The following is a 55377-nucleotide window of genomic DNA, read 5'->3' on the forward strand; positions in this document are numbered from 1 at the left end:
GCCGGAGGAACTGCCGCAGGTCACCGCCGAGGGCGGGGCACTGCGGGCGTGGCAGCAGCTACGCCGGAACTGTGCCCAGATCTTCGGGCTCTCCCGGCACATCCTGGAGGAGCGGTCAGCGGTGAAGAAATCGCTGGACCTGCTGGAGTTCGTGGGGATCGAGGGTCGGGCGAACGAGCTGGCCCGGAACCTGCCCTACGGCGACCAGCGCCGCCTGGAGATCGCCCGGGCGCTCGCCACCGAGCCCAAGCTGATCTGTCTGGACGAGCCGGCCGCCGGGTTCAACCCGGCGGAGAAGGAGCAGTTGCTCGCGCTGATCCGGAAGATCCGCGACCGTGGCCACACCGTGCTGCTGATCGAGCACGACATGCGGCTGGTGATGGGCGTGACCGACCGGGTCGTGGTGCTCGAGTTCGGCACCAAGATCGCCGAGGGTACGCCGAGTGAGGTCAGCCGGGACCCGCGGGTGGTCGCCGCCTACCTGGGGGAGCCCGTCGATGCTGCTTGAACTCGAGAACGTCACCGTGGCGTACGGCCGGATCGAGGCCCTGCACGGGATCAGCCTGCACGTCGACGAGGGCGAGGTCGTCGCACTCATCGGCGCCAACGGCGCGGGCAAGACGACCACCATGAGGGCCATCTCCGGGATCCGGGGGCTCTCCGGCGGCGCGATCCGGTTCGCCGGCGAGGACATCAGCCGGCTCCGGGCGGACCTGCGGGTGGGCCGGGGGCTCTGCCAGTCCCCGGAGGGCCGGCAGATCTTCCCCGGCATGAGCGTGCTGGAGAACCTGGACATGGGGGCGTACACCCGGCGGGACGCCGCCGGGATCGCCGCCGACCTGGAGCGGGTCTTCGGGCTGTTCCCCCGGCTGGCCGAGCGGCGCAAGCAGGCCGGCGGCACGCTTTCCGGCGGTGAGCAGCAGATGCTGGCGGTGGGGCGGGCCCTGATGAGCCGGCCGAAGCTGCTGCTGCTGGACGAGCCGTCGATGGGGCTGGCCCCGCTGGTGATCAAGCAGATCTTCGACATCGTGACGGAGATCAATCAGCAGGGCACCACGATTCTGCTGGTGGAGCAGAACGCCCAGCAGGCGCTCTCCCGGGCGCACCGGGGCTACGTGCTGGAGACCGGTCGGATCGTCAAGGAGGGCAGTGGCCAGGAACTCCTGCACGACCCGGCGGTGAAGGAGGCGTACCTCGGGGTCGCCTGAACCCGTGTCGCCAGGCCCCGGTCCGGTTCTCCGGACCGGGGTCCGGCGCGTCCGCAGCGGCCGTCGCACGTCGCGTTGGCGCGGCCGGCCCGGCGGTCGTCGCGCTGTCGGAGGTGCGGACTAGAGTCGCCTATCGTGACAGCCTCCACGCCGCGCCTGCTGCTGCTCGACGGTCATTCGCTCGCATACCGGGCGTTCTTCGCCCTGCCGGTGGAAAACTTCTCCACCACGACCGGGCAGCCGACCAACGCGGTCTACGGCTTCACCTCAATGCTGATCAACGTGCTCCGCGACGAGCACCCCACGCACATCGTGGTGGCCTTCGACGTCTCCCGGCGCTCGTTCCGCACCGAGCGCTACGCCGACTACAAGGCCGGCCGCTCCGAGACACCGGGCGAGTTCGCCGGCCAGGTCAGCCTGGTCAAGGAGGTGCTCGCCGCACTCCGGGTGCCGATGGTGGAGAAGCCGGGTTACGAGGCGGACGACGTGCTCGCCACGCTGGCCTGCCAGGGCCGCGACGCCGGGATGGAGGTGCTGATCTGCACCGGTGACCGGGACGCGTTCCAACTCGTCGACGACCGGATCACCGTGCTCTACCCTCGCAAGGGCGTCTCCGACCTGGCCCGGATGGATCCGGCGGCGGTCACCGCCCGCTACGGGGTCGGCCCGGCGCAATACCGCGACCTGGCGGCGCTGGTCGGCGAGACCAGCGACAACCTCCCCGGTGTGCCGGGAGTGGGCCCGAAGACCGCCGCGAAGTGGATTCTTCAATACGGCGGCGTCGAGGGTGTGATCGCCCGGGCCGACGAGATCAAGGGCAAGGCCGGTGACAGCCTGCGTGAGCGGCTCGCCGACGTGATCCGCAACTACGAGATCAACTACCTGGTCGCCGATCTCGAGCTGCCGCTGCGGGCCGAGGAGACCCGCTGGCCGGGGTGGGACCGCGAGGCGGTGCACCAGGTCTTCGACGCCCTGGAGTTCCGAATCCTCCGCGACCGCCTCTACCAATACCTCGACGCGGTGGAGCCGGAGGCCGAGGCCGGGTTCGACCTGGCCGGCAAGCCCCTGGGGCCCGGCGAGGTGACCGGCTGGCTGGCCGAACACACCCCGCCCGGCGCGCCGGTCGGGGTCGCGGTCGCCGGCTCGTTCGGCCGGGGTACCGGCTCGTTGACCGGTGTCGCGTTGGCCACCGCGGCCGGGGCCGCCGGTTGGTTCGACCCGGCCGGGCTGGAACCGGCCGACGAGGCCGCGGTGGCCGGCTGGCTCGCCGATCCGGAGCGGCCCAAGGTGCTGCACGACAGCAAGCCGGCGCTGCTGGCGTTCGCCGCGCACGGCTGGGCGCTGCGCGGGGTGGCCCGGGACACCGCGCTCGCCGCCTACCTCGTCCGGCCCGACCAGCGCTCCTACGACCTGACCGACCTCGCCCTGCGCTACCTGCACCGGGAGCTGAAGGTCGACGCACCGGAGACCGGCCAGCTCACCCTCGCCGGGTTGGGCAACGACGGCGAGGTCGAACAGAACCTCATGCTCCGGGCCCGGGCCACCCTCGACCTCGCCGAGGCGCTCGACACCGAGCTGGCCCGGGGCGGCGAGCAGTCCGCCGGGCTGCTCCGCGAGGTCGAGCAGCCGCTGGTCGAGGTGCTGGCCGCGATGGAGCAGACCGGCGTCGCCGCCGACACCGACTACCTGTCGGAGTTGGAGGCACACTTCGCCGGCGAGGTGAAGGCGGTGGCCCAGGCGGCGTACGGGGTGGTCGGCCGGGAGTTCAACCTCGGCTCGCCCAAGCAGTTGCAGGAGATCCTCTTCACCGAGCTGGGCCTCCCCAAGACCAAGAAGATCAAGACCGGATACACCACCGACGCCGACGCCCTGCAGTGGCTCTACGCGCAGCAGCCGCACCCGTTGCTGGAGCACCTGCTCCGGCACCGGGACGTCGCCCGGCTCAAGTCCACCGTCGACGGCCTGCTCAAGTCGGTCTCCGACGACGCGCGGATCCACACCACCTTCCACCAGACGGTGGCGGCCACCGGCCGGCTCTCCTCGACCGATCCCAACCTGCAGAACATCCCGATCCGCACCGAGGAGGGGCGCCGGATCCGCCGCGCCTTCGTGGTCGGTCCGGGCTACGACTGCCTGCTCACCGCCGACTACAGCCAGATCGAGATGCGGATCATGGCGCATCTCTCCGGCGATGCCGCGCTGATCGAGGCGTTCAACTCCGGGGCCGACTTCCACGCCGCCACCGCCTCCTCGGTCTTCGCCGTTCCGGTGGCCGAGGTCACCCCGGACCAGCGGCGCAAGATCAAGGCGATGAACTACGGACTTGCGTACGGGCTCAGCGCGTTCGGTCTCGGCCAGCAGCTCGGCATCGCCGCCGACGAGGCCCGGGCCCTGATGGAGGAATACTTCAGCCGCTTCGGCGGTGTCCGCGACTACCTCCAGTCGGTGGTGCGCAGGGCGGTCAAGGACGGCTACACCGAGACGATCCTCGGCCGCCGCCGCTACCTGCCCGACCTGGTCAGCGACAACCGGCAGCGGCGGGAGATGGCTGAGCGGATGGCGCTGAACGCCCCGATCCAGGGCTCGGCTGCCGACATCATCAAGGTGGCGATGCTGCACGTCGACACCGCGCTGCGCGGTGCCGACCTGCGCTCCCGGATGCTGCTCCAGGTGCACGACGAACTCGTCTTCGAGGTGGCGCCCGGCGAGCGGACGGACGTCGAAGCACTGGTCCGGCGCGAGATGGGCGGCGCCCACCCGCTGGCCGTGCCGCTGGAGGTCTCCGTCGGTGTCGGCTCCGACTGGAACAGCGCCGACCACTGACACCGCACGGGGCTGCTGGTCCGGATCGGCTGCTGGCCACACCGGCTGCCACGGGACGCGGGACCTACACCGGCGACGTCGAGCCCGAGGTCGCCGTGGCGGGAGTCGTTAACGGCGGTTGCGGCCCGACGAGCGCTCGGCGGCCCGGTGCCGCTGCTGCGCCTTGCGGGACGGTCCGCCCACCGCGGGCAGGGGTGCCTTCATCGGGTCGTGGCCCCAGTTCATGAGCGAAAAGCGCCACCTGGTGTTCCGTACGTCGCCGGCCGGTCGCTGGGCCATGTGCCGGCGGACGTACCCGATCACCTTGCGCATGTGCGCCAGGTCGCGCTCGGTGAACTGGTTGGTCCGCTTGCGCAGCAGGTCGACGATTCGCCGGCCGGACTCGTGCCCGACGGACTCGCCGCGCCCCTTGCGCCAGCCGGCCGCCTTCGAGTCATCGCTGGCCAGCCACTTGTCCAGCTCGCCCGGGTTCATGTTGACGGCGTCGCGGAACTCCCGGACGGTGTCCCGGCCGTCCTCCCGGCTACTCATCGAAGAGTGCCTCCGGCTTGTGCACCGCGTCCCGACCCTCGTCGGTACGGACCCGGTACTGCGGGTCCTCCTTCGACGCGGCGACCGTGCGCTTCGCGGCGTGTGTCCGTTCGGTGATCTCCTCCTGGACGGTGCCGTGCGCGCGGGAGCCGTGACTGCGCCAGCTCACCCGGTCGCCCTTTCGTAGCTTTCTCCGCTCCGGCATACCGCGGTCTACCCGGCGACCAGGGTCGGTAACCACCAGCGCGGGCCTGCCCTGGACCGGGCGGATCCGGACTTACGGGGTGATGTCGGCGATCGGCAGCGTGACCGAAAAGGGCTGGGTCAGCTCCAGCACGTCGGCGGCCTCGGCGAGCAGTTCGTACTCCCGGTTGCCGCTCCGGCCGGGCCGGTCGGCGAGGCGGTACGCGTACACCCGGACGGGGTCCTGCTCCACCCGCCAGTAGCCGGGGATGCCGGCGGCGGCGTACTCGGCGGGCTTGCTGAACCGGTCGGTGCGGCGGGTGCCGGGCGAGACGACCTCGACGGCGAGCACCACCTCGTGCGGAAGCAGGAAGTGCCGGTCGGCCGGCACCTCCGCCCGGTAGACCAGCACGTCCGGCTCCCGGGTGAAGTCGGTGCCCAGGGCCACCCCGACGGCCTGGGCGACCCGCAGGTGCTCCGGTGCGTGTCGGGTGAGCCAGCGCCAGAGCAGGCTTGCGATGTGCTGATGGCCCAGGGTGGGGGAGGGGACCACGTGGATGACCCCGTCGACGAGTTCGACCCGGGGGGCGTCCGGCGGCAGGTGCAGCAGGTCTTCCAGCGTGTAGCCGGCCTGGCGCTGCCGGACCGGGTCCGGCTGCCACGGCCCGGGCGTCTCGGATACCGGCTCGGCGCTCACCAGGTCAGCATACTGAGCCGGACCGATGCCGGGCGGACCCGTCGTCCGGTTTGTCGCTGACCGGGTCCGGCTTGTCGCAGACGAAGATGGCGGTGCCGGGGAAGAGTCGGCCGCGCAGCGGGCTCCACTGCCCCCAGACCTGCTCGTGCCCGTCCGGCCACTCCGGCTCCACCACGTCGCGCAGCACGAAACCGGCACCGACGATCTCGCGAACCCGGTCGCCGAGGGTGCGGTGCTGCTCGACGTAGCTGGGGGTACCGGCCTCGTCCTGCTCCACGTAGGGGCGGCGGTCGAAGTAGGAGTGCACGGCGGTCAGTCCGCCCTCGCCCGGGTCGTCCAGAAAGATCCACCGCATGGGATGGGTGACCGAGAACACCCAACGGCCACCGGGGCGGAGCACCCGGAAGACCTCGCGGAGCGCCGCCGCCGAGTCGGCCACGAACGGGATCGCGCCGAACGCGGTGGCGACGATGTCGAAGCTGCCGGCCCGGAACGGCAGGGCGAGGGCGTCGGCCTGGACCAGCGGCAGGCGTACCCCGGAGCTGACGGCGCCGCGCGCGGCGTGCCGCAACATCCCGGCGGAGAGGTCCAGCCCGACCGGTCGGGCCCCCTCGGTCGCCAGCCAGCGGGCCGCCGAGGCGGCGCCGCAGCCGAGTTCGAGGACCCGCCGGCCGGGCAGCTCGCCGAGCAGCCGGGCGTCGACCTCGCGCAGCCCCTCCGGACACCAGACGAAGTCGACGTCACCGAGGAAGGCGCCGTGTTCGGCCTGGTAGTCGTCGGCGTCCGCGTCCCACCATCGACGGCTGGCCCACCGGCTCTCCGCGTCGCCGACCCGGCGCCGGAGCACACCGGGCGGCTCGTCGACGAGGGCGGGCGGGGCGGCGTCGGGCAGGCTGTTCTCGGGCACTCCGCCACGCTAGTGTGCCGGCCGGGCGGCCATGCCAATGCCCGGCCGGATGTCACGCGAGTGGCGGGGTCGGGCGGAGGTGGGTCGCCGCGCGGAGTTCTTCCCGAGCAGTGGACTGCGGATCTCATCCCGTGCGGGGAGGGCTTGCATGCTGTGGTAATGCGCACGGTAAGCTGTTCGATGCGCTCGCGGATCGTGTGCCTCGGCAGGGAGAAGGTCCGCGGTCGTCGGGAGACACTCTAGCGATCGGAGCAGCGATCGCCCGGTGTGTCCGGCGACGGATCCGCAGGCGTAAAGGGTCACCGCGACACGAACCTGCTGTGACATCCATCCGACCGGAGCAACCGCCCACATGACGAGCAGCATCGAGGCCCCCTCGAGCGCCACCAAGGTCACCGTCGACGACCTCGGTTCCGAGGAAGCTTTCCTCGCCGCGATCGACGAGACCATCAAGTACTTCAACGACGGCGACATTGTCGAAGGCACCGTCGTCAAGGTCGATCGGGACGAGGTCCTGCTCGACATCGGCTACAAGACCGAGGGCGTCATCCCCTCGCGCGAGTTGTCGATCAAGCACGACGTCGACCCCGCCGAGGTGGTGTCGGTCGGGGATCACATCGAGGCCCTGGTCCTCCAGAAGGAGGACAAGGAGGGGCGCCTGATCCTCTCGAAGAAGCGGGCCCAGTACGAGCGCGCCTGGGGCACGATCGAGAAGATCAAGGACGAGGACGGCGTCGTCCGCGGCTCCGTCATCGAGGTGGTCAAGGGCGGCCTCATCCTCGACATCGGGCTGCGCGGCTTCCTGCCCGCCTCCCTGGTCGAGATGCGTCGGGTGCGGGATCTCCAGCCGTACGTCGGTCGCGAGCTCGAAGCCAAGATCATCGAGCTGGACAAGAACCGCAACAACGTGGTGCTGTCCCGCCGGGCCTGGCTGGAGCAGACCCAGTCCGAGGTGCGCACCGAGTTCCTCAACAAGCTGCAGAAGGGCCAGGTCCGCAAGGGCGTCGTCTCCTCGATCGTCAACTTCGGCGCCTTCGTCGACCTCGGCGGCGTGGACGGTCTGGTGCACGTCTCCGAGCTCTCCTGGAAGCACATCGACCACCCGTCCGAGGTCGTCGAGGTCGGCCAGGAGGTCGAGGTCGAGGTGCTCGACGTCGACCTCGACCGCGAGCGGGTCTCCCTGTCGCTGAAGGCGACCCAGGAGGACCCGTGGCGCCAGTTCGCCCGGACCCACGCGATCCAGCAGATCGTGCCGGGTAAGGTCACCAAGCTGGTGCCGTTCGGTGCGTTCGTCCGGGTCGACGACGGCATCGAGGGTCTGGTGCACATCTCCGAGCTGGCCGAGCGCCACGTGGAGATTCCGGAGCAGGTCGTCCAGGTCGGCTCGGACGTCATGGTCAAGGTCATCGACATCGACCTCGAGCGTCGGCGGATCTCGCTTTCGCTCAAGCAGGCCAACGAGGGCTTCGTCGAGGGCGAGGAGCACTTCGACCCGACCCTCTACGGCATGACCGCGACCTACGACAACGAGGGCAACTACATCTACCCCGAGGGCTTCGACCCGGAGACCGGGGAGTGGCTCGAGGGCTTCGACAAGCAGCGGGAAGCCTGGGAGCAGCAGTACGCCGAGGCGCGCACCCGATGGGAGGCGCACACCAAGCAGGTGCAGAGCTCCCGCGCTGCCGACGCCGAGGCGGCTGCCAACCCGGCCGCTGCGACCGGTGGCCCCAGCGCTGGTGGCGGCACCACCACCTCTGCCAGCACCGCTCCGGCGCGCCAGGCAGAGGAGCCGTCCGGCACGCTCGCCACCGACGAGGCGCTCGCCGCGCTGCGGGAGAAGCTCGCCGGCGGCGGCAAATAGCCCAGCCGGGTCAGTGACCCGGTAGGCCGGTCGCCCGGCCTACGCATCTGCGGGCCCGCTTCCCAGATCCGGTGCGAACCGGGTCCGGGGAGCGGGCCTTCCGCTTGTCCGGGCGGCCCCTCTCCGTGCCGCATACCGTCCCTTCGGCCGAGCGAACCCCTCCCTGTCCGGTCCGGGCGCCGATCGGGTTGACTGGTCCGGTGTTGAAGGTCGGACTCACCGGTGGGATCGGCTCGGGCAAGAGCGTCGTCGCCGCCCGGCTGGCCAGCCTCGGTGCCGTGGTCGTCGACTCCGACCGGATCGCCCGCGAGGTGGTGGAGCCGGGCACGGACGGGCTGCGGGAGGTGGTGGCCGCCTTCGGACAGCGGGTCTGCGGGCCGGACGGCAGACTGGACCGGGCCGCGCTCGGCGAGATCGTCTTCGCCGACCCGGCCGCGCGGACCCGGCTGGAGGCGATCGTCCACCCTCGGGTACGCCGGCGCAGCGCCGAACTGATGACCGGGGCGGCACCGGACGCGGTCGTGGTCAATGACGTACCGCTGCTGGTGGAGGTGGGGCTCGCGCCGACGTACCACCTGGTGCTGGTGGTGCGGGCGGCCGAGGCGACCCGGGTCGAGCGGCTGGTCCGGACCCGGGGGATGACCGCCGAGCAGGCGGCCCAGCGGATTCGGGCCCAGGCCGGCGACGAGCGGCGCTCGGCCGCCGCCGACGTGTTGCTGGACAACGACGGCGACCTCGCCGAGCTGCACGCGGCGCTGGACGCGCTGTGGCGGGAGAGGCTGACGCCGTACGAACGGAACCTCCGCGAGCGGCGGGCGGTACGGGCGGCCGGCGAGGTACGCCTTGCCGAACCCGATCCGGACTGGCCGCTCCAGTACCGGCGGCTCGCCGCCCGGATCCGGCACGCCGTCGGGTCCGGCGAACTCCGCCTCGACCACGTCGGGTCGACCGCCGTGCCCGGACTGCCCGCCAAGGATGTCATCGACATGCAGTTGGGAGTCCCGTCGCTGGCCGAGGCGGATGCGCTGGCCGACCGGCTGGCCGACGCCGGGTTTCCCCGCTGCCCGGGGCAGTGGTGGGACAACGCCCGCCATCCCGGTGGCGCCGCCCGCTGGGAGAAGCGGCTGCACGGCAGTGCGGATCCGGGCCGGCTGGTCAACCTGCACGTCCGGGAGATCGGCTCGCCCGGCTGGCGGTACGCCCTGCTGATGCGGGACCACCTGCGCGCCGACCCGGAGCGCCGGGCCGCCTACCGTGCTCTCAAGCGACGGCTGGCGGCGGCGGGCCCGGAGATCGACGCCTACGCCGACGCGAAGGAGCCGTGGTTCGACCTGGAGCACCGCCACGCCGAGGAATGGGCGACGGCCGCCGGCTGGCGGCCGGCACCCCCCGAGGAAGCGACGCCGTGGGGCGGGGACGCGGATCCGACGGCGTAGCAGGACCGGCCAGGAAGCGCTGGGGCAGGACCGGCCAGGAACGCGGTGTAGCAGGCCCCGGGGGAAGGGCATGGGCGGACGGACCAGGGAGGGCGCGGGCACGGACGACCGGGGGAGGGCGGTGACGGGCCAGCAAGGGGCGCTCGCGGCGGCCGGTCTGCGCTCTGCGCGACCGCATCGGTGCGCTCGCCGGCCTGAGCCGGGGCTGCAACCCCTGCGCCGGATGCGACCCCCGCCGGTGTGGCGGCTGGTGTCGCAGACCCGGTCGGCCGCCGCGAGCGGCCTACCCTAGAACGGTAGCGCGGTGATCTTTGCCACACAATGACCATATTGAAGCCGATCGTGTACCCACCGTGGCGCGGCCGTGTGTCACACCGTCGGCGTACGGTTGAGGTCATGGCGCTCGACATTCCGCGGCTCGACGGCCGCTTCCAGGTGGTCTCCGATTTTCAGCCCTCGGGCGACCAGCCGACCGCCATCGACGACCTGGAGCGTCGGGTGCGCCGGGGTGAGCGGCACAGCGTGCTGCTCGGCGCCACCGGCACGGGCAAGAGCGCGACGGCGGCCTGGCTGATCGAGCGGCTGCAGCGCCCGACCCTGGTCCTGGCGCCCAACAAGACCCTCTGCGCCCAGCTCGCCAAGGAGTTCAGCGAGCTGCTGCCGCACAACGCCGTCGAATACTTCGTCTCCTACTACGACTACTACCAGCCCGAGGCGTACATCCCGCAGACCGACACCTACATCGAGAAGGACTCCTCGATCAACGAGGAGGTCGAGCGGCTGCGGCACGCCACCACGATGTCCCTGCTGACCCGCCGGGACGTGGTGGTCGTCGCCACGGTCTCGGCGATCTACGGCCTGGGCACCCCACAGGAATACCTGGACCGGTCGGTGCGGATCCAGGTCGGCCAGGAGGTCGAGCGGGACAAGCTGCTCCGGCGGCTCGTCGACGTGCAGTACACCCGCAACGACATGGCCTTCAACCGCGGCACCTTCCGGGTCCGTGGCGACACGCTGGAGATCATCCCGGCGTACGAGGAGCTGGCCCTGCGGATCGAGTTCTTCGGCGACGAGGTGGAGAAGCTCTACTACCTGCACCCCCTGACCGGCGAGGTGGTGCGGGAGGTCGACCACCTGCTGATCTTCCCGGCCACCCACTACACCGCCGGCCCCGAGCGGATGGAGCGGGCGCTCGCCGGCATCGAGGCCGAGCTGGCCGAGCGGCTGGCCGAGCTGGAGCGGCAGGGCAAGCTGCTGGAGGCGCAGCGGCTGCGGATGCGCACCAGCTACGACGTGGAGATGATGCGCCAGGTCGGCTTCTGCTCCGGCATCGAGAACTACTCGATGCACATCGACGGCCGGTCGCCCGGCAGCGCGCCGCACTGCCTCCTCGACTACTTCCCCGACGACTACCTGACCGTCATCGACGAGTCGCACGTCACGATCCCGCAGATCGGCGGGATGTACGAGGGCGACGCCTCCCGCAAGCGGATGCTTATCGACCACGGCTTCCGGCTGCCCAGCGCCGCCGACAACCGGCCGTTGCGCTTCGACGAGTTCCTGGAGCGGGTCGGTCAGATGGTCTTCCTCTCCGCCACCCCCGGCCCGTGGGAGCTGGAGCAGGCCCAGGGCGAGGTGGTCGAGCAGGTGATCCGGCCGACCGGCCTGGTCGACCCCGAGGTGGTGGTCAAGCCCACCAAGGGGCAGATCGACGACCTGATGCACGAGATCAAGCTGCGCACCGAGCGGGACGAGCGGGTGCTGGTCACCACGCTGACCAAGAAGATGGCCGAGGACCTCTCCGACTACCTGCTGGAGCACGGCATCCGGGTCCGCTACCTGCACTCCGAGGTCGACACGCTGCGCCGGGTGGAACTGCTGCGCGAGCTGCGCAAGGGCGACTACGACGTTCTCGTCGGGATCAACCTGCTCCGCGAGGGGCTGGACCTGCCCGAGGTGTCGCTGGTGGCGATCCTCGACGCCGACAAGGAGGGCTTCCTGCGCAGCGGCCGGTCGCTGATCCAGACCATCGGGCGGGCCGCCCGGAACGTCTCCGGCCAGGTGCACATGTACGCCGACAAGATGACCCCGTCGATGGCCGAGGCGATCGAGGAGACCAACCGGCGCCGGGCCAAGCAGGTGGCGCACAACGAGGCACACGGGATCAGCCCGGAGCCGCTGCGTAAGAAGATCCACGACATCCTCGACGACATCTACCGGGAGGCCGAGGACACCGAGGGGACCACCACCCGGGTCGGCGGCGCGGTCCGGCAGATGTCCCGGGGCAAGGCGCCGGTCAAGGAGACCCGCAGCCGGGGCCGGGTCGGTGCCGCACCGGCCCGGGAGGGGATGGCCCGGGCCGAGCTGGCCCAGCTCATCCAGGAGCTCAACGAGCAGATGCTCGCCGCCGCCCGGGAGCTGCAGTTCGAGCTCGCCGCCCGGATCCGGGACGAGGTCTCCGAGCTGAAGAAGGAACTGCGCGGCATGGACGCGGCCGGGGTCAACTGATCCCGGCCGGGGGCCGGAGTTCAGGCGTACCGGTCGGAGCCGCCCGCGGAATCGTGACCCTGGCCGGTGGTCCGGCGCCCGTCCGGCGAGCAGAGAAACCCGACCAGCCGGGCGGCCGCGCCGGGTCTACCCCATTCGCCGCCGGGAAAGAGCTGCCCGAGCGCGACCCGTCGCTCCATTCCGCAGAGTCGACCGCATCCACCCGGTCCAGGTCAGCAGGATTCCTTTCCCGCCCGCGTCCCGGCGCGCCGGCCGTCCGTCGCATCTCGACCGATCGCGGTGCCTCTGCCGATGCCGGGTGGTACGTGACCGTCGACGCGTGACTGGCATGATCGACGGATGGCCGGCCGTGCCCCGCAGGCGGTCGCCGGCACGCGGACAACGGTTCCGGCTGCGGACGACCCGGCAGAGGGGCCCGGGTGAGCGGATGTCGGTGCCAGCGGGCAGCATGGAGGCCGCAGACGTGACCGAGAGGTGGGAGGGTGGCATGAAGGAGCTGATCGGCAGCCACGACCTGTTGTTCGTCACCCTGGACACACTCCGCTACGACGTGGCCGCCGAGTTGGCCGACTCCGGGCGTACGCCGAATCTGGTCCGCGCCCTGCCCGGCGGCGTCTGGGAGCGGCGGCACAGCCCGGCGAGCTTCACCTACGCGGCACACCAGGCGTTCTTCGCCGGCTTCCTGCCCACACCCACCGCGCCCGGTCCACACCCCCGGCTCTTCGCCGCCGCCTCGCCGGGCAGCGAAACCACCGGCGAGCAGACCTGGACCTTCGACGCCCCGGACGTGGTACGCGGGCTCGGCGCGGCCGGCTACCACACCGTCTGCGTCGGCGGCGTCGGCTTCTTCAACGGGCGGTCGCCGCTCGGCGGCGTGCTGCCGGCGCTCTTCGCCGAGGCGCATTGGGAGCCCGAGTTCGGGGTCTCCGCTCCGCGGTGCTTCGAGGCGCAGCTCGACCGGATCGCCACGGTGCTGCCCACGGTGCCGGAGGACCGGCCGCTCTTCCTCTTCGTCAACGTCGCCGCCATCCACCAGCCGAACCGGCACTACCTGCCGGGTGCCGACCGGGACAGCCGGGAGAGTCACGCCGCCGCGCTGGAGTACGTCGACCGGCACATCGGCCGGCTCTTCGCGCTGGCCACCTCGCGGGACCGGCCCTGCCTGGTGCTGCTCTGCTCCGACCACGGCACCGCGTACGGCGAGGAGGGGCAGAGCGGTCACCGGCTCGGCCACGAGGTGGTGTGGACCGTCCCGTACGGACAGTTCGTCCTCGAACCCGGTGACTGGGGCAAGCCCGGCGACTGGCCCGGCACCGACGGCTGACCCCTGCCCGGCACCGTCGGTGAGGCCGGGCCGTGGTCGGTCAGGCTGGCGGCGGTATGTCGGTGAAGTGCTCGACGACCGGCGGCGCGGCGAAGTACGGGCCGATCAGTGAACGCCACGTGGTGAACCGCTCGGTGGCCCGGAAGTTCTCCAGATGCGCCTCGATGGAGTCCCACTCCACCAGCAGCACGAACCGGGACGGTGACTCGACTCCCCGGGTCATCCGGATCGACCGGCAGCCCGGTGTGCCGGCCAGCGTGGCGTGTCCCTTGGCGTACGCCTCGGCGAACGCCTCCTCCTGACCGGCCACCACGTCGATCAGCGCAACCTCCAGCACCATGCGGGGAGCATGGCACGGACCGGTCCGGGCTGGTCGATCGGGGTATACCCGTCCCGCCCGCCGATACCTACGGTAGGAACTCCGGAGGATCTTGCGGAAGGTGCCGCCCATGCTCGACTGGCTGACCGGTACGGCGTTCACCGTGGCGGGTACGCCGACCAGCCGTGCCGAACTGCTCGGCTTCGCGACCGGCGTGCTCAACGTCTGGCTGCTGGCCCGGCAGAAGATGTGGAACTGGCCGATCGGCATCGCCAACGTGCTGTTGCTGATGGTGCTCTTCTGGACCGCGGGTCTCTACGCGGACGCCGGACTCCAGATCGTCTACGTCGGGCTCGGTCTCTACGGCTGGTGGGCGTGGCTCTTCGGCGGTGAGCAGCGCAGCCGGCTGGTGGTGGCCCGCACCGGCCGTCGGGAGTGGATGGTGCTGGTCACCGCCGGCGCGGCACTGACCCTGCTGCTCTGGCTGCTGCTGGACCGGGCGACCGACTCCACCGTGCCCTTCCCGGACGCGGTGACCACCGCCCTGTCGCTGATGGCGACCTACGGCCAGTGCCGCAAGCGGGTGGAGAGCTGGTGGATCTGGATCACCGCGGACCTCGTCTACATCCCGCTCTACGCCTACAAGGGGCTCTATCTCACCGGCGCGCTGTACATCGTCTTCCTCGGGCTCTGCGTCTTCGGGTTGCGGAACTGGCGGGCCGACCTGCGCCGGCTCTCGGCCGCCGCCCGTCCGGTCGCGCCGGGCCCGGCGCCCGCCACTCCGTGACGGGGCAGCGCTCCGGGCACGTTCCGGCCGCCGTGCCGAGGCAGGGCTCCGGAGGCGTTCCGGGGGCAGCCCCGGACCGGCGGCCGGAGTTCGGGCACGGGCTGGTGGTGGGCAAGTTCTATCCGCCGCACGCCGGGCACCACGCGCTGATCACCGAGGCGGCCCGCCGGTGCGCCGCCGTCACCGTGGTGGTGGCGCCGTCCCGCCGGGAGTCGATCCCGCTGCCGCTGCGGCTGGAGTGGTTGCGTGAGCTGCACGCGACGGAGCCGCACGTCCGGTTCGTCGGTCGCTACGACGACCATCCGATCGACTACACCGATCCGGCGGTCTGGGAGGCGCACTGTGCGGTGTTCCGGGCGGCGATCGGAGACGACCGGGTGGACGCCGTCTTCTCCTCGGAGGCGTACGGCGCCGAGCTGGCCCGCCGGTTCGGCGCGGTGGACGTCTGCGTCGATCCCTCCCGGGTGGCGGTGCCGGTCTCCGGTACGGCGGTGCGGGCCGATCCGGTGCAGCACTGGGCGATGCTCGGCCCGCCGGTCCGGGCCTGGTTCGTCCGCCGGGTCGTCGTGGTGGGCGCCGAGTCCACCGGGACGACCACGGTGGCGCGGGCGCTGGCCGGGCACTACCGGACCCGCTGGGTTCCGGAGTACGGCCGGGAGCTGACCGCCGCGAAGCTGGCCCGGCTGCGGCGTACCGAGCCGGAGGCGACGATCTTCGACGTGCGGTGGGATCGGGCGGACTTCGAGGCGGTGGTCCGGGAGCAGCAGGCGGCCGAGGACGCGGCCGCCCGGCGCAGCGGTCCGCTGCTGTTCTGCGACACCGATGCGCGGGCCACCGCGGTCTGGGAGGAGCGTTACCTCGGCTCGTCCTCGCCGCGGGTCCGGGCGGCCGCCCGCCGGCCCGACCTCTATCTGCTGACCGACCACCGGGGGGTGCCGTTCAGCGACGACGGGCTACGGGACGGCGCACACCTGCGGGGGTGGATGACCGAGCGGTTCCGGGAGGTGCTGGCCGACTCCGGGGTGCCAGTGATCGAACTCACCGGCCCGTTGCCGGACCGGCTCGGCACGGCGGTGCGGGCGTGTGACGAGGTGCTTGCGGCGGGTTGGTCCCTCGCCGACCCGATATCGCCTCGGCACAGTACCTAGGTTCCTAGGATGAAGTACGCCGAGTTGCCGGCATCGCCTCCGGTGGGGGGAGATGCGCAACCGGCGGGGAATAGTGAACAATGGCGTCGTAGGAGGGGAGTATTCCTTCGCGACGGTGTCGTCAACACGGTCGTCGGCCGGCCCAACCGGCCAGCGGACCCGGCACCGTAGGTTGTCGTCGCAGCGGCTCGCACGGCGGTGGCGGAAGAGACCTCCGACAGTCACCATCGTCTACACCGCCTGAGGCGCGTCCTGCGTGCCGACGGCGGTGCCGCGTGCCTGCCGGAGGAGAGCATTGAACGTGTCCGCCTGGGTTTGGGTCATCTCACTGGTCGTGTTGATGGCGATCCTGGTCCTCGATCTCGTGATCATCGGCCGACGGCCGCACGAGCCGAGTCTGCGGGAGTCGGGTCTCTGGGTCACCTTCTACGTCGGCCTGGCCCTGATCTTCGGGGTCGGCCTGGCCCTGACCACCAACTTCACCGTCGCCGGGGAGTTCTACACCGGTTGGCTCACCGAGTACAGCCTCTCGGTGGACAACCTCTTCGTCTTCGTGATCATCATGTCCCGGTTCGGGGTGCCCCGGCAGTACCAGCAGAAGGTGCTGCTGATCGGCATCGTGCTGGCGCTGGTGATGCGCGGCGGCTTCATCGCGGCCGGCGCAGCCCTGATCAACCAGTTCTCGTGGGTCTTCTACATCTTCGGCGCCTTCCTGATCTACACGGCGATCAACTTCTTCCGGCAGGGTGAGCCGACCGAGGACGACTTCAAGGAGAACGTGCTGATCCGGTGGAGCCGGCGCGCCCTGCCGGTCTCCCGGGACTTCTCCGGCAGCCGACTCACCGTGCACGAGAACGGTCGCCGGCTCTTCACGCCGATGTTGATCGTGCTGATCGCGATCGGCACCACCGACCTGGTCTTCGCGCTCGACTCGATTCCGGCGATCTTCGGGATCACCCAGGAGCCGTACCTGGTCTTCACCGCCAACGTCTTCGCGCTGATGGGGCTGCGCCAGCTCTACTTCCTGCTCGGCGGGCTGCTCGACCGGCTCGTCTATCTCAACATCGGGCTCGCGGTGGTGCTCGGCTTCATCGGCGTCAAGCTGGTGCTGGAGGCGCTGGCCGGCAACAACCTGCCGTTCCTCAACGGTGGCGAGCCGATCGGTTGGGCTCCGCACATCCCGATCTGGCTCTCCCTCACCGTCATTCTCGGCACGCTGGCGATCGCCACGGTCGCCAGCCTGATCAAGTCCAGTCGCGACAACCGGTCGGGCGACAAGCTGCCGGTCGCCTGACCGACCGGGACGACAGACCGCAGCGGCGGGTCAGGGAGTGACCCGGTGGGCGCCGACCAGGGTCGCGGCCCGGTCGGCGGGCATCGGTTCCTCAAGGACCCGCCGCTGCGTGTAGCAGGCGTGCAGCATCCGCCGGTCGCTCCCCGGCCCGGGACGGGCGGTGACGATGCCGATGTGGTGGACGCGCCGGCCGGGCCGGGCGAAAAAGTAGAGGTCCCCCGGGCGTTCCGCACCGAGCGGCAGCGGCACGGTGGCGGCCGCCTGGTCGTCGGCGTCCCGGGGCAGCCGTACGCCGAACCGTCGCCAGGCCAGGTGCACCAGCCCCGAGCAGTCGATCCCGTACGCCGAGACACCGCCCCAGACATAGGCGACGTTGCGCAGCCGGCTGGCCACCGTGAGCACCTCGCTCGCGGTGGGCGGGCGGCTCGGCATCGGCGCGAGGTGGGTGTCGGGGACCCAGAGCGGCTGGCTGTGGTCGGGGGCCCAGACCGGCTGCCAGCCGTCGCGTACCGGCCCGGCGGCGGTCAGTCGGGTGCCCAGGATGACCCCGGGCAGCACCACCGGGCCGGCCGGTGTGCCGTGCAGCCGGGTCACCGTGGCCGCCACGACCAGGTCCGGCCGCCGGGGGGTCCGCTCGGTGGACTCGGTGAGCTGGTTGCGCGGCAGCCAGCCGGGATAGCCGCGGGGGTCGAGCTTGGCGGCCGGCTGCTCGACCGCGACCAGCCGGACCCAGCCGTCCGGGCGGACCTCCTCGACCAGCACCCGCTCGCCGAGGAGCAGCTGACTGAGCACGCACTCGCCGACCCGCTGGTCGGCGGTCATCCCGGAGATCCAACCGGCGATGTCGGTCCGGCGGGACAGCGCTGGCCCGTCCACCGGGCGGACGGACTCGGGCCGGGCCCAGAGGGTGGCGACGGCGACCCGGACAACGGCCTCGTGCCCCGAGCGCAGCACCATCTCAGCACCCATCCGTCCTCGCCCGCTTCCCGCCCGAACCATATGAAAATTAGCGCCGTCCTGCAATGGTGAGCTGAATGTTGCCTACACCGCCGGCGGTGGACCCACACCTCCGCCGACGGCGGCCAGGGTCAGGGCTGGGCCGGCGGAGTGCGGTGCAGACCGGCGATGCCCAGGCCGGGCGTGTCGGGCAGTACGACGATGGCGTTCTCGTACCGGATGCCACCCTGCACCGGCGACCAGGCCAGCCACCAGGCGGCGTCGAGATCGGAGACGGCGCTGGTGCCCACCGCGGCGACCAGGCTGGCGGCCGCGCCGAGCCCGACCTGGCTCTCCATCATGGAACCGACCACGGTGCCCAGGCCGTGCTCGGTGGCGAGCTCCAGCAGGGTGCGGGCCGGCCCGAGCCCACCGCACTTGGCCAGCTTGACGTTCACCATGTCGGCGGCCCGGCGCTGGATCACCTCGACCAGGTCGCGCACCCCGTAGACCGCCTCGTCGGCCAGGATCGGCACGTCCACCCGGTCGGCCACCCAGGCCATCCCGGCGACGTCCCGGGCGTGCACCGGCTGCTCGACCAGTTCCACGCCGAGCCCGGCGTCCTCGACGCTGCGGATGACCCGGACCGCCTCCCGGGGGGTCCAGCCCTGGTTGGCGTCGAGCCGGATCCGGGCCTGCGGCCCGGCGGCGGCCCGCACCGCGCGGACCCGCGCCAGGTCACCCGCCGCGTCGGTGCCGACCTTGACCTTGAGCACGTCGAAACCGTCGGCGATCCGCTGTTTCGCCGCCCCGGCCAACTCGACCGCGTCGCCGGCCGAGAGGGTGACGTCGGTGGCGACCCGGCGGGACGTGCCGCCGAGCAGCCGGACCAGGGGCACGCCGAGCCGGCGGGCGGCCAGGTCGTGCAGGGCCACGTCCACCGCCGCCTTCGCCGCCTCGTTGCCGACCACCGCCCGGCGCACCTCCGCACAGCGCGCCACCAGGTCGTCCGGATCGCGCCGGCTGAGCAGGGGTGCGAACACCTCCTCGACGCAGGCCCGGGCCCCGCCGATCGACGCCCCGGTCACCTGCCACACCTCGGGCGCCTCGCCAAACCCGGAACGGCCGTCGGTGTCGACCACCTCCACCACGAGGGTCTCTACTGTGGAGGTGCGACGCAGCGCCGTCACGAACGGGGTGTGCAGCGGAGCGGAGATCCGGTGGGTGCGTACCGAGGCGATCGACATGCAGGCACCATATCGACCGTGGGCTCAGCCGACGGTCCCCAGACGATGCCGGGCCGCCCAGACCTCGGCCGAGATCCGGGTGACCAGCCGGCGGGCCCGCTCGTCCCGCTCCTCGTCGTCGGCCGGGTCACTCCGTCCGCCCGGCGGTGCGCTGGTGCAGACCACCACGGCGTACGGGGGTGCGTCGTCCGGGAAGACCACGCCGGCGCCGTGCCGGACGCCGCGTACCCAGCCGTCCTTGTGCGCGATCCGGGTCCCCGGCGGCAGCCCCGCAACCAGATCCTCCGAGCGTTCCTGGTCCAGCAGCACGTCGAGCATGCCGGCGCAGGCGCCGGGGGAGGCGAGCCGGGATCGGGCGATGCCGCCGAGCAGCCGGGCCAGGTCGGCGGCGGTGACCTGGTTGTCGAGCCCGGCGTCCCGGGCGGCGAAGTCCTCGATGCCCCGGTCGGTACGGCTGTGCCGGGCACCGCTGGCCGCCCAGACCGCGGCGACGGCGGGGAGGCCGACGTGCCCGAGTACCAGGTTGGTGGCGAGGTTGCTGGAGCGCACGATCATCCGTTCGGCGAGCCAGCCCAGCGGCGCGGTGCCGCCGAGCCGGTCCCACACCGCCCCGTCGTTGTCGTAGTCCGGGGCGCAGGAGAACCGGCCCGCGCCCGGCAGGGCGGACTCGAACTCGTTGACCACCGGCACCGCCGCGCCGAGCTTCACCTCGCCGGTCTCGGCGGCCCGGTGCAGCGCGGCCAGCACCGCCACCTTCATGGTGCTGGCGGCGTAGTGCGGCGCGTCCGGCAGCCGGGTGTAGCCGGGCCGGCGGCCGAGCCGGCCGGCGTACACCGAGACCGTGCCGGGCACGGCGGCCAGCTCGGCGTCAAGAGCGTCCCAGGACATCTGTGCAGCGTACGGTCGGGCTCAGTTGGCGTGCTTGCGCCTGGCGGCGGCCCTGGCCCGGGACGGTGCGTCGAGCACCACCTTGCGGAGCCGGATCGCCGTCGGCGTGACCTCGACGCACTCGTCCTCGCGGCAGAACTCCAGGGCCTGCTCCAGGGAGAGCTTGCGCGGCGGGATCAGCTTCTCGGTCTCCTCGCTGGTCGAGGAGCGCATGTTGGTGAGCTTCTTCTCCTTGGTGATGTTGACGTCCATGTCGTCGGAGCGGGAGTTCTCGCCGACCAGCATCCCCTCGTAGACCTCGGTGGCCGGCTCGACGAAGAGGGTGCCCCGCTCCTGGAGGTTGAGCATGGCGAACGCGGTCGCCACCCCGGAGCGGTCGGCCACCAGCGAGCCGGTGTTCCGGGTGCGCAGCTCGCCGAACCAGGGCTCGTAGGACTCGAAGACGTGGTGCAGGATGCCGGTGCCCCGGGTGTCGGTGAGGAACTCGGTGCGGAAGCCGATCAGCCCGCGGGCCGGGACCAGCCACTCCATCCGGATCCAGCCGGTGCCGTGGTTGACCAGCTGCTCCATCCGGCCCTTGCGGGTGGCCAGCAACTGGGTGATGGCGCCGAGGTATTCCTCCGGGGCGTCGATGGTGAGCCGCTCCACCGGCTCGCAGATCCTCCCGTCGATCTCCCTGGTCACCACCTGCGGCTTGCCGACGGTCAGCTCGTACGACTCGCGGCGCATCTGCTCGACCAGGATGGCCAGTGCCAGCTCGCCCCGGCCCTGCACCTCCCAGGCGTCCGGTCGGTCGGTGGGGAGGACCCGGAGCGAGACGTTGCCGATCAGCTCCCGGTCCAGCCGGTCCTTGACCATCCGCGCGGTGACCTTGGCACCCTTGACCCGGCCCACCAGCGGCGAGGTGTTGGTGCCGATGGTCATCGAGATCGCCGGCTCGTCGACGGTGATCAGCGGCAGCGGCCGGGGGTCCTCCAGGTCGGTCAGGGTCTCACCGATCATGATCTCCGGGATGCCGGCGACCGCGATGATGTCGCCCGGCCCGGCCGAGGTCGCCGGCTTGCGCTCCAGCCCCTCGGTCATCAGCAGCTCGGAGACCCGGACCCGCTGCACGCTGCCGTCGGTGCGGCACCAGGCCACGGTCTCGCCCTTGGTGATGCTGCCCTGCCGGACCCGGCACAGCGCCAGCCGGCCGAGGAACGGCGAGGCGTCCAGGTTGGTCACGTGTGCCTGCAGCGGGGCGTTCTCGTCGTAGGCCGGCGGCGGGATCGTGTCGAGCAGGCTGCGGAAGAGCGGCTCCAGGGAGCTGCTGTCGCCCGGCACGCTGCCGTCGGCGGGCTGGGTCAGCGAGGCGATGCCGTCCCGGGCGCAGGCGTAGACGATCGGAAAGTCGATCTGCTCGGCGTCTGCGTCGAGGTCCAGGAAGAGTTCGTACGTGTCGTCGACCACCTCCTTGATCCGCGCGTCCGGCCGGTCCACCTTGTTGATCACGAGGATGATCGGCAGCCGGGCCCGGAGCGCCTTGCGGAGCACGAACCGGGTCTGCGGCAGCGGGCCCTCGCTGGCGTCCACCAGCAGCAGTACCCCGTCGACCATGGTCAGCCCGCGCTCCACCTCGCCGCCGAAGTCGGCGTGCCCGGGAGTGTCGATGATGTTGATCGTCACCGGGTCGGCACCGTCGGGCGGCAGGTATCGCACGGCGGTGTTCTTGGCCAGGATGGTGATGCCCTTCTCCCGCTCCAGGTCCATGGAGTCCATCACCCGGTCGGCCGGCTCGGCTCGGGCGGAGAACGCCCCGGACTGCCGCAGCATGGCGTCGACCAGGGTGGTCTTGCCGTGGTCGACGTGGGCGATGATTGCGACGTTACGAAGGTCCCCGCGGGTCTGCATGCCCTCCATCCTCCCGCCTGCGCGATCCGGGTCGGCGTCCGGGTTCCCCCTGACCTGACCCGGTACCCGGCGGGAATCACTGTGCCGGCGTGGCGCCCGGCTGGCATGCTGGCCCGGGTGTTCGGGGGGTCGCCGTGCAGGATGTGTTGACGGTGGTGCGGGAGTTGCCGCCGGTGCTGGTCTACCTGACCGCGGCGCTGCTGGTCTGCGCCGAGACGGCGCTGATCGTCGGCCTGGTGATGCCGGCCGAGGCGACGCTGCTGCTGGTCGGCTTCCTCGCCTACACCGGGATGCTGCGGCTCGGTCCGGCGCTGGTGATCATGATTGTCGCGGCGGTGCTCGGTGACGCGCTGGCGTTCCGCAGTGGCCGCCGGCACGGCCCCCGACTGCGGGTGGGCCGGTGGGGGAGCCGGGTCGGGGCGCACCGCTGGGCGAAGGCCGACGCGATGCTGGGCCGGCTCGGCGGGCGGGGGGTCCTGGCGGCCCGCTGGGTGGCCTTCGCCCGGACCCTGGTGCCCCGACTGGCCGGCAGCGCCGGGATGCCGTACCGGCGGTTCGCACCGTGGAACCTGGCCGGGGTGCTGAGCTGGGTCGGCGGCTCGGTGCTGGCCGGCTATCTGGCCGGCGAGTCGTACGAGACGGTCTCCCACTATCTCGGCAAGGCGACCGGTGCGGTGCTGCTGTTGATCGTCTTCATCGTGGCGATCGTGCTGGCCGGTCGCTGGCTGGGTCGCAACCCGGATCCGGTGCGGTCGCTGCTGACCCGGGCCGTCACCCGCCCCCCGCTGCGCTGGCTGGCCCGGCGGTACGGGGTGCTCTTCTTCGTCCTCTCTCTGCACATCGGGCCGGGTTGGACGCTGTTGGCAAACCTGGTCGCCGGGTTGGCGCTGCTCTTCGTGACAGGGCTCACCCTGGCCTGGCTGCTCGACCTGGTGGTCCGGCACAGCGGGCTTTCGGTGGTCGACAGCACGATCGCGGAGTGGTTCGCCGCCCGGCGTACCGACGGGGCGGCCGAGTTGGCGCACGGCGCCATCGGTGCGCTGCGCGGACCGGTGCTGATCCTGGTGGTGGCGCTGGTCGCCGGCGTGGTCGGCTGGCGGACCCGGCCGTGGCGGGTCGACCTGCTCAGCGTGCTCGGCACGGCCGGTGCCTTCGTGCCGCTGCTGGTGCTGCTCCTGGTCACCGATGTCACCGGCCCGACCAGCGGCGCGCCGGTGCGGCTCCTGCCGGCCCAGAACGCGGTGGTCGCCGCCAGCCTCTGCACGCTTGCCTGGCTGCTGGCCCGGCAGAGCCGCTGGCCGATGGCGGTGGGGGCCTGGACGATGGCGGCGGTCGGGGTGGTGACCGTCGGGGCGGCCCGGCTCTACGTCGGCTGGAGTTCGGCGAGCGAGACAGTGACCTCGATGCTGCTCGGCGTGCTCTGGACCGCCGTCTTCATGGTGGCCTGGGCCACCCGCGACCGTGCGGTACGCGCCGCCGGCACGGCGCCTGTGCCCCTGCCGACGGCCGGGAGGGCGGAGCCGGCGTCGGATGCGCCGGAGCTGCTTCCGGGTGGGCCGGCGCCGGCGCCGTCGACCGGGTCGGCACCGGCCCCCACCGTGGCCGCGGAGCCGACGCCCCGGTCGGTCGACGCCCCCTGATGCGCCGGTCTGCCTGTTATGGTGCGCCGTGACATTCTGGGGGGACGCGATGACGCAGCGGGTGCGCCGGGCCGGACTCGTGCTGGGGGCGGCGGCGCTGCTGCTCGCCACGGCGGCCGCCTGCGCCAACGGTGAGCCGGGTGGCGACGGCTCACCGACCACGGTGGCGGCCGGTGCCGACCAGGTCGACGGCGCCGGGCTGGGACAGGAGAGCGGGTCGACGGCCGAGCCGGAGCCACCGTCGGTGGCCGGGCTCGGCGCCCGCCCGACGCCGTCGGCGACCCCGAGCCGCACCTCGGCCAGGAAGAAGCCAGGGCCGCGCAGGACACCGAAGCCGCCGACCGAGACCAGGCTGCCGCCGCCACCGCCGAAGCCCCCGGCCGGTTGCACCAAGCCGCGCTACGAGGGCACCCAGGCCAGCCGGGCGCAGGTCAAGGAGGCGCTGACCGACGCGGCCGGCCGGATCTACTGGCCCAACTCGGCGCCGGGTATCCGGGTGCCGGTCGACCTGGTCAAGGCGACCGCGTGGCAGGAGAGCGGCTGGCAGTCGAACATCATCGCCTGTGACGGCGGGGTGGGGCTGATGCAGGTCATGCCGGACACCGCGGACTTCGTCAACCAGCGCTTCGACCAGTCGTACGACCTCGACGCCTACCGGGACAACGCCACGCTCGGCGCCAACTACCTGGCCTGGCTGATCAAATACATCGGTGACGCCTTCTTCGACAGCGACTACGGGGTCTCCGCCGACGCCTGCACGAGCGAGCTCAACTCCTGCCTGCTGAACGCGGTGATCTCGGCGTACAACTTCGGGCCGGGCGCGGTGGTGACCGACGACGGGTTGAAGATCCCCAACCCGTCGTACGTCCGCAACGTCCGTGCGCTTATGACGGAGTGTGAGTGTCTGGCGTTCTGAGTCGTCCGGCCGGTTGATCGGTCCAACCCGTCCACGGGCGGGTTGACCTTTGCTTTTGTTGAGATTGGCAGATCAGACGACTGGACTCCGGTCGATGTCGCAGATACGGTCAGTAGTGAAGACCTACCTCCGAGTAGGGAGGGCTGATCCATGCGACTGCTCTGGCTCGCCGATGTGCTCCGCTCCGCCGGGCTCACCGTGCACGAGGTCGGCGGCTGGCGGAGCCGCGGCTCGACATCGTTCGATCCACACGGGATCATCATCCACGAGACCCGCGGCTCGCTGCACTCCACCGACGCCGGCGAGATCTACGTCCTGCTGCACGGGTCGGCCACGGCACCGCCGCCGATCGCCCAGCTCTACCTGTCCCGCACCGGGCACTGGCACGTCATCGCGTCCGGGCGGTGCAACCACGTGCGGGTCGGTTGGGCCGGGCCGTTCAAGGGCGTCGGCAACTCCGGCCTGATCGGCATCGAGGCGCAACACGCCCTCGGCGAGCCATGGACCGACCGGCAGTACGACTCGTACGTGCGCGGCGTCGCGGCGCTGCGCAAGCGCACCGGCTGGGGAATCGGCGGGCACAAGGAGCACCAGCCGGGCGGCTACGGGCATTCCAGCGTCAAGACGGATCCGAGCTTCAACATGGACCAGTTTCGGCGGGACGTCGCCGCCTCGCCGGGAGAGGAGAACATCATGCCGGCACTCTCCGATCAGGAGCAGGAGCAGTTGCTCAAGTACGCCAAGGACGTCAACTACATCCTCTGGCAGGGTGCGCAGAAGCCGGACGGCAGCGGTCGTACCGACATCCGCCAGCACTTCTACAACATCGAGGGATTGCTCACCGAGGTGAAGGCCAACCAGATGAGCATGATGGGCAAGGACTGGGTCAACGAGGAGCAGATCATCGACGGTGTGCTCAGCGGGCTCGGCTCCAAGGACCTCGACGACGCGGCGACCGCGCTGCGGGCGGCGTTCGGCGACCGGATCGACGAGCTGGTCGCGAAACTCAGCGCCCCGGCCTGAGCCGCGGGCCGGTGGACCGGGTCAGGGGGTACGGCGGCGCAGCCAGGCGTCCTCGGCGAGGTAGTCGAAGTAGTCGGTGCGGTAGTTCCGGGCCAGGTCGGGAAAGACGGTTCGCCAGTCCCGCCCCCGGGCGGCGTCCACCAGCCAGCGCACGGTCTCCGGTAGCGAGTCGAGATAGCCGGTCACCGGCCGGTAGCCGAGCTGGCGTTGCGCCAGTCCCATGTCGAGCACCACCGGATGCGGGGTCGACCACGGCGTCTCGCCGACCGGCGGCACCGGGGAGGGGCCGTCGATCAGCACGTCCTCCGCGTCGTGGTCGAGCACGGCGTGCACGGCGGCCCCGATCTCCCGTACGGTCGGCGGCTCGGGATCACCGGCGTTGAGCACCCGGGCTCCCGGCTCCCGGGCGGCGAGCCGGATCAGCTCGGCGAGGTTGGCGGTGGAGACCGGATGGAACCGGCTCTCCCCCCGGTACGACAGCACCCGTACCGGCCGGCGGTCCAGCGCGCGTTTGACGAAGTGCCACTCGCGCGGGTGCACGGTGTGCGCCCCGTGGATCGCGCCGGCCCGCAGCAGGGTGGTCGGCAGCACCGCCCCGGCGGCCAGCAGCTCGCGTTCCAGGGCGGCCTTGCCGGCGGCGTAGCCGTCCTGGTCCCGGCGGTCGTCGTCCCGGCGGTCGTCGTCCCGGCCCCTCTCGTCCGGGCCGTCGTCGCCGGGTGTGCGGGCGTCCGGGCCGGGTGTGCGGGCGTCCGGGCCGAGTGGCGCGACGGTCGGCTGGGTCTCGGCGATCGGCACCGGGAACCGGACGCCCTCGACCCCGAACCCCCGCCCCACGTCGTCCAGGTAGACGGCGGCGCTGGAGACCACCACCGCCGAACCGATCCGGTCGGCGAACCGGAGCAGTTGGCGGGCATGCCGGGCGTCGTGGGCGACCGTGTCGACGAGGACGTCGCAGCCGTCGCCGACCGCGGCGGCCAGCCCGGTGTCGTCCTCGCGGTCCAGCGACACTAGCTCGACGTTCCACCCCGGCGGCCAGGGAGCCCCGGCCCGCAGGCCACGGGCGGCGGCCCGGACGTGCCAGCCGTCGGCGACCAGGGCGCGGACGGCCGCCCGGCCGACCTGGCCGGTGGCGCCGACGACCAGGGCGAGCTTCTCCATGCCATCACGCTAGATCTGCCGCGCTGACCAGGGCGAGCGCTTCCGCTATCAGCCGAACCATGCGCGGCGGGACGTCGGTGGTCGGGTCAGCGCCGTAGCTGGCTCGTAATGGTGGGGTCGGTGATCTCGGTGTCCTTTGCCAGCATGAGCGCCTTGCTGAGGATGACGGCGAGCACCCGGTCCCCCTCGAACGGGAGGAAGACGTCACCGGTCGAGGAGCCGGCCGACTGCCTCGGCACGATGCAGAGGTATTGGTCGTTCGGGCTCATCAGGATGTTGCCCGACCCGAGATGGATTTTGTAGGTGCGCAGATCGCCCCGGACCACGAGGAACCGGCCCTCGACCGTGGCCCGGTCGGCGACGGCCAGCCGGGGGACGAGGCGTTCGAGGATGTCCCGGCGGGTCTGCGCGGTGCCGCTGAGCTCGCCGAAGCTGTAGGAGGCCCAGTATTCCCGGAACCGCCCCCCGGGACCGCCGTCCTGCCAGGTCGGGTCGTTGCCGACGCTGGCGACGCCGACGAAGAGATCCACGTCCCGGAGCACCTCGCTGAGGACCAACGGCGGGATCTCGGCCAGCGGCACCGGCTCGGTCGGCCTCGCGTCCTGGTGCACCCACTGCTCGTAACCGCCGCCACCGGCGTGCGCGTAGTTCTCCGGCGCGTTCATCGGGTAGAACCGGACCTGGTCGGTGGCGATCCGCAGGTACGCCCCCGACTCGGTGACGTCGGCGTCCGAGTCGTCGCCGACGCCCTCGACCCAGAACTCGGCACGCAGCCCCCACCGCGGCAGCTCGCGGGTGGCCGGCTCGTAGGAGTCGTCGACCATCATCCGCAGCCTGTTGCGCCAGCCCCGGGCCGAGGTCAGCGCGTGGAACTGGTGCTGGCGCAGGACGTGTGCCGCGTACCGGTTGGAGTAGACCCGGGTGTTCTCCTCGGCGGCGGTCAGCAGGTAGACCTCGCGGTGCGCCTGCTTGAACGGCTGGGTCACCTGCCTGGTCTCCAGCCAGCCGCGCCACGCGAGCACCTCGTCGAGCTCACGGCCGATCGGGTGCCAGAGCCGCACCGTCCCGCCGGCCGTGATCTGCGTGCCGTCGTGCGTCCGCAGCGCGTCGTCGTGGTAGCCGCAGGGCACGTCGTCGACGAGCCAGATCAGCCGGCGGGCCAGCGTGCCGACCAGGGGATGGTCGAGGTAGCGGGCCCGCCATGCCTCGAACGGCCAGACCCGGGCGGCGAGGAACTGGCGGTCGAGACGCTCCGCCTGGGCCGAGAGCATCTTCTCGACGTCCTTGACGGCGGCCTTGAACTCGGCGAGCTGCTCGGGGTGCCCGGAGCGCACCGACGCGGGGACCGACCTGACGATCCTGCCGTTGGCGTTGCGCCAGGTGACCGTGACCGTGCCGGAGGTGGCGTCGAGGGTTGCCGAGGCGTCGCCGAAGTGTTCGACCCGCCTGCCCACCTCGGTCAGCCCGTACGCCGGGACGGCCAGCTCCTCGACCTCGTCGCGGGTCAGGCCCAGCGCCGCCGCCCGGGCGTCGAGCGCCGCGTTCAGCTCCTTGAGCGTGCCCTTGTAGGTGATCCGGGCGGCGAGCCGGGCGATCTGGGCGAGAGCCTCCTCGGTCGGGATGCGCGACAGCGCGTGGACGCCGGCGTTGGCGACCTTGGGGTTGCGCGGGCCGAGGCCCGCGACCTTGCGCAGCGACGTCTCGACGAGCGCGCCGAGCAGGCGGGGCGTCTCGGGATGGTCGGGCAGGAAGGCGGCCAGCCAGACGAGTCCGCGCAGCGGCGTGCTGTTGAACTGGTCGAACGCCTCGTTGACGTCGTACTCCCACTGGGTGCGGTTGAGGCGGATGGTGCGCGGGCGACCGACCAGCGCGAGCCAGCTCCGCAGCCGGTCACCGGGGTCGGTCAGCTCGGCGAGGAGCCTGCGGCCGGTCGCCTCCCACTTCGGTGCCGGTCTGGCGCTCGTCGCGGTCGCCGCGTGCCGGAGCAGCGCCAGCCATCGACCGGCCTCCTCGGAGGCGAGCGACGCGACGTCGGCCAGGGCCCGGTCGGCCCACGCCTCGCCCGAATTGAGCGGCGGAGCGTCGAGCCGGTCCAGCAGGGGTTTGAGCTGGCCGGAGGAGTCCCAGTAGCCGTGCGCGGCGGTGCGGCGCATCATGGCGACGACCTCGGGCGGCAGCGGCCGGGCGGCGTCGAGCAGGAGTTGGGCCATGTGGCGCTGCTCGGCACCGCCGAAGTAGCTGGTGTGCCGGGCGGCGAAGGCGAGCGCGACCGCGGCCGAGTCGGCCGTCGTGGCCCTGCCGTAGGGCTTGACCAGGATCTTCAGCAGGTCGTTGGTGACCCGGCGCTGCTCGGTGTCGGTGACCCGGCAGCAGCGTTCGAGGATCGCCATCAGCAGCTCGGGCCGGCACTCGGGCGCGACGAGATCGAGCGCGTCGGTCACCTCCCGGCTCTCGCGGCCCCAGTCGCCGGTGTAGCCGGCCGTGTATGCCAGCACCTCGTCGGCGAGGGCCTCGACGTCACCGTTGTGGGCGAGCCCCGTCAGCCGCTCGGCGCGGCCGGGCTGGAGTGTCGACGTCGGCATCAGCCACCGACCAGCGGCACGAGCTTGAGGAAGGTGATCTCGGTGCCGAGGGTCAGCTCGACGGACGCATCCAGATCCTCGACCTGACGGTCGTCGACGAGGACGACGAAACCGTTTCGGGAGAAGGCCTCCAGGGCGCGGGCCGCCTGCTCCTCCGGGTCGACCCGGCGCGGCTGCCGGAGCTTGAAGCCGTTGAGCGTCCGCTCGGTGTCGGTCGGCTGCACCAGCCCGCGGAAGACGTCGCCACCCTTGGCGGTGTGCTCGGCGACCTCCTGGAAGACGCGGCGCCGGATCACCTCCCGCAGCGGCAGGCGCTCCTCGAAGATCTCCAGGTGCCACGCCGAACTGCGCTGCCCCGCCGTCGTCTCGTCGACGAAACTCACCATCGCCATGACGCCGGAGTCTAGAGAGGACCCCCGACAACCGGCTGCCACCGGGATGCGGCGTCACCGGGATGCGTCACCGAAGCGCGACGTTGTCCGCAAGACAAGTTGCGCAACAGTTATTGCACAACTGCTGTTGCAGATGGCACGCTGGCCGCATGACGAGAGAGGTCCGCCAGGTCACCGACTCCCGCGTGCTGGCCGCGATGTCCCATCCGCTGCGCCGCCGGCTGATGGACGTGCTCAAGGTCTACGGCCCGGCCACGGTCAGCAGCCTGGCCGGGCGGAGCGGGCAGTCCGTGCCGAACGTCAGCCACCACCTCAGGGTCCTCGCCGCCGCCGACCTGGTGCGGGAGGCCCCGGAGCTGGCCCGCGACCGCCGGGAGCGGTGGTGGCGGCTGGTCTCGGCCGGGCTGCGCTGGTCCAGCGCCGACTTCGCCGACGACCCGGCGGCGCAGGCCGTGCAGCAGGCCGCCGCCTCGCTCAATCTCGACCGCCAGGTCGGCCTGGTCCGCGACTGGCATGCCGCGGGTGAGGACGAGCGCGCGGCCTGGGGCGAGGCGCCGTTTTCGACCGACCGCTGGCTGCAGCTCACCCCCGGGGAACTGGCGGAGTTCGAGACCGAGCTGCTCGCCCTGCTGTCCCGCTGGGGCGACCGCGAGCCGCCGGAGGACGGGCGGCGTCGCGACCCCGTCTTCTTCTTCGCCCACGGCATCCCGGCACGGCCGTGACCGGGCAACGGAGCCGATCCGACCAGCCCGGCGCGGGGCGATCCCGGGGCCGGCGAGCCGTGCGGGAGTGCGGATGAGACTGCACCGGCACCGGGACTTCCGACTGCTCTGGCTCGGCCAGGCCGGCAGCAGCTTCGGCGCCAGCGTCACCAGCGTCGCGCTGCCTCTGACGGCGGTCGCCGTCCTGGGCGCCGGCACCTTTCAGGTGGCGCTGCTGACCGCCCGCGATCCCTACCTGCGGGTACTCACCGTCTTCGGCGCCGTCAGCAACCTCGGTCTGATCGGATACCAGTCGATCCTGGTCGTCTTCCTGGTCCGCGAGGTCGGGATCGGTCCGGGCGCCGTCGGCGGCCTGATCGCCCTGATGAGCCTCGGCGGAGTGCTCGGCGCCACGGCCGCCACCCCGCTGTCCCGGCGCCTCGGCAGTGCCCGGGCGCTGCTGTTCTGCGAGATCGGGGCCGCACCGTTCGGGCTGCTGGTCCCGCTGACCGCACCGGGCGCCCGGCTCGCCCTGCCGGTCGTGGCCGGCGTGGCGATCGGCGCCGGGGTGGTCGTCGGCAACGTGCTCAAGGGCGGCTTCCGCCAGGCGTACGTGCCGCACCCGCTGCTCGGCAGGGTCGTCGTGACCATGCAGGTGGTCAACTACGGCACCATCCCGCTCGGCGCCGTGCTCGGCGGCGCCCTCGGTACGGCGCTCGGCCTCCGCCCGGCGATGTGGGTGATCACCAGCGGTCTGGCACTGACCGGGCTGATCCTGCTGATCGGTCCGTTGCGCGGACGCCGCGACCTGCCCGAGTCGTACGATGCGGCGCCGCCCCCTCCGGCACGCTCCCGCCTCGTCAGTGCGGCTGGACGTTAGCCGCCTGCGGCCCCTTTTCGCTCTGGGTGACGTCGAAGTCGACCTTCTGCCCCTCGTTGAGTTCCCGGTAGCCCGACGTCGCGATGGCGGAGTAGTGGACGAAGACGTCCGGCCCCCCGCCGTCCTGCTCGATGAAGCCGAAGCCCTTTTCCGAGTTGAACCACTTGACGGTTCCGCTTGCCATGGGTGTCTCCTTAGCGGCACGCCCGGTGCGCGGCGCACCTCGTACGTCACCGACAGTAGCCTCCCGGGAAACCCGGTGCGGGCGGAAGCCGCGAGTAGTGCGAACCTCCGGCCCATCCGGGGTAAGGCGGCGGGCTACGCCAAGCGGATCCTCGGCAGCGGCGGGGGCCGGATGGTGATGGTGGCACCCTTCCTGCCGGTGCTGAACGCTCCGCTGCCGCTCGCCGCCGGGTGACGCCGGCCGGCTGGGGCGACCGGTCGGCGTCACCCCGGGCCTGGACCGGGCCGGTCCGCCGGCTGGCATACTGGCGTGCCATGGTGTTGTCGCGGCGCTGGTCGATGTTCCTGGTCCTGGTCGGCGTCTGGACCTGGGCGATCTGGCCCCGGTTCGCCGTCGCGATCTGGAACGATGCGCGAGCCTGGTCGACCGGGGAGATCGGCCGGGGCAGTCCGACGAGCTTCCTGTGGGTGCACGCGCTGCTGATCGTGGGCTCCCTGGCGATCGGCACCGCGGTCGGCCTGCTCGGCGTACGCGGCTGGCGCGCCGCCCGGCGCGACCGACCCTGAGCCCGTGGGGGTTGGTGCCGGCCGGCGCCCCCCGTGGTCAGCGTGTGATCATCGCCGGCCGGCGAGTCGTGGACCCCGGTGTCGAACCGGGCACACCGCCATCATGAGTGGCGGCCGAGCAGCCAACGCCCGCGCCCACGGCGTCCACGGTGGATAGCCTCGGGGGAGGCGCCCCCGGCTGGAAACGAACCAGCGGCCTCGGCGCTCGGAACGCCGCGCTCTCTCCGTTGCGCTACGAGGGCAGGTGCGCATCCCGGGAGTCCTGGAAGCCCACCCGTTTCGCGGGGTCGTTGTTCTTACGGACGCCAGCGGAGCTGACTGCGTGGCATGGAGTTGTCGCGTAGATCGGCTTGGTAGCGCCCGGGGGTTTGGCCGACGACGTTGGTAAACGCTTCGATGAAGGTTGAGGGGTTGGACCATCCGCACGCCCCTGCGGTGGCAGTGACCGAGTCGCCATTGGTGAGATGTTGTAGGGCGTGGTGGATGCGCAGGATGGTGCGCCAGCGGTGGAAGCTCATCCCGAGTTCGGTGTGGAACAGGCGGCTGAGGGTGCGTTCGCTTGCTCCAGCGGCTCGTCCGAGTTCGGCCAGGGTCGCGGCCCGGCCGGGCTCGGCGTGCAGGAGGTCGGTGACGGCGCGCAGTCGGTCGTCGCGGGGCTCGGGTAGGTGCAGCGACTGCTCGGGGCTTTCGGTGAGTTCGTCGATCACGACCTCGTGCAGTCGTTCGTGGGCGCCGGGGCGGGTTTCCGGCCGGCCTGTCAGCGCGAGGATGGCCTCCCGGAGCAGGTGGCTTACCGCGAAGACGCCGGGATGGGCGGCGAGTTCGCCGCACTTCCGGGCCGGGATGGCGACGACGCGGACGTCGGCCCGGCCGTAGAAGCGGTGGGAGTGGTCGAATCCGGGCGGCGTCCAGGTCACCCGGTTGGCAGGTGCGATCCAGGTCCCGTGCTGCGTCGTGGTGGCCAGGGCTCCGGCGGCCGCGTAGACCAACTGGCCTTGGGTGTGGCGGTGGGTGTCGAGGTGGTAGCCGTCGGGTAGCCACGCTCCGCGCCGGGGTGTCAGCACACGGAGGGTGGTGGGCAGCGGGGAAGGTTGGCGGCTTTCCGGCATAGGTCGTCAGTTTACCGGTGGTCGGCGCTCGGCGACGAGATGACGATGGTGGCATGACTATCCGCCGTCGGACGTCGGGAGGGACTGTTGACCAGCCTTGAAGAGGCGATCGGGATGGCAGGCAAGTACCGGCGCCCGGCCCGTCGGCGGATGTTGACCTTGACCGTCCAGCGGCGCGAGCGGGTCAGCCCGCACTTCGTGCGCATCACGGTGGGTGGGGACGACTTCCGGCATCTGGAGCGGTCCGGATATGACCAGGCTGGCCGCCTATTCTTCGGCCACCCTGGCCATGACCAGGTTGTGCTCCCGACCAGCGAACGGTGGATGCTCCAGTTCGCCTTCCAGTCGGCCGCGAAGCGCCCACGAGTCCGGATGTACTCGATCCGGCGGTTCCGGCCGGAGATCTCCGCGTTCGACATCGAGGTCGTCATTCATGAGGGGGCCTCGAACCGGCCGGCCGCTCCCGGCACGTCCTGGGCCCTGGAGGCCGAGCCGGGAGACGAGGTCGGCTTCCTCGACGAGGGATACAGCTACGGACCGACCCCGGGCGCGACCTGGCAGCTTCTCGTCGGCGACGAGAGCGCCTTGCCGGCCATCCTCGCGATCCTGGAACAGTCCACCGGCGAGCTGCCCGCCGAGGCATTCCTCGAAGTCCCTGCCGACGAGGACGTCCGCCCCAAGGTCGCTGCGCCCGCCGGGACGAGAATCCACTGGTTGCCCCGCAACGACCCATCGGTCAGGCCGGGCACGCTCGCCCTGCAGGCCGTGCGGGACGCGCAACTACGCCCGGGGGCGTTCTATACCTGGACCGCAGGCGAGTCCGCACTTCCCACCGGCCTGCGTAGGCATCTCGTCAACGACCGCAACGTCCCCAAGCCCGATATCGCCTTCCTCGGATACTGGAAACAGGGCAAAGCCAGCCCTTGACCACCACATCGCACCGTCCGGCCGAGGCGTCTACCTCCCTACCTGTGGCGGCGCACAAGGTGAGCGTGCTCAGCCACCCAGGTACGCCGGAACACGTACCTGCCTGGACGCATTCGCCAGTACGCCGACAAGCGGCCGGACGATCGCTGCCAGCGTGGAGGCCGAGGGCCGTCGTGTCGACGGCCCTCGGCCTCCTCCTAACCGACGAAGGCGATGTCACGCTCCTTCTCGAGGTTGTCCTCGCTGCTGTTGAGCCGGCGGCGTATCGCGGCGCCGATCACCGGCAGCCTGTCGACGATCTCGAAAAGCCGCCGCTCCACGAGTTGCCGCCGGTTAGCGGGGGTGAAGAGGGAAATCTGTTTGATGCCGGTGCGCTGGTACGAGGCGATGTGCGGACGAAGGTGGTTCTCCCATGCCTGCAGCGCCGGGCCCACCCTGTCGCCGTGACGCTGTAGCATCGTGCCGAGCAGGTCAGCCCCGGCCAGGGCGGCGGACACCCCCATGCCGGAGTAGACGGTCGCGCACCAGGCGGCGTCACCGACCAGCAGCACCCTTCCCTTCGACCACGTGTTCATCCGTACCTGTTCGGCCGTGTCGTAGAGGTAGTCGTCGGTGGCTTCGAACGCGTCGAGCGCCTCGCCGAGCAGCCGACCGTAGGGCAGCGGGCGGTAGGCGGCACGGAGCCGGTCGATCGGCCGGCCGATGAACTGCGTGTCGACGTCGTCGGTGCGGTAGGAGAAGAACGCGGTTGGCGGGTGATCCGCGAACGGAAGGACCAGCAGCGAACGGCCCGGTTCGAGCAGCATGGCACCTTCGTTCGCGGCCATGCCGCCGATGGGGCGGGGAAGCATGAAAGCCGCGATCATGTATCCAAGCCGGTGCAGGTATTGTGCGTGCGGGCCGAACACCAGGCCCCTGACCGTGGATCGCAGACCGTCAGCGCCCACCACCAGATCGAAGCGCTCCGTGACGGTCGTGCCGTTCTGCTCCAGTGTGGCGTTGACGCCGGAGACGTCCTGCTCGATGCGGATCGGTGTGGTCGAATACCGGATCTCCACATCGTCCGGCAGGGCGGCGAACGCGCCCTGTTCCACGTCGCCGCGCAGCATGACGCGAGGCTCGCCCGGGAAGTCGGTGAACCCAAGCCCGGACCTGCGATTGCCGGAACGGGTTACGACGTAGTCGGCGCTGTTCGCCGGTGACCGGTCGGGAATGGCATCCAAGATGCCGAGCCGCCGGGCGGCGGCCTGTCCCGCGCCGAAAACGCCGATGAAGTAGCCGCCCGTTCTACGACCGTGCGCCTTTTCCACGATCACGGGCTCCCAGCCGATGGAGCGCAAACGCAAGGCGGTCGCGATCCCGCTGACGCCGAGGCCGACGACCAGGGCGCGGTTTCTCTCGCTGCGTGAAATCTCTGCGTTGAACGCGCGTTCCTCGATACCCATGACGCGATCGTCCGCTTATCGATGTGCGGCGCACCACCGGTACGCTGACGCCTCATGCCGGAAACCCGCCAGCTTGCCCCCGGCGGATGACGCCGCGTCGCCGTGGCAGAGATTCGCGCAGACCGAACGGGAACCCTTGTCGAGACGGCGCAGCACGGTAACCGTCGGCCATCCGGGCCGTGGTCGGCCGAGCCGCATGCCTGCACGAACCGAAAGGACGCCTCCTTCCCGGTGCCGGGGTAGGGCACCAGGACGTCCGGATCCGGACACGTCTGCGTCATTTCGGTGACTTGGGCCGATCGGCTGTGCCGCCGGCCATTGCCGGTGCGACGTGTCAGCAGCAGCCTGTCCAGTGCGCCGCAGGTCAGCGGCGGGGTAGCACGCCGAGGAGGGTTGCGGTCAGGGCCATGTTCAAGGAGTCCTTCAGCTTCAGGTGGAAGCGGGCCAGGTCGGGCTCGGCCTGGTAGGCCGCCTGCAGGCTGGGTGGGGGTGTGCTGTAGGCCGACAGCGCGCCGGCTAGGACCATGGTTTGCAGGCTGAACAGGGTTGCGTTTTCGCCCAGTTCAGGAAGGTGTTTCTGGATGAGGGCGGTCATGGTTGTCAGGCGGTCCAGGGAGGCGCGCTTGTAGCGTGCTACGACCTCGACGGAGACGTTGTGTTCCAGGACGCTGCCCTGGGCGCCGAAGAGGTCGCAGAGCACCATGCGGCTGGACAGTGAGTGGCTGAGAATCTCGGCTACCGCCGCCGCCCGCTCGGCCATGGGCAGGTTTTCGTCGATGCCGGCGGTCAACTCGTCTGCCAGTTCCGTCAGCCACTCCTGCAGGAAGTGGTTCAGCAGTTCCAGCAGCACCGCCTCGCGGGACTCGAAGTAGCGCAGCACGTTCGGCTTGGCCAGGCCGACCCGTCGGCTGAGCTCGTTCAGGGTGACCGCGGCCACGGGCATCTCGTCGAGCATCGCCGATGCCATGTCGAGGATCGCGCGCCGGCGGATCTCCCGCTGCTCTTCGGTTCGCGCTCGCTGGAAAGTCACGATCACCAGCCTAACTTACGTACCTTCGGTACGTTGACAGCGTACCGAAGGTACCTTAACATCGCAGGTACAAGATACCTTCGGTACGTTAGTTAGTGGGGAGCCCGACATGAGCCAGAAGTGGACGACGGCGAACATTCCCGACCAGCGCGGACGGGTGGCCGTGGTAACCGGCGCGAACACCGGACTGGGGTACGAGACCGCCAAGGCGCTCGCCGAGGGCGGGGCCTCCGTGGTGCTCGCGGTGCGTGACGTCGACAAGGGCGAGCGGGCCGCGGCCCGCATCACCGGCGACGTGACCGTGCAGGCGCTGGACCTGACCTCGCTCGACTCCGTCCGGGCCGCGGCGGCGGCGCTGCGCTCCCGACTCGACCGGATCGACCTGTTGATCAACAACGCCGGCGTGATGTACACCCCGAAGCAGACCACCCGGGACGGCTTCGAGCTGCAGTTCGGCACCAACCACCTCGGCCACTTCGCGCTCACCGGGCTGCTGCTGGACCTGATGCTCCCGGTGCCCGGCTCGCGCGTGGTGACGGTCAGCAGCACCGGCCACCGCATCCGGGCCGCGATCCACCTCGACGACCTGCAGTGGGAGCGGTCGTACAGCCGGGTCGCCGCCTACGGTCAGTCCAAGCTGGCCAACCTGATGTTCACGTACGAGCTGCAGCGCCGGCTCGCCAGGCACGGCACCACCATCGCGGTAGCCGCGCACCCCGGCATGTCCAACACCGAGCTCGCCCGCAACACCCCCGCGGCCCTCCGGCTTCCGCTCACCTGGCTCGCGCCGCTGATCACCCAAACGCCGGCGAAGGGCGCACTGCCGACCCTGCGTGCCGCCACCGACCCCGCCGTGCTCGGCGGCCAGTACTACGGCCCCGGCGGACGCACCGAGATCATGGGCTACCCCCGGCTGGTCACCTCCAGCCCGGAGTCGTACGAGGTAGCCGTCCAGCAGCGGCTGTGGGCCGTCTCCGAAGACCTCACCGGCGTGACATTCCCCGTCGTTCAGTCCAAGCAGAGCTCGCTTTACGCCGGGTCAGCCATCACGACGTAGCCGCGCGCCGGCACGAAGGGGGCGCACCTGGGCTTTCATGGCGGGTGGGTTGCGCCCCCGGGTCGAACCTGCAACACACCGGTTCTGAGCCGGCGGCCTCTGCCGTTGGGCTACCCGGGCATCTGTCATGCGTGGAGTGACGCGGGATCGAACCGCGCACGCGCAGCTTGCAAGGCAACGCTGTGCACCAGCACCCACCCCGGAAGTGCCCTCGGCGCGACTCGAACGCGCACGATGACCAGGCTCTCGACCTGGCGCCTCTACCAATTGGGCCACGAGGGCGTCGCGCTCCCGGACAAGGATTCGCACCTCGATTTTCTGATCCAGAGTCAGACGTCCTGCCGTTGGACGATCCGGGAATGGCGGCCGGCGGGGAGGCGCGGCTACCCCAAAACAGGCGGGTCAGCCGTCTCCCTCGCCCCGGATCCGCCCGGCCGTCGCACCGGTACACCGACGGCCGGGCATCGACAATGCTATCCACTGTGGAGTTTTCAACGTGGTACCGGTCCCGCCGGCCGAGGTCGGGGGAGAAGCAGCGGCGACAGGACTCGAACCTGCAACCTTCGGATCTGGAGGTTGCTGTGTTGCCGGTTGTGCCACACCTCTGTGGTGCGAAAAGACGCGTGGGTCCGGAGGAACGGACGAAAAAGAGACGCCGCCCCGGTCCCGATCCGGGAGGGCGGCGTGGACGCGGGTGGAGTCGCGTTACATCCGCCAGCCGTCCAGCTCGGCACATTCGCCACCGAGGTGGACGGAGCGCCCGGGGATGGCGTGACCCGCCGGGGCGTCCGACCATAGCCGCCACGCTCGCGATGAGGCCTGCCACAACATCGGATGCTCCCTGTCGATTCGGTGTCGCTTTGTTGATCGCTGTGACGACTACGGTAGGGGCCGGCTCCGGGCTGGAGCAACATCTTTTCCGTTTCCCGCACCGCCCCTACCGGATCGGCGGCGGACATTGCCGGCGCCGGGGTGCCGGCGCGGTTCAGGACGCCCGCGCGACCAGGCGGCTCACGGCGGCGGCAACCGCATCGGGCGCCTGTGCCTGGGGATAGTGGCCCACACCGGGGACCATCACCACCTCGGCGCTCAGTTGCTCGCCGATCCAGTGCGCCTCGGCGGCCGGGTCCTTCCAGTCCACGTCGGCGGCGCCCATCACCACCACTGCCGGAGCGGAGACCTCGGGCAACCGGCGGCGGGCCGGCTCGTGCGAGGTGCGGGAGGTCCGCACGAAGGCCCGCCAGTGCCCGGGGCGGCGCAGGTTGTCGCGGACCCGGGCCAGGTGCTCGGCGTACCCCTCGGGCTTGGCGCCGGGCACCCACTTCGGGTAGTAGGCGAGGAAGGCCGCCGGGCCCCAGGGCCGGAGGAGCATGAGCCGGAAGAGCAGGCCCAGCAGGGCCGCGCCGGCAGGCTGCCGGACGAAGGGGGCGAGCAGGGCGAGCCCGCGTACCTTCGCCGGTGCGTCGGCGGCGGCGATCACGGCGGCACCGGACCCCATCGAGTTCCCCACGAGGAACGCCGGCCCGCCGAGTTCGTCGACGAGCGCCAGCAGGTCGCTGGCGAGGGCGACATCGTCGTACGCGGAGAAGGTCGGGTCGCTGTCGCCGTGCCCCCGGATGTCCATGACCGCCACCCGGTAGCCCGCCTCGACCAGTTTCGGCGCCAGCAGCCGGTATGACTGGCGCAACTCACCCATCCCGGGTGTGCAGATCACCAGGGGACCGGCGCCGTCCCACAGGTCGTAAGCGATGCGTCCCTCGGGCCGGCGGAGATGGTGAGTGTTAGTCATAGCTTAAAAGCTACACTCATTAGCTAGCCGTGCCAAGGAACCAGGGGCGCGCCGACCTGTCGGAGCGCCCCTGGAAAGGTCGGTTCACCAGCCCCGGGCGCGCCACTCCGGCAGCGACGGGCGCTCGGCGCCGAGGGTGCTGTCCCGGCCGTGCCCCGGATAGAACCAGGTCTCGTCGGGCAGCCGGTCGAAGAGCTTCCGCTCCACGTCGTTGATCAGGGAATCGAACCGCACCGGATCCCGGTCGGTGTTGCCGACCCCGCCGGGAAACAGCGAGTCACCGGTGAAGAGGTGGGTCCCGTCGGCCTCGTCCCGGTAGAGCAGCGCGATCGAGCCCGGGGTGTGCCCGACGATGTGGATCACCTCGAGTTCCCGGTCGCCGACCGGAATCCGGCCGCCTTCGGCGAGCGGCTCGGAGGGGATCGGGAGCCCGTCCGCGTCCGCCTCGTGCGCCATGGACCGGGCTCCGGTGGCGGCGACCACCTCCTCCAGGGCCACCCAGTGGTCCATGTGCCGGTGGGTGGTGACCACCGCCGCCAACCCGCCGTCGCCGATCAGCTCCAGCAGCCGGGGCGCCTCGTTGGCGGCGTCGATCAGCACCTGCTCGCCGGTGGAGGTGCAGCGCAGCAGGTACGCGTTGTTGTCCATCGGGCCGACCGAGAGCTTGCTGACGGTCAGGCCGCTCAGCTCGCGTACGTCGGGTGGGCCGTCGGAGACGACGTTTCCGGTGTAGCTCATTCTTCGGTTGCCTCCGGTCGGGTCAGGGGAGCTCACATCCAGGGCGGCGGCGCGGGTAGCGGTCCGGCGGGAGTGACCGCCAGACCGGCCCCGGCGCTCCGGCCGGTCAGCCAGCCGGCCAGTTCGTGTGCCGGGCCGGCGACGGTGCGGGGCTCCGGCCCGGCGACGCCGTCAGGGTCCGGGTCGCCGCCGGACGACTTACCCTCGTTGCCGTTGCCGTCGCCGAGGATCAGGGGCTGCCCGGACTCCGTCGGGTGCAGGGTGAGGGCGAACGGCTCGGCGCGGTGGGCCAGGTCGCGGGCCACCTCGTGCAGCAGCCGCTGGGCGAACGCGTCCGGCCAGTCGGCGGTCCGGTAGCCGGCGGCGAGGTCCACGTGGTGTATCTCCACCTCGCGCAGCCGGCGCCAGGTCAGGACCGCCGCCGGCAGGTGTCCGCGGAAGGTCCGGACCTCGGCCGCCCAGGCCGCCGCCGGCAACGTCCGGGCGGCCTCGGCGAACCGCTCCGCGCTGGCCCGCAGGTCGGCGAGCTGGTCGACGGCCGGCCGTGGTGCGCCGGCCGCGATGTCCGCGTCCCGGGCCGCCGGGTTCGGGTACTGCGGGATGTCCCTGCCGGTACGCGCCGAGGTCAGCAGGTTGACCATGCTGTCGGCATTGCGGGCGAGGTGGCTGAGCACGTGTCCCCGGGTCCAGCCGGGCAGCAGGGATGGCTCACCGATCGCCGCGTCGTCGAGCCCGTCGACGGTCCGCAGCAGCCGGTCCGTCGCCCGGTCGACCTCGGGCAGCAACGCGAGCGGGTCGAGTGTCACGGCTTACGACGATAGCGGTCGTCGACCGGACGGACCCGGACGCCTCGGCCGGACGAGCGGCCCGGAATTGGCTTTCGGTCTGGTCCCGCCAGCACCTACCGTCGAGATCGCAGCCGCAAGCCGTGAGGAGGTGGGAGACATGCCGGTCGCAGTGCCTGGGGCCACCGTTTCCACTTCGGGAACGCACCGCTGATTCCGCTCCTGGGATCCACCTCCGATTCCGCTCCTGGAATCCCCCTCCTACGACAAGGGTTGGCATGAGCTTCGATCTCGCATCCCTCGGCTGGGACGCCGCCCTGGCCGCGGCGCATCCGGACCGCGGCGACGACCTCCAGCCGGGCCGGGTGGTCCGGGCCGAGCGGGGAATCTGTACGCTGCTCGGCCCCCACGGCACGCTCCGGGCCAGCCTCGGCGGCGGGGTACTGGCCGCGGCGGCCCGGGACGCCGTCGAGCTGCCCTGCGCCGGTGACTGGGTGCTGGTCCGGAACTGGCCGGACCAGCGGCTGACCGTGGAAATTGTGCTGCCCCGGCGTACCGCGATCGTGCGGCGTACCGCCGACAAGGACTCGACCGGGCAGGTGCTGGCCGCCAACGCGGACGCCGCGGCGGTGATCGAGCCGCTGCATCCGGCGCCGGACGTGGGCCGGATCGAGCGGCTGCTCGCGCTGGCCTGGGAGTCCGGCGCGACTCCGCTGGTGGTGCTCACCAAGTGCGACCTGGTCGCGGATCCGGCGGCGGTCGCCGCCGACCTCGCCCGGTCGGCACCCGGGGTCGAGGTGTTGCCGGTGAGCGCCCAGCGCGGCACCGGGCTGGACCGGCTGCGCCCGTGGGTCGCCGCCGGTCGTACGCTGGCGCTGCTCGGGCCCTCCGGAGCCGGCAAGTCGACCCTGGTGAACGCCCTGGCCGGCGCGACCGTGATGACCACGCAGGGGGTGCGCGGGGTGGACGGCAAGGGCCGGCACACCACCACGCACCGGCAACTGATCCCGATCCCGGGTGGGGGTGCGGTGCTGGACACCCCGGGGGTGCGGGCGGTCGGCCTGCTCGACGCGGCGGCCGGGCTGGACAGGGCCTTCGCCGACGTGGCGGAACTCGTCGCGGCCTGCCGGTTCGCCGACTGCGGGCACCGGGGCGAGCCGGGGTGCACGGTCGAGGCGGCGTTGCGGGCGGGCGAGCTGAGCCCGCGCCGCTGGGAGAGTTGGCAGAAACTCCAGCGGGAGGTCGCCTACGAGACGCGCCGCCGGGACGCCCGGTTGGCGGCGGTGGAGCGGCACAAGTGGAAGCGGATTCGCAGGGAGCAGCGGAGCAGGGGCAGCGGCCGGACCTGATGTCCCTGCCGCTCGGCGGCACCCCGCCACGGTGAACGCGGCCGTTTCGATCTTGTGCCGCAGGGCGGTCGGCGTCGCTGTCGTGGACCACCTCGCCCGACAGGTGAGCGCGAGTGGGCATATCGGCGTATGGTCTGTGTATGGCGGCGAAGAAGGTGACGATCACCCTCCCCGAGGAGTTGGTGGAGGCGCTTGGCGCGGCGGCGCGTGAAGACGGTGTCCCGCTGTCGCGGCTGGTCGCCAGCGCGGCTGAAGGCGAGCTGCGGCGGCGGATCGGGCGGCGACTGGTCGCTGACTGGCAGGCCGAACACGGTGCGTTCACCGTGGAGGAAATCGCTGCGGCACGGGCGGAGATGGCCGCCGCCGACGCTCAGGCGCTCAGCGCGCCTGGTCGGGCAGCAGCGTGAGCATCCCCTACGTCTACGACGCCGGGGTACTGCTCGCAATCGACGGCAATGATCGGCGGATGTGGGCAATCCACCACCTGGCCGTGGAGGAGGGGCGACGCCTGCTCGTCCCCGCCGTCGTGGTCGGCCAGGCCTGGCGGGACGGCCGTCGCCAGCTTCAGCTTGGCCGGTTTCTGCGTAGCTGTGAGGTCGTTCCGGTCGGTCTTGAGCTGGCGAAGGCGGCCGGCGTGTTGTGCGGCCGGGCCGGCACCCGCGACGTGGTGGACGCCAGCGTGGTCACCACTGCTCTGACCTGCGGCGCGATAGTCTTCACCAGCGATCCGGAGGACATCGCGCACCTGTCGGCCGCCTCCGATGTCAAGCCGGGGTTGGTCATCCGCCGCGTCTGATCATGGTTGCGACGATCTCACTACGGCCAGAGCAGCCCGCTGCCCGGTTGGTCGGGGCAGCGGGCGTGCCGGTGCTGTGGTTGCGACGAGTTGGCCGCGGATGGGGTTCAGTTCGGGGTCGGATGCGAGGCCCCGTGCTGCCATCCCGGTGCAGTTGACGACGACGGGTGCGATGCCGGCGGCCTCGTCGAGCGAGGCGATCCGGTGAATCTCGATGCTGCCACCCGCCGCAAAGAACCGCCGTTCCAGGTAGCCAAGGTAGGTCGGCAGGTCGACCACTGGTGCGGTGTACGACCAACCAATAGCGAAGCCGTCCGGTAGTTCACTGGCCTCACACATCCGGAATCCGTCGAGCTGGTTACCCCACTCCGGCGGATCGACGGGCTTGCGAGACGCTTCGATGCCGGAGGCGAGCCGTACCCCGGTCACCAGATCGGTGGCGAGCTGCCGCAGCACGTCGAGTGTCTGGGCGCTCCAGACGCGTACCCGGTCGACGGGTTCAACGAGGTATGGGCCCCACATTGCCCGGCGGCGTACGACGTGGTCTGCTCGGGTAGCTCGGCTGCCCAGATCTTGACGCGTCGTCCGGATTCGGCGAGGCAGATTGCGGTGGTGAGGCCGGATACGCCGGCGCCGATGACCAGGGCGTCGAGATCGGTGCGGGCCATCGTTCGACGGTAGTGTCAGGCCGGTTGGCGCGCGAGCGCGTTCTCAAGCTCGGGCAGCAGGCTCACTACAGGCAGAGCGGCCCCGCTGCCCGGTTGGTTGGGCGGCCGGGCGTGCTGGCGCTGTGGTTGCGGGGTGTCAGGGGTGCCGGCTGACCGTGCCGACAAAGGCGCGCCAGGCGGTCGGGGTGAAGGTGAGGGTCCCGCCGTCGCGGTCCTTGGTGTCCCGGACCAGCACCCGGCCGGGAAGGTTGTCGGCCACCTCCACGCAGTTGCCCTGATTGCTGCTGCTACGGCTGGACTTGTGCCAGTTCGGTTCAGTCATGATCGTTGATCGCCTTCATGATGAGATCTCTTGACTGCTGGACGGGTAGGGCAAGACCGGTGACGATCTCCCACGCCAACTCTAGACGGTCCAGATCCGCCCCCTCCGTGACAACCCGGCCCCGCAACTGGTCGTCGGCGTAACCGGCCCGCCCTCGCCCGGCAAGGGTGGCGAGCACGAATGCCCCGGCCAGGCCGGCGTGGATGCCGGCCGACGACGGCAGGACCAGGATCTGCACGTGCGGAAGGTGGCTCGCGTCGAGCAGGTGTTGAAGCTGTTCCTTGAGGACATCGGGAGGCCCACACCTCAGCGCGGCCTCGCCGATGACGGCGGACAACATCGGCGGATCCTCCGGCCGGCCGACGGTCGCGGCCTGGCGGTCCCTCCGGACCTGGATCGTGTTCTCGGTGGCCTTCACGGACAGTCGGCCACCCGCGCAGACCAGGCGGGTGTATGCCTCCGTCTGGAGGAGCCCCGGAATGAGGTTTGGCTCCCACGTCCTGAGCAGGGTTGCCTGGCGCTCAAGATCGGTCCACGGGCGCAGCCAGGTGGGGCGCGCGTCGTCCCGGGCTTCAGCGGTGGCCCGCTGGATCTCGTCACCGGTCCCGAACAGGTCGTCAAGGGCCTGTGCCGTGTCGTCCTGCGGGATGAGGCGGCCGGTCTCGATCTGGGCAATCAATGATCCACTCACCTTGATCGCCGCGCCACACTTCTGTTGCGTCATCCGGTGCTTGGCCCGCTGTTCTCTGAGGATTTTCCGTAGGTCGTTCACTTAGTACTCCTGACTAAGGATCAACGAATCTTTTCCCCTTTTAGTTGCCGCCGTCAATCTTCCGCTAATGGGGGATTCCCGTCCAGGGTGGATTTCAGAGGATCTGTAGACGGGAGAAAAAAATGAGAAATCTTCGTGGAATCGCGTCTCAGCACCGCCGGGCATGGTGGTGGCTCTGGCTCTATTGCCGGTGCGGCCACCGGTGGATCTGCCCGGACTCGATCCTGCTGGTTCCGCAGCCCTATCGCCCACCCGCGCCGCTGGTGCACCGGGACTGCTGGGACACCCCTCGCTCGGTCGCGCTGACCGAGGAGGAGGCGGCCGAGGTCCGTGCCCTGTCGGACGCCACACCGCCAGCGCCACCGCCGTCACCGTCAACGCCGTCATCGTCGCAGTCAACGCCGCCACCGCCGCAGGTCCGGAATCGGCGGCCCGGGTGGGACGCGCCCACCCGATCGCATCTGGGCAACGGTCGGCCGGGCACCCTGACCCCGGCCCAGCGGTACCGCGCCCGGCGTGGTGAGCGGGTGTGAGCGGTGATCGGGCCGTGGGCGCGCTGGGAGCGGCACATGGCACGACGGCGCGCGGCAGTGGCTCGGGCGCCGGGTGGACCGGGTGAACACGCACCGGACGAGCGGTACGGGTGTCGGGCGTGCGAGCACCCGTGGCCGTGCGCGGACGCCCGGGTGCGGTTGCTGAAGAGTTTCGGGGGTGACCGCACGGCTCTGCTGATGTATCTCGGCGTGCATCTCACCCGCGCCCTGCAGGCACTGCCCGAGACACACCCCGCACTGATCGTGGGGCAGATCGTCCACTGGGTGCCCCGACGGCGCCATTGACCAACTGTCCGTCCGCCCCGCTGCGAGGTACGGGACACCTCGCCGGCAGGCCGGCCCGCCCTGGACCCTCTTCCCCCCCGGTGGTCCAGGGCGGGCCTCCGACCAGCGGAGGTCTGCGGGGCGCGGGAAACTGTCACACGCCGGGGCTAGAGTTGCCGAGGCGCATTTCTGCGCCGGCAAATCGGACAGAACAGACTCTTCCTCCCTGGAGTGCGCGGACAGTGGCCGACCGACTGATCATCCGTGGCGCGCGTGAGCACAACCTCCGCGACGTCAGCCTCGACCTGCCACGCGACGCCATGATCGTCTTCACCGGGCTCTCCGGCTCCGGTAAATCCAGCCTCGCCTTCGACACCATCTTCGCCGAGGGCCAGCGGCGGTACGTCGAGTCGCTCTCGTCGTACGCCCGGCAGTTCCTCGGCCAGATGGACAAGCCGGACGTCGACTTCATCGAAGGGCTGAGCCCGGCGGTCTCGATCGACCAGAAGTCCACCTCCCGCAACCCGCGCTCCACCGTCGGCACCATCACCGAGGTCTACGACTACCTCCGGCTGCTCTTCGCCCGGGTCGGCGAGCCGCACTGCCCGGTCTGCGGGGAGCGGATCTCCCGGCAGAGCCCGCAGCAGATCGTCGACCGGGTGCTGGCGATGGAGGAGGGCACCCGGTTCATGGTGCTGGCCCCGGTGGTGCGCGGGCGCAAGGGGGAATACGTCGACCTCTTCGCCGAACTCCAGTCCAAGGGCTACGCCCGGGCCCGGGTCGACGGGGTGGTCCATCCGCTCACCGAGCCGCCGAAGCTGAAGAAGCAGGAGAAACACACCATCGAGGTGGTGGTCGACCGGCTCACCGTCAAGGCCGGCGCCAAGCAGCGGCTCACCGACTCGGTCGAGTCGGCGCTCGCCCTGGCCGGCGGCCTGGTCCTGCTCGACTTCGTCGACCTGCCCGAGGACGATCCGCAGCGCGAGCGGCGCTACTCCGAGCACCTCGCCTGCCCCAACGACCACCCGCTGGCGATCGAGGACCTGGAGCCGAGGGTCTTCTCCTTCAACGCCCCCTACGGCGCCTGTCCCGAGTGCACGGGCCTGGGCACCAAGAAGGAGGTCGACGCCGAGCTCGTCGTACCGGACGCGGAGCGGACGCTGCGGGAGGGCGCCGTCCAGCCCTGGTCCGGCGGGCAGACCCAGGAATACTTCCTGCGGCTGTTGCAGGCGCTCGGCGAGGCGGAGCACTTCGACCTCGACACCCCGTGGCGGGCGCTGCCGTCCCGGGCGCAGAAGACGATCCTGCACGGCTCCGGCGACCAGGTGCACGTCCGCTACCGCAACAAATACGGCCGCGAGCGCTCCTACTACACCGGCTTCGAGGGCGTGGTGCAGTGGATCGAGCGCCGGCACAACGACACCGAGTCGGACTGGTCCCGCGACAAGTACGAGGGCTACATGCGGGACGTGCCCTGCCCGGTCTGCCGGGGCAGCCGGCTCAAGCCGGAGGTGCTGGCGGTCACCCTCGGCGGGCGGAACATCGCCGAGGTCTGCGCGCTCTCGGTCGGCGAGTGCGCCGAGCTGCTCGGCGGGATGACCCTCACCGACCGGCAGAAGCTGATCGCCGAACGGGTGCTCAAGGAGATCAACGCCCGGCTCCGCTTCCTGGTCGACGTCGGCCTCGACTACCTCTCGCTGGACCGGCCGGCCGGCACCCTCTCCGGCGGCGAGGCGCAGCGGATCCGGCTCGCCACCCAGATCGGCTCCGGCCTGGTCGGCGTCCTCTACGTGCTCGACGAGCCCTCGATCGGGCTGCACCAGCGGGACAACCACCGGCTGATCGAGACGCTGGTCCGGCTCAAAGGGCTGGGCAACACGCTCATCGTCGTGGAGCACGACGAGGACACCATCCGGACGGCCGACTGGATCGTCGACATCGGTCCGGGGGCCGGCGAGCACGGCGGCAAGATCGTGCACAGCGGCTCGGTGCCGGATCTGCTGGCCAACACCGAGTCGGTGACCGGGGCGTACCTCTCCGGGCGCAGGGCGATCCCGACCCCGAAGGGGCGTCGGCCGCAGACCCCGGGCCGGGAGCTGGTGGTGCAGGGCGCCCGCGAGCACAACCTGCGCAACCTCACCGTGCCGTTCCCGCTCGGCCAGTTCATCGCGGTCACCGGGGTCAGCGGCTCCGGCAAGTCGACCCTGGTCAACGACATCCTCTACGCGGTGCTGGCCAACCAGATCAACGGCGCCCGGCTGGTGCCGGGCCGGCACACCCGGATCAGCGGCATCGAGCACGTCGACAAGGTGGTCGGGGTGGACCAGTCGCCGATCGGGCGTACCCCGAGGTCCAACCCCGCGACCTACACCGGGGTCTGGGACCACGTCCGCAAGCTCTTCGCCGAGACCACCGAGGCGAAGGTCCGGGGGTACGGTCCGGGCCGGTTCTCGTTCAACGTCAAGGGCGGCCGCTGCGAGGCGTGCAGCGGCGACGGCACGATCAAGATCGAGATGAACTTCCTGCCGGACGTCTACGTCCCGTGCGAGGTCTGCAAGGGTGCCCGCTACAACCGGGAGACCCTGGAGGTGCACTACAAGGGGCGGACCGTCTCCGACATCCTGGAGATGCCGATCGAGGAGGCGGCCGAGTTCTTCTCGGCGATCCCGGCCATCCACCGGCACCTGAAGACCCTGGTCGACGTCGGCCTCGGCTACGTCCGGCTCGGCCAGCCGGCGCCGACCCTCTCCGGCGGCGAGGCGCAGCGGGTCAAGCTCGCCTCCGAGCTGCAGAAGCGCTCCACCGGCCGCACCGTCTACGTGCTCGACGAGCCCACCACCGGCCTGCACTTCGAGGACATCCGCAAGCTGCTCGGGGTGCTGGACAGCCTGGTCGACAAGGGCAACACGGTGATCGTCATCGAGCACAACCTGGATGTGATCAAGACCGCCGACTGGCTGGTCGACATGGGCCCGGAGGGCGGGCACCGGGGCGGCACGGTGCTGGCCGCCGGCACGCCCGAGGAGCTGGCCGAGGTGCCGGAGAGTCACACCGGCCAGTTCCTGCGGCCGGTGCTGGGGCTGACCGGCCCGCCCCGGGGCGCGAGCGCCGCCACCTCCCGTGCGGCAAAGGCCAACGGCGGCACCTCCGGCAGAGCCAACGGCGGCACGGCCAAGGCCAGCGCCGGCACCTCCGGCACGGCGAAGGCCAACGGCGGCACGGCGAAGGCCAACGGCGGCACGGCCAAGGGCAGTGGCGGCGCCGCCGGTAGGGCGAACGGCGGTGCCGCGAAGTCCGGCGCGGGCCAGGCCGGCGGCGGTACGGTACGAGGCGGTGCGTCCCGGGCCGGCGAGACCGCGAAGGCCGGCCCGGCGGGACGCCGCCGCACCGGAGCCTCCTGACACCGGCGGATTGAACCGGTTGGTGGGTTTATCCGTGTTCTCCGGCGTGGCCGCGGACGACGAGGGGCGCGGCGCCGAACAGGAAGGCGAGGAATGAGTGACGAACTGACCGGGCCGGGTACGCAGACCCGACGGGCGCTGTTGGCGGGTGCGGGCGCGGTTGGCGTAACCGTGGTCCTGACCGCCTGCGGCACGGGCGACGACGACGCCCTCGACGGCACCGGAAGCAGCCCGTCGGCCGGCGGCGCGCCGGCTCCCAGCGGTTCGGCGGGCGCCCCGGCCGAGGGTGGCGGCGGTGCCGCGCTCGCCAAGAAGAGCGACATCCCGGTCGGCGGCGGCAAGATCTTCGCGGAGCAGCAGGTCGTGGTCACCCAGCCGACCGAGGGCGAGTTCAAGGCATTCAGCTCCATCTGCACCCACCAGCAGTGCCCGGTGACCGGTGTCGACGGCGGCACGATCAACTGCAGCTGCCACTTCAGCAAGTTCTCCGTCGCCGACGGGTCGGTCAAGGGCGGCCCGGCCCGCAAGCCGCTGCCGGAGCAGAAGATCGCGGTTGACGGGGACAACATCGTCCTGGCCTGACGAGGCAGCGTCCCGCCCCGACGAGCATCGTCCCGCCCGACGACGGTCGTGGTGGCCCGGACGAGCCCGGGGCGTCCGGCGCTGCGGCCGGCCGTTCACCGCCGCAGCGCCGGGCGTTGTCCCAGCCGGGGATTAGGCTTGGCGCCGTGCCCGATCCCGCTACCTACCGCCCGGCTCCGGGCACGATCCCCGAGGCGCCCGGGGTCTACCGCTTTGCCGATCCCAGTGGCCGGGTGATCTATGTCGGCAAGGCGAAAAACCTGCGAAGCCGGCTCAACTCCTACTTCGGTGACCTGTGGAACCTGCACCAGCGCACCCAGCAGATGGTCACCACCGCGGCCAGCGTGGACTGGGTCACCGTCGGCACCGAGGTCGAGGCGCTCCAGCTCGAATACAACTGGATCAAGCAGTACGACCCCCGGTTCAACGTCCGCTACCGGGACGACAAGTCATATCCCTACCTCGCGGTCACCCTCGACGAGGAGTTCCCCCGGCTCCAGGTGATGCGGGGCGCCAAGCGCAAGGGGGTGCGCTACTTCGGGCCGTACTCGCACGCCTGGGCGATCCGCGAGACGCTGGACCTGCTGCTCAGGGTCTTCCCGGCGCGGACCTGCTCGGCCGGGGTGTTCCGGCGGCAGGCCCAGATCGGCCGGCCGTGCCTGCTCGGTGACATCGGCAAGTGCTCGGCGCCCTGCGTCGGGCGGGTCTCCGCGCCGGAGCACCGCCGGATCGTCGACGAGTTCTGCGACTTCATGGCCGGCCGCACCGACCAGATGGTCCGCCGGCTCGAACGCGAGATGGGTCAGGCCAGCGAGGCGCTGGAGTTCGAGCTGGCGGCCCGGCTCCGCGACGACATCGCGGCCCTGCGCCGGGCGATGGAGAAGCAGACCGTGGTCTTCGGCGACGGCACCGACGCCGACGTGGTCGCCTTTGCCGAGGATCCGCTGGAGGCGGCGGTCCAGGTCTTCCACGTCCGCGACGGCCGGGTCCGCGGCCAGCGCGGCTGGATCGTGGAGAAGGTCGAGGAGCTGACCACCGGCGACCTGGTGCACCACTTCTGTTCGCAGGTCTACGGCGGTGCGGAGGGCGAGGGCGACGTGCCCCGCGAGCTGCTGGTGCCGGCGCTGCCGGCCGACGCGGACGCGCTGGCCGAGTGGCTGTCGGCCCGCCGGGGCAGCCGGGTGACGCTGCGGGTGCCGCAGCGCGGCGACAAGAGGGCGCTGCTGGAGACGGTGGCCCGCAACGCCGGAGAGGTGCTGACCCGGCACAAGCTGCGCCGGGCCGGCGACCTGACCACCCGCAGCGAGGCGCTGGACGAGCTCACCGAGGCGCTCGGGCTGCGGAGCGCACCCCTGCGCATCGAGTGTTACGACGTCTCGCAGATCCAGGGCACCGACGTGGTGGCCAGCATGGTCGTCTTCGAGGACGGCCTGGCCCGCAAGAGCGAATACCGGCGCTTCGTGGTGCGCGGCGCCACCGACGACCTGTCGGCGCTCTCCGAGGTGCTGCGGCGGCGCTTCGCCCGCTACCTGCAGGCGCGGGGCGAGACCGGGGAGATCGGCGACGAGATGGCCTCCGACCCGGACCGGCCGGGCATCGACCCGACCACCGGGCGGCCCCGCAGGTTCGCGTACCCGCCGCAGCTGGTGGTGGTGGACGGCGGGCAGCCCCAGGTCGCGGCGGCCGCGCAGGTCCTGGCCGAGCTGGGCATCGACGACGTCGCGCTCTGCGGGCTGGCCAAGCGGCTGGAGGAGGTCTGGCTGCCCGGCGACGAGTTCCCGGTGATCCTGCCCCGCACCTCCGAGGGGCTCTATCTGCTGCAACGGCTGCGGGACGAGGCGCACCGGTTCGCCATCACGTTCCACCGGGAGCGGCGTTCGAAGCGGATGACCGTCTCCGGCCTCGATCAGGTTCCCGGCCTCGGCGAGGTACGCCGCAAGGCGCTGTTGCGGCACTTCGGCTCGGTGAAGCGGCTCTCGGTTGCCACAGTGGACGAGATAGCCGAGGTGCCGGGCGTCGGCCGGCGCACGGCGGAGGCGATCGTCGCGGCGCTGCACAGGACCGGAGCGCCGGAAAGCCGCTGAGTTCCGGCTGCGGTTCGCACCGTGCGGCCAGTGGTGTTCGGCGTACCGACGGTTCATCTGGGTCACATCACCACGCAGGCGGTGTTGAGCTTGATCACGACACCCACCACCGTCTGAGCTCGGTGAGCGCGCGGACCAGGTTCTCGTGCAGTACCTCGCCGACCGCGCCGAGCACCGTGCCCTTGTGGAAGTGCCTGGCCGACCGCCCCGCCACAGCGGATTCGCCCCGAAAGCGGCCCGTTCGTCTGCCTGGTCACCCGACCCGGCAGCACGGGCGCGCAGCGCCGCCCGTGAGACCGTCGTCACGGTGGGCAGGGCAGCGACCGCACCCCGCCGCCGGGCCGGAGCGTCGCCCGGCGAGGTGCTGCCAGCGCTGGTCGGTCAACTCGCTGGCCAGGTTGGCGGCGATCGACGCCGTCATCCGGTCGAGCACGACGACGGTACGGACTGCTTTCCCTACTGCACGACCGAGGCGACACTGGACGGCGTTCGTCGGCGCCGTTCGGGCCGGGGCCCTCCAGTCGCGCTGACCGTAACCCCGAAGACACGGGGTCGCGTGCATGCCGTTAGATATGCGCGTGGCTGTGCGACTGGACATCGATGCCGTACGGGAAGCTGTTCCGCCCGCGACCTTCTCCGACGCGGAAGCGCTGCTGGACTCCGGGCTGCTGGGGGAGATCTCGCCGTCCGGTGGGGGTGCCTCCTGTCTGCTGACCCGGAAAGGCCAGCCCGGATACGAGGTCTGGGTAGGGGTGGCTGCTGGCGCGTTCACCGCCGAGTGCGACTGCGGCGGGACGCCGTCGGACCCCGACGAACTCTGCGTCCACGCCGTGGCGCTGACCCTCGGCGCGCTCCGGGACGGGGTCGCCTGGTCGTCTGTTGCCACACCGCCGTCACAGGTGAAGGTCGACCCCGAGGTACGCCGGCTGGTCGAGATCGCGACCACCCTGCCGGCCCGGCGGCTGGCCCTGCTGGTCGCCGAGTACGCGGTCCACGACCGACACCTGGCGGCTCGGCTGATGACGTACGCGGGACGACTCGGACCGCTGACCGAGGAGGAGGCGGACGACGCGCGCCGGACGACGGACAACCTGGCAGACGAAGCGACGGCCGGGCGCTGGGAACTGCATGACGTTGTGGAGGCCGGTCGAGCAATCGTCGACGAATTGGAACTTCTGGTCCAGCGTCCGGCGAGCGACGAGGCGATCGGCGTGGTCGAGCACGCCGCCCGGGTGTGGGACCGGCTCGCCACCATCCTCCACGAGGCTCGGCATCACTTCCACGACGAGGCGGAAGAGATCTCTGACGCCGTGCGCCAAATCCACATTCGACTTTGTCTGGAGTGCGAGCCCGACCCTGAGGAGTTGCGAGAGCGGCTGAGCGACATCCTCTCCGCAACCGCTTACACTTCATGTCTCGACCGGCCCGAGGACTATCTGCCGCTGCTCGGCCCCGATTAGATTGCCGTACTACAGCGTCTGCGTCGCTGGTAGGAATCGTCAGGGACCGGCGAGGGCTGTGCGGTGCGGCTCGATGCCTTCGAGTTGTGCCAGCAATGTCTCGTGGCTGACTTCTCCGTCGTCGTTCATGGCGTCGACCTCGGTTGTCAGGCTTTCGTCACCAAGTTGACTGCTCCAACGCCGCACGACGTTAGGTGAGGTAGCACTCCGGCCGACGGCGACCAATTCGCCAACGCCACGCCCCGCATCAGCCAGCAACTCCTGGATGAGAGGGGCGTCTGTGTCCAGACCAATATCAGCTCGCCATTCGAGAGAGGCCCAATCTGGGCATCCAGCCATGATCTGGTGGACGACACGACTGATGGGTGCGGTCAGAGTGTCAGCCTGTTCCACGCGGAACCGTAGGCGAGTCACCACATCGACTCCGTGGCGCCACGTGGCGAATGACATGACCTCGCCTGTGAGGGGTTCAACACCCCAGTTCGGGTAACTTTTGCCGAGCGTGAGCATCGATCGCAGCGCACCTGCGAAGGATATTGGACGGATCTCTTGCTTGCGTGGCTGGAATACGATCACGAGATCGGACAGCCGGATGACGAACGGCGCGGCAAGGCCATTCTCAATTCTTGCCTTTTCGAAATCCTTGGCCTCTTCCTGCCATAGATCCGCGCCGACCCGATTCTCGTAGCCGAGGCGGCCGAATAGGTAGCCGTTTTCTTCTGTGATCTGACCAAGGTGCCATATCCTCCCGTACCGTTCGACCGTCTGGCCGGGGTGTAGCGCCTGTCGCACCAGTTCAGCCCCGTCACCGAAGAGGTTTCCCTGCTGAGGCTCGACGAGACGGACGCGCGCTACTTTCCCAGAGGCCCGGGGTGGCATAAGAGAAGTATGACGATGATGCGGGGTCGTAGACACACTCCGTCAGACTGTGACAACTTTCGGTGGCTGGGCTTGTCTGGCTCGGGCGGTTGCGCGCTCTGCCCCGACTACAGCGGCAGCCCTTCCGCGATCCACCCGTACGCCATGTGCTTGTTGGCGGTCAGGTCATGGTTGACGATCGCCCTCACCTGGTCGGCGTCGAGTGGGTATTCGGTCCCTGCGTTGGTGGAGACCCACAGCGTGGCAAAGAGTCCGGCGTCTCCCCAGTGCTTGGCGAGCGCGTCACGTACCACCGGGTACTCCTGCTCGACAAGCTCCGCGACGGCCTCGGACATGGCATCCTCCCGCGACCAGGGCGAATTGTCGATCACGATGCCGGCACGTTCGGTCACCTGCCCCAGCGTGAACGGGTCCAGCCAGGGATATTCGCCGATCAGGTCAGTCGGCAGCGCGTCCCGCCACTGGCCGGGCTCGCCCTCGTCAAAGGCACGGGCGCAGAACTCTCGATAGAGCACCCCGAGGGCGAGCAGCCGGAGGACGCAATGGGTGCGCTCGTCCTCCCAGGAGTAGCGGGTCAAGCCCTCTGGGCTCAGAATCGCCCAGGCGTGCTCGGCCCAGCGCAGCTCCGGGCTGCCGTTCCAGATATTAAAGATCTCCTTCGCGATCGGCTCAAGGTCCGCCCACGCGGCCTGTTCCCTGCTGTCATCGGTCACCTGTCGTTCCCCCAGGTCATCGGTCGTTCCTCTGTTGGGCTCTCCAGCGGCGCCGGAGCGACCGCCAGGCTCACGGCACTGGGCACGGATGCGGCGATGGTGATGGCGCGATCGGCCGGAGAGCTGAGCGACCACCAGACCACCGTCCCAATCAGCGCGGCGGCGAGGAAGAGTGAAGAGAAGCCGACGAAAGGTCGCAGTGCGTCTGCGTATATCGCAACGTCTCGCCCGCGTCCCCGGACGCCTGGTGCAGCAGGTTGCAGAGGCCGGTCAGGCCGGACGTGTCGACGTAGAACTCGCTCATGTCCTCCCCTGTCGAGCTGGACCGGGTGTACCTGGACGGTAACAATCGGCACCTATCCGCCGCCGACCCATGGCGAGACGTGATGGTCAGCTGCCTCGGTGCCTTCGGGATGTTGCCTGCGGACGCCCACCGGTCCGCCGCCTTAGTCCTGTTCCTCTCACCGCCGCCAGTAGCCCTTCGGTAGAGCTCTGGACGCCCCCGGCGAGACCCGCTGCCGCTCGTCCCGGGGGCCGCCGGAGGGGCAGATGGCGTGCCGCCTCGCGTCGTGTGAGCCGATGGCGGACCTTGCGTTCGATGTCCGGTTCACGGGTCGCGTCCGG

52 protein-coding genes, 4 tRNA genes and 2 pseudogenes (1 of these 58 only partly in view) are annotated in these 55377 nt (G+C 70.9%); 27 read left to right on the plus strand and 31 right to left on the minus strand.

The genetic code is table 11. The features are described from left to right. From ACN28C_RS15585 to polA, 3 genes are all read left to right on the plus strand, one after another. Positions 1-508, plus strand: the 3' portion of a protein-coding gene (locus ACN28C_RS15585) for an ABC transporter ATP-binding protein (protein WP_422774685.1). Its footprint begins 398 nt before the window's first position; only the last 508 of its 906 coding nucleotides appear in the window; its start codon lies beyond the left edge, outside the window; its stop codon occupies positions 506-508. Then, positions 498-1208 (plus strand): ABC transporter ATP-binding protein, encoded by a 711-nt coding sequence (locus ACN28C_RS15590; protein WP_422774165.1) that lies wholly within the window; start codon positions 498-500, stop codon positions 1206-1208. The genes ACN28C_RS15585 and ACN28C_RS15590 overlap by 11 nt, the downstream gene beginning before the upstream one ends. A 135-nt stretch (positions 1209-1343) precedes the next feature. After that, on the plus strand, positions 1344-4031 hold the full coding sequence (gene polA / locus ACN28C_RS15595) for a DNA polymerase I (RefSeq protein ID WP_422774166.1): 2688 nt from the start codon (positions 1344-1346) through the stop codon (positions 4029-4031). 108 nt (positions 4032-4139) lie between these two features. Here polA and ACN28C_RS15600 read toward each other — a convergent pair whose 3' ends face one another. From ACN28C_RS15600 to ACN28C_RS15615, 4 genes are all read right to left on the minus strand, one after another. Beyond that, the gene (locus ACN28C_RS15600; RefSeq protein WP_422774167.1) at positions 4140-4562 is read right to left on the minus strand and encodes a DUF3140 domain-containing protein; all 423 of its coding nucleotides are present in this window, start codon (positions 4560-4562) and stop codon (positions 4140-4142) included. Then, positions 4555-4731 carry a DUF2945 domain-containing protein gene (locus ACN28C_RS15605; RefSeq protein WP_422774168.1) on the minus strand — a complete coding sequence of 59 codons (177 nt, stop codon included), beginning with the start codon at positions 4729-4731 and terminating at the stop codon, positions 4555-4557. Before ACN28C_RS15605 ends, ACN28C_RS15600 begins: the two co-directional genes overlap by 8 nt. A gap of 108 nt (positions 4732-4839) precedes the next feature. Further along, positions 4840-5442, minus strand: coding sequence for a Uma2 family endonuclease (locus tag ACN28C_RS15610; protein ID WP_422774169.1), 603 nt, complete (start codon positions 5440-5442; stop codon positions 4840-4842). A 4-nt stretch (positions 5443-5446) separates the two neighbouring features. Continuing rightward, positions 5447-6349 (minus strand): class I SAM-dependent methyltransferase, encoded by a 903-nt coding sequence (locus ACN28C_RS15615; protein WP_422774170.1) that lies wholly within the window; start codon positions 6347-6349, stop codon positions 5447-5449. Between the two features lie 352 nt (positions 6350-6701). Here ACN28C_RS15615 and rpsA point away from each other — a divergent pair, with 352 nt between their 5' ends. The 3 genes from rpsA to uvrB all read left to right on the plus strand — a co-directional run bounded on the left by rpsA (position 6702) and on the right by uvrB (position 12154). Further along, complete coding sequence (gene rpsA / locus ACN28C_RS15620) at positions 6702-8210, plus strand: 30S ribosomal protein S1 (protein WP_422774171.1); 1509 nt, start codon at positions 6702-6704, stop codon at positions 8208-8210. 200 nt (positions 8211-8410) lie between these two features. Then, the gene (gene coaE, locus ACN28C_RS15625; RefSeq protein ID WP_422774172.1) at positions 8411-9646 is read left to right on the plus strand and encodes a dephospho-CoA kinase; all 1236 of its coding nucleotides are present in this window, start codon (positions 8411-8413) and stop codon (positions 9644-9646) included. Between the two features lie 396 nt (positions 9647-10042). Then, positions 10043-12154, plus strand: a complete 2112-nt coding sequence (gene uvrB / locus ACN28C_RS15630) for an excinuclease ABC subunit UvrB (protein WP_422774173.1) — start codon at positions 10043-10045, stop codon at positions 12152-12154. 20 nt (positions 12155-12174) lie between these two features. On the opposite strand, the gene ACN28C_RS15635 is transcribed toward uvrB, so the two are convergent. After that, on the minus strand, positions 12175-12333 hold the full coding sequence (locus ACN28C_RS15635; RefSeq protein WP_422774174.1) for a hypothetical protein: 159 nt from the start codon (positions 12331-12333) through the stop codon (positions 12175-12177). Between the two features lie 284 nt (positions 12334-12617). On the opposite strand from ACN28C_RS15635, the gene ACN28C_RS15640 reads away from it, so the two are divergent. Next, positions 12618-13478, plus strand: coding sequence for an STM4013/SEN3800 family hydrolase (locus ACN28C_RS15640; protein ID WP_422774175.1), 861 nt, complete (start codon positions 12618-12620; stop codon positions 13476-13478). Positions 13479-13518: 40 nt separating this feature from the next. Here the strand turns inward: ACN28C_RS15640 and ACN28C_RS15645 are convergent, their stop codons facing one another. Beyond that, complete coding sequence (locus tag ACN28C_RS15645; protein ID WP_422774176.1) at positions 13519-13818, minus strand: antibiotic biosynthesis monooxygenase family protein; 300 nt, start codon at positions 13816-13818, stop codon at positions 13519-13521. Between the two features lie 109 nt (positions 13819-13927). Between ACN28C_RS15645 and pnuC the strand changes: the two genes are divergently transcribed. From pnuC to ACN28C_RS15660, 3 genes are all read left to right on the plus strand, one after another. Beyond that, on the plus strand, positions 13928-14584 hold the full coding sequence (pnuC, locus tag ACN28C_RS15650; protein WP_422774177.1) for a nicotinamide riboside transporter PnuC: 657 nt from the start codon (positions 13928-13930) through the stop codon (positions 14582-14584). Between the two features lie 32 nt (positions 14585-14616). Beyond that, positions 14617-15732 (plus strand): AAA family ATPase, encoded by a 1116-nt coding sequence (locus ACN28C_RS15655; RefSeq protein WP_422774178.1) that lies wholly within the window; start codon positions 14617-14619, stop codon positions 15730-15732. Between the two features lie 295 nt (positions 15733-16027). Next, positions 16028-17026 (plus strand): TerC family protein, encoded by a 999-nt coding sequence (locus ACN28C_RS15660; protein WP_422774179.1) that lies wholly within the window; start codon positions 16028-16030, stop codon positions 17024-17026. 30 nt (positions 17027-17056) lie between these two features. Here ACN28C_RS15660 and ACN28C_RS15665 read toward each other — a convergent pair whose 3' ends face one another. From ACN28C_RS15665 to typA, 4 genes are all read right to left on the minus strand, one after another. Continuing rightward, positions 17057-17995 (minus strand): NlpC/P60 family protein, encoded by a 939-nt coding sequence (locus ACN28C_RS15665; RefSeq protein WP_422774180.1) that lies wholly within the window; start codon positions 17993-17995, stop codon positions 17057-17059. Between the two features lie 119 nt (positions 17996-18114). Next, positions 18115-19209 carry a mandelate racemase/muconate lactonizing enzyme family protein gene (locus ACN28C_RS15670; protein WP_422774181.1) on the minus strand — a complete coding sequence of 365 codons (1095 nt, stop codon included), beginning with the start codon at positions 19207-19209 and terminating at the stop codon, positions 18115-18117. Between the two features lie 24 nt (positions 19210-19233). Continuing rightward, positions 19234-20097: a serine hydrolase gene (locus ACN28C_RS15675; protein ID WP_422774182.1), complete on the minus strand. Its 864-nt coding sequence runs from the start codon at positions 20095-20097 to the stop codon at positions 19234-19236. Between the two features lie 21 nt (positions 20098-20118). Beyond that, positions 20119-21987 carry a translational GTPase TypA gene (gene typA, locus ACN28C_RS15680; RefSeq protein WP_422774183.1) on the minus strand — a complete coding sequence of 623 codons (1869 nt, stop codon included), beginning with the start codon at positions 21985-21987 and terminating at the stop codon, positions 20119-20121. A gap of 134 nt (positions 21988-22121) precedes the next feature. Here typA and ACN28C_RS15685 point away from each other — a divergent pair, with 134 nt between their 5' ends. From ACN28C_RS15685 to ACN28C_RS15695, 3 genes are all read left to right on the plus strand, one after another. Further along, positions 22122-23627, plus strand: coding sequence for a VTT domain-containing protein (locus tag ACN28C_RS15685; RefSeq protein ID WP_422774184.1), 1506 nt, complete (start codon positions 22122-22124; stop codon positions 23625-23627). A 49-nt stretch (positions 23628-23676) separates the two neighbouring features. Beyond that, positions 23677-24543 (plus strand): lytic transglycosylase domain-containing protein, encoded by an 867-nt coding sequence (locus ACN28C_RS15690; RefSeq protein WP_422774686.1) that lies wholly within the window; start codon positions 23677-23679, stop codon positions 24541-24543. Between the two features lie 150 nt (positions 24544-24693). Further along, positions 24694-25566: a peptidoglycan recognition protein family protein gene (locus ACN28C_RS15695; protein WP_422774185.1), complete on the plus strand. Its 873-nt coding sequence runs from the start codon at positions 24694-24696 to the stop codon at positions 25564-25566. Positions 25567-25587: 21 nt separating this feature from the next. On the opposite strand, the gene ACN28C_RS15700 is transcribed toward ACN28C_RS15695, so the two are convergent. The 3 genes from ACN28C_RS15700 to ACN28C_RS15710 all read right to left on the minus strand — a co-directional run bounded on the left by ACN28C_RS15700 (position 25588) and on the right by ACN28C_RS15710 (position 29698). Next, the gene (locus ACN28C_RS15700) at positions 25588-26724 is read right to left on the minus strand and encodes an NAD-dependent epimerase/dehydratase family protein (RefSeq protein WP_422774186.1); all 1137 of its coding nucleotides are present in this window, start codon (positions 26722-26724) and stop codon (positions 25588-25590) included. A gap of 86 nt (positions 26725-26810) precedes the next feature. Beyond that, a complete protein-coding gene (locus ACN28C_RS15705; protein WP_422774187.1) occupies positions 26811-29306 on the minus strand; it encodes a DUF4132 domain-containing protein in 2496 nt (831 codons plus the stop codon). After that, positions 29306-29698 carry a hypothetical protein gene (locus ACN28C_RS15710; RefSeq protein WP_422774188.1) on the minus strand — a complete coding sequence of 131 codons (393 nt, stop codon included), beginning with the start codon at positions 29696-29698 and terminating at the stop codon, positions 29306-29308. The genes ACN28C_RS15705 and ACN28C_RS15710 overlap by 1 nt, the downstream gene beginning before the upstream one ends. A gap of 149 nt (positions 29699-29847) precedes the next feature. On the opposite strand from ACN28C_RS15710, the gene ACN28C_RS15715 reads away from it, so the two are divergent. Together ACN28C_RS15715 and ACN28C_RS15720 are read left to right on the plus strand one after the other, a co-directional pair. Further along, positions 29848-30420, plus strand: coding sequence for an ArsR/SmtB family transcription factor (locus ACN28C_RS15715; RefSeq protein WP_422774189.1), 573 nt, complete (start codon positions 29848-29850; stop codon positions 30418-30420). Between the two features lie 73 nt (positions 30421-30493). Next, positions 30494-31279: a hypothetical protein gene (locus ACN28C_RS15720; protein ID WP_422774190.1), complete on the plus strand. Its 786-nt coding sequence runs from the start codon at positions 30494-30496 to the stop codon at positions 31277-31279. Here the strand turns inward: ACN28C_RS15720 and ACN28C_RS15725 are convergent. After that, a complete protein-coding gene (locus tag ACN28C_RS15725) occupies positions 31260-31463 on the minus strand; it encodes a cold-shock protein (protein WP_422774191.1) in 204 nt (67 codons plus the stop codon). The two genes, ACN28C_RS15720 and ACN28C_RS15725, sit on opposite strands and share 20 nt — an antisense overlap. Before the next feature lie 138 nt (positions 31464-31601). Here ACN28C_RS15725 and ACN28C_RS15730 point away from each other — a divergent pair. Together ACN28C_RS15730 and ACN28C_RS15735 are read left to right on the plus strand one after the other, a co-directional pair. Continuing rightward, a pseudogene (locus ACN28C_RS15730) lies at positions 31602-31694 on the plus strand (DedA family protein); the annotation flags it as partial. An 83-nt stretch (positions 31695-31777) separates the two neighbouring features. Further along, positions 31778-32029, plus strand: a complete 252-nt coding sequence (locus ACN28C_RS15735; protein WP_422774192.1) for an SCO4848 family membrane protein — start codon at positions 31778-31780, stop codon at positions 32027-32029. A 169-nt stretch (positions 32030-32198) separates the two neighbouring features. Here ACN28C_RS15735 and ACN28C_RS15740 read toward each other — a convergent pair. After that, positions 32199-32271: transfer RNA gene (locus tag ACN28C_RS15740), tRNA-Arg, on the minus strand. Between the two features lie 54 nt (positions 32272-32325). After that, on the minus strand, positions 32326-33138 hold the full coding sequence (locus ACN28C_RS15745; RefSeq protein WP_422774193.1) for a helix-turn-helix domain-containing protein: 813 nt from the start codon (positions 33136-33138) through the stop codon (positions 32326-32328). Between the two features lie 114 nt (positions 33139-33252). Between ACN28C_RS15745 and ACN28C_RS15750 the strand changes: the two genes are divergently transcribed. Further along, positions 33253-34065, plus strand: a complete 813-nt coding sequence (locus ACN28C_RS15750; RefSeq protein WP_422774194.1) for a siderophore-interacting protein — start codon at positions 33253-33255, stop codon at positions 34063-34065. A gap of 197 nt (positions 34066-34262) precedes the next feature. On the opposite strand, the gene ACN28C_RS15755 is transcribed toward ACN28C_RS15750, so the two are convergent. Together ACN28C_RS15755 and ACN28C_RS15760 are read right to left on the minus strand one after the other, a co-directional pair. Then, the gene (locus ACN28C_RS15755) at positions 34263-35510 is read right to left on the minus strand and encodes an FAD-dependent monooxygenase (RefSeq protein WP_422774195.1); all 1248 of its coding nucleotides are present in this window, start codon (positions 35508-35510) and stop codon (positions 34263-34265) included. Between the two features lie 364 nt (positions 35511-35874). Beyond that, entirely contained in the window at positions 35875-36546 is a 672-nt protein-coding gene (locus ACN28C_RS15760) for a TetR/AcrR family transcriptional regulator (protein ID WP_422774196.1), read from the minus strand. A 103-nt stretch (positions 36547-36649) separates the two neighbouring features. Between ACN28C_RS15760 and ACN28C_RS15765 the strand changes: the two genes are divergently transcribed. Continuing rightward, a complete protein-coding gene (locus ACN28C_RS15765; protein ID WP_422774197.1) occupies positions 36650-37597 on the plus strand; it encodes an SDR family NAD(P)-dependent oxidoreductase in 948 nt (315 codons plus the stop codon). Between the two features lie 132 nt (positions 37598-37729). Here the strand turns inward: ACN28C_RS15765 and ACN28C_RS15770 are convergent. From ACN28C_RS15770 to ACN28C_RS15795, 6 genes are all read right to left on the minus strand, one after another. Further along, positions 37730-37798 (minus strand) — tRNA-Ala (locus ACN28C_RS15770). A gap of 5 nt (positions 37799-37803) precedes the next feature. Then, positions 37804-37879: transfer RNA gene (locus ACN28C_RS15775), tRNA-Leu, on the minus strand. Between the two features lie 6 nt (positions 37880-37885). Next, a tRNA-Gln gene (locus ACN28C_RS15780) sits at positions 37886-37956 on the minus strand. A 626-nt stretch (positions 37957-38582) separates the two neighbouring features. Continuing rightward, positions 38583-39386 (minus strand): alpha/beta fold hydrolase, encoded by an 804-nt coding sequence (locus tag ACN28C_RS15785; protein WP_422774198.1) that lies wholly within the window; start codon positions 39384-39386, stop codon positions 38583-38585. Positions 39387-39470: 84 nt separating this feature from the next. Beyond that, the gene (locus ACN28C_RS15790; protein WP_422774199.1) at positions 39471-40124 is read right to left on the minus strand and encodes an MBL fold metallo-hydrolase; all 654 of its coding nucleotides are present in this window, start codon (positions 40122-40124) and stop codon (positions 39471-39473) included. Between the two features lie 32 nt (positions 40125-40156). Next, positions 40157-40930: a maleylpyruvate isomerase family mycothiol-dependent enzyme gene (locus ACN28C_RS15795; protein ID WP_422774200.1), complete on the minus strand. Its 774-nt coding sequence runs from the start codon at positions 40928-40930 to the stop codon at positions 40157-40159. A gap of 257 nt (positions 40931-41187) precedes the next feature. On the opposite strand from ACN28C_RS15795, the gene rsgA reads away from it, so the two are divergent. The 3 genes from rsgA to ACN28C_RS15810 all read left to right on the plus strand — a co-directional run bounded on the left by rsgA (position 41188) and on the right by ACN28C_RS15810 (position 43054). Continuing rightward, the gene (gene rsgA, locus ACN28C_RS15800; protein ID WP_422774201.1) at positions 41188-42258 is read left to right on the plus strand and encodes a ribosome small subunit-dependent GTPase A; all 1071 of its coding nucleotides are present in this window, start codon (positions 41188-41190) and stop codon (positions 42256-42258) included. A 140-nt stretch (positions 42259-42398) separates the two neighbouring features. Then, positions 42399-42665 carry a YlcI/YnfO family protein gene (locus tag ACN28C_RS15805; protein WP_422774202.1) on the plus strand — a complete coding sequence of 89 codons (267 nt, stop codon included), beginning with the start codon at positions 42399-42401 and terminating at the stop codon, positions 42663-42665. After that, positions 42662-43054, plus strand: coding sequence for a type II toxin-antitoxin system VapC family toxin (locus ACN28C_RS15810; protein ID WP_422774203.1), 393 nt, complete (start codon positions 42662-42664; stop codon positions 43052-43054). Before ACN28C_RS15805 ends, ACN28C_RS15810 begins: the two co-directional genes overlap by 4 nt. On the opposite strand, the gene ACN28C_RS15815 is transcribed toward ACN28C_RS15810, so the two are convergent. The 4 genes from ACN28C_RS15815 to ACN28C_RS15830 form a co-directional block, all read right to left on the minus strand. Next, a complete protein-coding gene (locus tag ACN28C_RS15815) occupies positions 43055-43510 on the minus strand; it encodes a hypothetical protein (protein ID WP_422774204.1) in 456 nt (151 codons plus the stop codon). Continuing rightward, positions 43480-43722, minus strand: coding sequence for an FAD-dependent oxidoreductase (locus tag ACN28C_RS15820; RefSeq protein WP_422774205.1), 243 nt, complete (start codon positions 43720-43722; stop codon positions 43480-43482). Before ACN28C_RS15820 ends, ACN28C_RS15815 begins: the two co-directional genes overlap by 31 nt. Positions 43723-43858: 136 nt before the next feature. After that, a complete protein-coding gene (locus ACN28C_RS15825) occupies positions 43859-44044 on the minus strand; it encodes a DUF397 domain-containing protein (protein WP_422774206.1) in 186 nt (61 codons plus the stop codon). Further along, positions 44037-44816, minus strand: a complete 780-nt coding sequence (locus tag ACN28C_RS15830) for a helix-turn-helix domain-containing protein (RefSeq protein WP_422774207.1) — start codon at positions 44814-44816, stop codon at positions 44037-44039. Before ACN28C_RS15830 ends, ACN28C_RS15825 begins: the two co-directional genes overlap by 8 nt. A 686-nt stretch (positions 44817-45502) precedes the next feature. Here ACN28C_RS15830 and ACN28C_RS15835 point away from each other — a divergent pair. The 5 genes and pseudogenes from ACN28C_RS15835 to ACN28C_RS15855 all read left to right on the plus strand — a co-directional run bounded on the left by ACN28C_RS15835 (position 45503) and on the right by ACN28C_RS15855 (position 53161). Further along, positions 45503-45655: a hypothetical protein gene (locus ACN28C_RS15835; RefSeq protein ID WP_421494139.1), complete on the plus strand. Its 153-nt coding sequence runs from the start codon at positions 45503-45505 to the stop codon at positions 45653-45655. 221 nt (positions 45656-45876) lie between these two features. Then, positions 45877-48843 (plus strand): annotated as a pseudogene (gene uvrA, locus ACN28C_RS15840) (excinuclease ABC subunit UvrA); the annotation flags it as partial. Between the two features lie 285 nt (positions 48844-49128). Further along, complete coding sequence (locus ACN28C_RS15845) at positions 49129-49617, plus strand: Rieske (2Fe-2S) protein (RefSeq protein WP_422774208.1); 489 nt, start codon at positions 49129-49131, stop codon at positions 49615-49617. Positions 49618-49763: 146 nt separating this feature from the next. Next, a complete protein-coding gene (uvrC, locus tag ACN28C_RS15850; RefSeq protein ID WP_422774209.1) occupies positions 49764-51701 on the plus strand; it encodes an excinuclease ABC subunit UvrC in 1938 nt (645 codons plus the stop codon). Between the two features lie 578 nt (positions 51702-52279). After that, the gene (locus tag ACN28C_RS15855) at positions 52280-53161 is read left to right on the plus strand and encodes a hypothetical protein (RefSeq protein WP_422774210.1); all 882 of its coding nucleotides are present in this window, start codon (positions 52280-52282) and stop codon (positions 53159-53161) included. Between the two features lie 39 nt (positions 53162-53200). Here ACN28C_RS15855 and ACN28C_RS15860 read toward each other — a convergent pair whose 3' ends face one another. The 3 genes from ACN28C_RS15860 to ACN28C_RS15870 form a co-directional block, all read right to left on the minus strand. Further along, positions 53201-54040, minus strand: a complete 840-nt coding sequence (locus tag ACN28C_RS15860; RefSeq protein WP_422774211.1) for a hypothetical protein — start codon at positions 54038-54040, stop codon at positions 53201-53203. 107 nt (positions 54041-54147) lie between these two features. Next, positions 54148-54753 carry a hypothetical protein gene (locus ACN28C_RS15865; protein WP_422774212.1) on the minus strand — a complete coding sequence of 202 codons (606 nt, stop codon included), beginning with the start codon at positions 54751-54753 and terminating at the stop codon, positions 54148-54150. A gap of 151 nt (positions 54754-54904) precedes the next feature. Further along, positions 54905-55057, minus strand: a complete 153-nt coding sequence (locus tag ACN28C_RS15870; protein ID WP_422774213.1) for a hypothetical protein — start codon at positions 55055-55057, stop codon at positions 54905-54907. Positions 55058-55377: the final 320 nt, after the last annotated feature.

The organism is Plantactinospora sp. WMMC1484 (genome assembly GCF_049315195.1).
GTDB lineage: Bacteria > Actinomycetota > Actinomycetes > Mycobacteriales > Micromonosporaceae > Plantactinospora.

Bases quoted from the DNA above. Each gene is read 5' to 3' on its own strand.
- ACN28C_RS15755 (WP_422774195.1), bottom strand. From the start codon at position 35,510: ATGGGTATCGAGGAACGCGCGTTCAACGCAGAGATTTCACGCAGCGAG.
- ACN28C_RS15820 (WP_422774205.1), bottom strand. From the start codon at position 43,722: ATGGCCCGCACCGATCTCGACGCCCTGGTCATCGGCGCCGGCGTATCC.
- ACN28C_RS15860 (WP_422774211.1), bottom strand. From the start codon at position 54,040: ATGCCACCCCGGGCCTCTGGGAAAGTAGCGCGCGTCCGTCTCGTCGAG.
- ACN28C_RS15645 (WP_422774176.1), bottom strand. From the start codon at position 13,818: ATGGTGCTGGAGGTTGCGCTGATCGACGTGGTGGCCGGTCAGGAGGAG.
- ACN28C_RS15845 (WP_422774208.1), top strand. From the start codon at position 49,129: ATGAGTGACGAACTGACCGGGCCGGGTACGCAGACCCGACGGGCGCTG.
- ACN28C_RS15745 (WP_422774193.1), bottom strand. From the start codon at position 33,138: ATGCCGGAAAGCCGCCAACCTTCCCCGCTGCCCACCACCCTCCGTGTG.
- ACN28C_RS15690 (WP_422774686.1), top strand. From the start codon at position 23,677: ATGACGCAGCGGGTGCGCCGGGCCGGACTCGTGCTGGGGGCGGCGGCG.
- ACN28C_RS15665 (WP_422774180.1), bottom strand. From the start codon at position 17,995: ATGGGTGCTGAGATGGTGCTGCGCTCGGGGCACGAGGCCGTTGTCCGG.
- ACN28C_RS15735 (WP_422774192.1), top strand. From the start codon at position 31,778: ATGGTGTTGTCGCGGCGCTGGTCGATGTTCCTGGTCCTGGTCGGCGTC.
- ACN28C_RS15805 (WP_422774202.1), top strand. From the start codon at position 42,399: ATGGCGGCGAAGAAGGTGACGATCACCCTCCCCGAGGAGTTGGTGGAG.
- ACN28C_RS15705 (WP_422774187.1), bottom strand. From the start codon at position 29,306: ATGCCGACGTCGACACTCCAGCCCGGCCGCGCCGAGCGGCTGACGGGG.
- ACN28C_RS15785 (WP_422774198.1), bottom strand. From the start codon at position 39,386: ATGACTAACACTCACCATCTCCGCCGGCCCGAGGGACGCATCGCTTAC.
- ACN28C_RS15790 (WP_422774199.1), bottom strand. From the start codon at position 40,124: ATGAGCTACACCGGAAACGTCGTCTCCGACGGCCCACCCGACGTACGC.
- ACN28C_RS15700 (WP_422774186.1), bottom strand. From the start codon at position 26,724: ATGGAGAAGCTCGCCCTGGTCGTCGGCGCCACCGGCCAGGTCGGCCGG.
- typA (WP_422774183.1), bottom strand. From the start codon at position 21,987: ATGCAGACCCGCGGGGACCTTCGTAACGTCGCAATCATCGCCCACGTC.
- ACN28C_RS15720 (WP_422774190.1), top strand. From the start codon at position 30,494: ATGAGACTGCACCGGCACCGGGACTTCCGACTGCTCTGGCTCGGCCAG.
- ACN28C_RS15765 (WP_422774197.1), top strand. From the start codon at position 36,650: ATGAGCCAGAAGTGGACGACGGCGAACATTCCCGACCAGCGCGGACGG.
- pnuC (WP_422774177.1), top strand. From the start codon at position 13,928: ATGCTCGACTGGCTGACCGGTACGGCGTTCACCGTGGCGGGTACGCCG.
- ACN28C_RS15675 (WP_422774182.1), bottom strand. From the start codon at position 20,097: ATGTCCTGGGACGCTCTTGACGCCGAGCTGGCCGCCGTGCCCGGCACG.
- ACN28C_RS15670 (WP_422774181.1), bottom strand. From the start codon at position 19,209: ATGTCGATCGCCTCGGTACGCACCCACCGGATCTCCGCTCCGCTGCAC.
- ACN28C_RS15695 (WP_422774185.1), top strand. From the start codon at position 24,694: ATGCGACTGCTCTGGCTCGCCGATGTGCTCCGCTCCGCCGGGCTCACC.
- ACN28C_RS15710 (WP_422774188.1), bottom strand. From the start codon at position 29,698: ATGGCGATGGTGAGTTTCGTCGACGAGACGACGGCGGGGCAGCGCAGT.
- rpsA (WP_422774171.1), top strand. From the start codon at position 6,702: ATGACGAGCAGCATCGAGGCCCCCTCGAGCGCCACCAAGGTCACCGTC.
- ACN28C_RS15825 (WP_422774206.1), bottom strand. From the start codon at position 44,044: ATGACTGAACCGAACTGGCACAAGTCCAGCCGTAGCAGCAGCAATCAG.
- ACN28C_RS15590 (WP_422774165.1), top strand. From the start codon at position 498: ATGCTGCTTGAACTCGAGAACGTCACCGTGGCGTACGGCCGGATCGAG.
- ACN28C_RS15725 (WP_422774191.1), bottom strand. From the start codon at position 31,463: ATGGCAAGCGGAACCGTCAAGTGGTTCAACTCGGAAAAGGGCTTCGGC.
- ACN28C_RS15600 (WP_422774167.1), bottom strand. From the start codon at position 4,562: ATGAGTAGCCGGGAGGACGGCCGGGACACCGTCCGGGAGTTCCGCGAC.
- ACN28C_RS15870 (WP_422774213.1), bottom strand. From the start codon at position 55,057: ATGAGCGAGTTCTACGTCGACACGTCCGGCCTGACCGGCCTCTGCAAC.
- ACN28C_RS15715 (WP_422774189.1), top strand. From the start codon at position 29,848: ATGACGAGAGAGGTCCGCCAGGTCACCGACTCCCGCGTGCTGGCCGCG.
- ACN28C_RS15750 (WP_422774194.1), top strand. From the start codon at position 33,253: ATGGCAGGCAAGTACCGGCGCCCGGCCCGTCGGCGGATGTTGACCTTG.
- ACN28C_RS15635 (WP_422774174.1), bottom strand. From the start codon at position 12,333: ATGGAGCGACGGGTCGCGCTCGGGCAGCTCTTTCCCGGCGGCGAATGG.
- uvrB (WP_422774173.1), top strand. From the start codon at position 10,043: ATGGCGCTCGACATTCCGCGGCTCGACGGCCGCTTCCAGGTGGTCTCC.
- rsgA (WP_422774201.1), top strand. From the start codon at position 41,188: ATGAGCTTCGATCTCGCATCCCTCGGCTGGGACGCCGCCCTGGCCGCG.